Source organism: Halanaerobium sp. DL-01, assembly GCF_003338615.1.
In the GTDB taxonomy this organism is placed as follows: Bacteria; Bacillota; Halanaerobiia; order Halanaerobiales; family Halanaerobiaceae; genus QPJE01.
The window spans coordinates 37,840-84,812 of the sequence record NZ_QPJN01000003.1 but is presented as its reverse complement, the minus strand read 5'-3'; the positions used below and the strand labels follow the sequence as shown (position 1 = coordinate 84,812).

31 protein-coding genes and 1 CRISPR repeat array are annotated in these 46,973 nt (G+C 35.0%); of the genes, 5 read left to right on the top strand and 26 right to left on the bottom strand.

The annotated features are described in order from the left end of the window. Positions 1-59: 59 nt before the first annotated feature. A CRISPR array of direct repeats spans positions 60-12,360; the repeat unit is 37 nt; unit sequence GTTTCAATTCTCAGTCCCCAATGAAGGGGACTGCAAT. Positions 12,361-12,539: 179 nt separating this feature from the next. Genes cas2 through DER71_RS01985 form a run of 8 tightly spaced genes read right to left on the bottom strand, consistent with a single transcriptional unit; the run spans position 12,540 to position 20,926 of the window. Further along, entirely contained in the window at positions 12,540-12,830 is a 291-nt protein-coding gene (cas2, locus tag DER71_RS02020) for a CRISPR-associated endonuclease Cas2 (protein WP_005487710.1), read from the bottom strand. A gap of 16 nt (positions 12,831-12,846) precedes the next feature. Then, positions 12,847-13,881: a type I-C CRISPR-associated endonuclease Cas1c gene (gene cas1c, locus DER71_RS02015; RefSeq protein WP_158531780.1), complete on the bottom strand. Its 1,035-nt coding sequence runs from the start codon at positions 13,879-13,881 to the stop codon at positions 12,847-12,849. Then, complete coding sequence (gene cas4 / locus DER71_RS02010; protein ID WP_114474233.1) at positions 13,881-14,498, bottom strand: CRISPR-associated protein Cas4; 618 nt, start codon at positions 14,496-14,498, stop codon at positions 13,881-13,883. Before cas4 ends, cas1c begins: the two co-directional genes overlap by 1 nt. 5 nt (positions 14,499-14,503) lie before the next feature. Continuing rightward, positions 14,504-15,388: a type I-C CRISPR-associated protein Cas7/Csd2 gene (gene cas7c / locus DER71_RS02005; RefSeq protein WP_114474232.1), complete on the bottom strand. Its 885-nt coding sequence runs from the start codon at positions 15,386-15,388 to the stop codon at positions 14,504-14,506. After that, positions 15,389-17,044: a type I-C CRISPR-associated protein Cas8c/Csd1 gene (cas8c, locus tag DER71_RS02000; RefSeq protein ID WP_114474231.1), complete on the bottom strand. Its 1,656-nt coding sequence runs from the start codon at positions 17,042-17,044 to the stop codon at positions 15,389-15,391. Beyond that, on the bottom strand, positions 17,044-17,718 hold the full coding sequence (gene cas5c / locus DER71_RS01995; RefSeq protein ID WP_114474230.1) for a type I-C CRISPR-associated protein Cas5c: 675 nt from the start codon (positions 17,716-17,718) through the stop codon (positions 17,044-17,046). The genes cas8c and cas5c overlap by 1 nt, the downstream gene beginning before the upstream one ends. Positions 17,719-17,740: 22 nt before the next feature. Then, complete coding sequence (gene cas3, locus DER71_RS01990; RefSeq protein ID WP_114474229.1) at positions 17,741-19,894, bottom strand: CRISPR-associated helicase Cas3'; 2,154 nt, start codon at positions 19,892-19,894, stop codon at positions 17,741-17,743. Positions 19,895-19,951: 57 nt separating this feature from the next. Then, a complete protein-coding gene (locus tag DER71_RS01985; RefSeq protein ID WP_114457387.1) occupies positions 19,952-20,926 on the bottom strand; it encodes a YafY family protein in 975 nt (324 codons plus the stop codon). A 256-nt stretch (positions 20,927-21,182) separates the two neighbouring features. Between DER71_RS01985 and DER71_RS01980 the strand changes: the two genes are divergently transcribed. Genes DER71_RS01980 through DER71_RS01965 form a run of 4 tightly spaced genes read left to right on the top strand, consistent with a single transcriptional unit; the run spans position 21,183 to position 25,689 of the window. Beyond that, positions 21,183-21,545, top strand: a complete 363-nt coding sequence (locus DER71_RS01980; protein ID WP_114457386.1) for a CBS domain-containing protein — start codon at positions 21,183-21,185, stop codon at positions 21,543-21,545. Between the two features lie 37 nt (positions 21,546-21,582). Then, positions 21,583-22,773 (top strand): hypothetical protein, encoded by a 1,191-nt coding sequence (locus tag DER71_RS01975; protein WP_114457385.1) that lies wholly within the window; start codon positions 21,583-21,585, stop codon positions 22,771-22,773. Next, positions 22,770-23,930, top strand: coding sequence for a glycosyltransferase family 4 protein (locus DER71_RS01970; RefSeq protein WP_114457384.1), 1,161 nt, complete (start codon positions 22,770-22,772; stop codon positions 23,928-23,930). Before DER71_RS01975 ends, DER71_RS01970 begins: the two co-directional genes overlap by 4 nt. A 16-nt stretch (positions 23,931-23,946) precedes the next feature. Beyond that, on the top strand, positions 23,947-25,689 hold the full coding sequence (locus DER71_RS01965; RefSeq protein WP_114457383.1) for a cyclic nucleotide-binding domain-containing protein: 1,743 nt from the start codon (positions 23,947-23,949) through the stop codon (positions 25,687-25,689). A 168-nt stretch (positions 25,690-25,857) separates the two neighbouring features. On the opposite strand, the gene DER71_RS01960 is transcribed toward DER71_RS01965, so the two are convergent. The 5 genes from DER71_RS01960 to DER71_RS01940 all read right to left on the bottom strand — a co-directional run bounded on the left by DER71_RS01960 (position 25,858) and on the right by DER71_RS01940 (position 31,666). Beyond that, positions 25,858-27,108, bottom strand: a complete 1,251-nt coding sequence (locus tag DER71_RS01960) for a Glu/Leu/Phe/Val dehydrogenase (protein ID WP_114457382.1) — start codon at positions 27,106-27,108, stop codon at positions 25,858-25,860. A gap of 176 nt (positions 27,109-27,284) precedes the next feature. Beyond that, positions 27,285-28,502, bottom strand: a complete 1,218-nt coding sequence (locus DER71_RS01955; RefSeq protein ID WP_114457381.1) for an AraC family transcriptional regulator — start codon at positions 28,500-28,502, stop codon at positions 27,285-27,287. A 215-nt stretch (positions 28,503-28,717) separates the two neighbouring features. Continuing rightward, on the bottom strand, positions 28,718-29,749 hold the full coding sequence (locus tag DER71_RS01950; RefSeq protein ID WP_199505634.1) for an ATP-binding cassette domain-containing protein: 1,032 nt from the start codon (positions 29,747-29,749) through the stop codon (positions 28,718-28,720). Then, positions 29,742-30,443, bottom strand: a complete 702-nt coding sequence (locus tag DER71_RS01945; RefSeq protein WP_114457380.1) for a GTP-binding protein — start codon at positions 30,441-30,443, stop codon at positions 29,742-29,744. Before DER71_RS01945 ends, DER71_RS01950 begins: the two co-directional genes overlap by 8 nt. Beyond that, positions 30,440-31,666, bottom strand: coding sequence for an ABC transporter substrate-binding protein (locus DER71_RS01940; RefSeq protein ID WP_114457379.1), 1,227 nt, complete (start codon positions 31,664-31,666; stop codon positions 30,440-30,442). Before DER71_RS01940 ends, DER71_RS01945 begins: the two co-directional genes overlap by 4 nt. Before the next feature lie 243 nt (positions 31,667-31,909). Here DER71_RS01940 and DER71_RS01935 point away from each other — a divergent pair, with 243 nt between their 5' ends. Next, positions 31,910-32,578: a Crp/Fnr family transcriptional regulator gene (locus DER71_RS01935; protein ID WP_114457378.1), complete on the top strand. Its 669-nt coding sequence runs from the start codon at positions 31,910-31,912 to the stop codon at positions 32,576-32,578. A 262-nt stretch (positions 32,579-32,840) separates the two neighbouring features. On the opposite strand, the gene DER71_RS01930 is transcribed toward DER71_RS01935, so the two are convergent. The 13 genes from DER71_RS01930 to DER71_RS01870 form a co-directional block, all read right to left on the bottom strand. Beyond that, positions 32,841-33,683, bottom strand: a complete 843-nt coding sequence (locus DER71_RS01930) for a methyl-accepting chemotaxis protein (RefSeq protein ID WP_158531699.1) — start codon at positions 33,681-33,683, stop codon at positions 32,841-32,843. A 332-nt stretch (positions 33,684-34,015) separates the two neighbouring features. Next, the gene (hcp, locus tag DER71_RS01925) at positions 34,016-35,680 is read right to left on the bottom strand and encodes a hydroxylamine reductase (protein ID WP_369834980.1); all 1,665 of its coding nucleotides are present in this window, start codon (positions 35,678-35,680) and stop codon (positions 34,016-34,018) included. A gap of 164 nt (positions 35,681-35,844) precedes the next feature. Further along, on the bottom strand, positions 35,845-36,369 hold the full coding sequence (locus DER71_RS01920) for a DUF2179 domain-containing protein (protein WP_114457375.1): 525 nt from the start codon (positions 36,367-36,369) through the stop codon (positions 35,845-35,847). Between the two features lie 725 nt (positions 36,370-37,094). Further along, positions 37,095-37,580, bottom strand: coding sequence for a ferritin family protein (locus DER71_RS01915; RefSeq protein ID WP_114457374.1), 486 nt, complete (start codon positions 37,578-37,580; stop codon positions 37,095-37,097). 106 nt (positions 37,581-37,686) lie between these two features. Continuing rightward, complete coding sequence (locus tag DER71_RS01910; protein ID WP_114457373.1) at positions 37,687-38,538, bottom strand: thiamine pyrophosphate-dependent enzyme; 852 nt, start codon at positions 38,536-38,538, stop codon at positions 37,687-37,689. 2 nt (positions 38,539-38,540) lie between these two features. Beyond that, positions 38,541-40,214: a 2-oxoacid:acceptor oxidoreductase subunit alpha gene (locus DER71_RS01905; RefSeq protein ID WP_114457372.1), complete on the bottom strand. Its 1,674-nt coding sequence runs from the start codon at positions 40,212-40,214 to the stop codon at positions 38,541-38,543. A 165-nt stretch (positions 40,215-40,379) separates the two neighbouring features. Next, positions 40,380-41,534, bottom strand: coding sequence for a non-hydrolyzing UDP-N-acetylglucosamine 2-epimerase (wecB, locus tag DER71_RS01900; protein WP_114457371.1), 1,155 nt, complete (start codon positions 41,532-41,534; stop codon positions 40,380-40,382). A 374-nt stretch (positions 41,535-41,908) separates the two neighbouring features. Continuing rightward, positions 41,909-42,709, bottom strand: a complete 801-nt coding sequence (locus DER71_RS01895; protein WP_114457370.1) for a family 1 encapsulin nanocompartment shell protein — start codon at positions 42,707-42,709, stop codon at positions 41,909-41,911. A 2-nt stretch (positions 42,710-42,711) separates the two neighbouring features. After that, entirely contained in the window at positions 42,712-43,077 is a 366-nt protein-coding gene (locus tag DER71_RS01890) for a ferritin-like domain-containing protein (protein WP_114457369.1), read from the bottom strand. 162 nt (positions 43,078-43,239) lie between these two features. Beyond that, a complete protein-coding gene (gene lpdA, locus DER71_RS01885; protein WP_114474227.1) occupies positions 43,240-44,646 on the bottom strand; it encodes a dihydrolipoyl dehydrogenase in 1,407 nt (468 codons plus the stop codon). Between the two features lie 11 nt (positions 44,647-44,657). Next, a complete protein-coding gene (locus DER71_RS01880) occupies positions 44,658-45,431 on the bottom strand; it encodes an ABC transporter ATP-binding protein (protein ID WP_114457367.1) in 774 nt (257 codons plus the stop codon). Then, positions 45,421-46,176: an ABC transporter permease gene (locus DER71_RS01875; RefSeq protein WP_114457366.1), complete on the bottom strand. Its 756-nt coding sequence runs from the start codon at positions 46,174-46,176 to the stop codon at positions 45,421-45,423. Before DER71_RS01875 ends, DER71_RS01880 begins: the two co-directional genes overlap by 11 nt. Then, positions 46,157-46,973, bottom strand: an 817-nt coding sequence (locus DER71_RS01870) for an ABC transporter substrate-binding protein (protein ID WP_147269405.1), incomplete at its 5' end; no start/stop codon positions are given. The genes DER71_RS01870 and DER71_RS01875, both read right to left, overlap by 20 nt.

Here is a 46,973-nt window from a genome sequence, read left to right as displayed (position 1 = left end):
AGTCCCCAATGAAGGGGACTGCAATAATTAATTTGCTTATAACACTTCGCCAAAATTTAGTTTCAATTCTCAGTCCCCAATGAAGGGGACTGCAATTCTTCCTCTGAATAATCCATCTTGATCATACTGAGTTTCAATTCTCAGTCCCCAATGAAGGGGACTGCAATTTGATATAGTTACTAATACTATTGTTACTCAATTTGTTTCAATTCTCAGTCCCCAATGAAGGGGACTGCAATCATAGCTGCTAATTTTTTGTTAATTTCCATCATTTGTTTCAATTCTCAGTCCCCAATGAAGGGGACTGCAATGCTGGATATATTAAAAGAGAATTAATTAGAAATGTTTCAATTCTCAGTCCCCAATGAAGGGGACTGCAATTACAAAAATTAATCGATGAAGGCATAAAATTAGCTGTTTCAATTCTCAGTCCCCAATGAAGGGGACTGCAATGCTGGATATATTAAAAGAGAATTAATTAGAAATGTTTCAATTCTCAGTCCCCAATGAAGGGGACTGCAATTACAAAAATTAATCGATGAAGGCATAAAATTAGCTGTTTCAATTCTCAGTCCCCAATGAAGGGGACTGCAATATTGCAAAGATCAGCAAGAATTAGCTTTAAGATCCGTTTCAATTCTCAGTCCCCAATGAAGGGGACTGCAATCTTCTTCATTAAGTCCATCTACATAATATTGCCCGTTTCAATTCTCAGTCCCCAATGAAGGGGACTGCAATCCTGCAGCAGCTATCGAAAGCGGTAGATATGATAGTTTCAATTCTCAGTCCCCAATGAAGGGGACTGCAATGTTATCCAGTTTAAACCTTCATCACTACTTGATTGTTTCAATTCTCAGTCCCCAATGAAGGGGACTGCAATCTTGATAATTTGGGGTTTATGGTGTATAATAAAGGTTTCAATTCTCAGTCCCCAATGAAGGGGACTGCAATCATTGCTAGCGACCAGCTTTCCATCTGTTTAGGCGTTTCAATTCTCAGTCCCCAATGAAGGGGACTGCAATTACATTATCAAGTTTGTTGCGATAATATAATTTTAGTTTCAATTCTCAGTCCCCAATGAAGGGGACTGCAATAGCAGGCTTGTCAGTTAATTCTTCCATTGTGTCAAGTTTCAATTCTCAGTCCCCAATGAAGGGGACTGCAATTCTAGAAGTTCTGTTTAATTTCCATAATTTATCCGGTTTCAATTCTCAGTCCCCAATGAAGGGGACTGCAATATCCCATATCTAATTCTTCATACATTGCGTTGTAGTTTCAATTCTCAGTCCCCAATGAAGGGGACTGCAATTTATTATGGTCTGAAATTATTTTATTGTATTTAGGGGTGTTTCAATTCTCAGTCCCCAATGAAGGGGACTGCAATATGGTTGTGAAAGAAACATACCGGCAGGCACAAGGATGTTTCAATTCTCAGTCCCCAATGAAGGGGACTGCAATTTAACAATCAGGTTACTGTCAATCATGATACTGCAGTTTCAATTCTCAGTCCCCAATGAAGGGGACTGCAATAAAAGAATTGACAATTACTGAAATAAAAAATAAAGTTTCAATTCTCAGTCCCCAATGAAGGGGACTGCAATTTAGAGTGGAGGAAAACCACGAAGGCCTTTATTTTGTTTCAATTCTCAGTCCCCAATGAAGGGGACTGCAATTTCAAAGAAATTGCAAACAATCCGAATTTAGTAAAAGTTTCAATTCTCAGTCCCCAATGAAGGGGACTGCAATTGTCATTGACTGATTATATAGACTATTCCAGCAGGTTTCAATTCTCAGTCCCCAATGAAGGGGACTGCAATCACAGACAGTTAACGTAATACCAGCCAGCCAGCAGGTTTCAATTCTCAGTCCCCAATGAAGGGGACTGCAATTAAGGAAAAAGTAGATGAAAACGACAAAAAAGAGGTTTCAATTCTCAGTCCCCAATGAAGGGGACTGCAATACCACTTTGTCCTGTTTGTCCAGCGTTGCTAGCTTGTTTCAATTCTCAGTCCCCAATGAAGGGGACTGCAATCTATCCTGCCTTCTTGATTAGCAAGCTCGAAGCTAGTTTCAATTCTCAGTCCCCAATGAAGGGGACTGCAATTAAATCAGGTATTTTCTACGATAATAATCCCAGAGTGGTTTCAATTCTCAGTCCCCAATGAAGGGGACTGCAATGCGCCGGAAAGCTCAGGGAAAAGATTACCATACTTGTTTCAATTCTCAGTCCCCAATGAAGGGGACTGCAATAAAAGGTGTGGATGATGGTTTTCAGTGGTACTGGGTTTCAATTCTCAGTCCCCAATGAAGGGGACTGCAATCCGGTCACAGTTGCAATCATTTTTGCGTTATAAGGTTTCAATTCTCAGTCCCCAATGAAGGGGACTGCAATTAGTGCTGGCCGCAGATGGGAACCAGATAGGTATGTTTCAATTCTCAGTCCCCAATGAAGGGGACTGCAATATTAAATGGGAGTTTAAAGGGGAAAAAGGTAGCGGTGTTTCAATTCTCAGTCCCCAATGAAGGGGACTGCAATTTAATTGTAAAGCGGTTAAACCAGCTAATAAATTTGTTTCAATTCTCAGTCCCCAATGAAGGGGACTGCAATTCTTTTGAATCCGCCAAAAAATTGGTCTATGGAAGGTTTCAATTCTCAGTCCCCAATGAAGGGGACTGCAATTAAAGAGATTGAAATAGTTAACCGCCCTACATGTGTTTCAATTCTCAGTCCCCAATGAAGGGGACTGCAATTTTATACTTGAAGGTAAAGACCCAGGAAGGTATGGGTTTCAATTCTCAGTCCCCAATGAAGGGGACTGCAATATCATTTCTTTATATATAACCTTCCTTTCTTCACTGTTTCAATTCTCAGTCCCCAATGAAGGGGACTGCAATTTAAATATGCAGCTAAAAGAGTACAAGGAGATTGGTTTCAATTCTCAGTCCCCAATGAAGGGGACTGCAATTTGTGCAACCAGATCCAGTTGAGTAGCACTTAACTGTTTCAATTCTCAGTCCCCAATGAAGGGGACTGCAATGTCTGTAAGTCTATTTTTACCTGTAAGAGCATACTGTTTCAATTCTCAGTCCCCAATGAAGGGGACTGCAATTAATGAGAACCGTAAAAAGATACAGGCCCAGCTTGTTTCAATTCTCAGTCCCCAATGAAGGGGACTGCAATTAAAACTTCTGATTTTACAGAGATACGTGATATAAGTTTCAATTCTCAGTCCCCAATGAAGGGGACTGCAATCTTTATTTGACGATCAAAATTTTTTAAATGATAAAGTTTCAATTCTCAGTCCCCAATGAAGGGGACTGCAATAAAAATATTTGAGGCAAAAACTCCAGATGGTCTGGTTTCAATTCTCAGTCCCCAATGAAGGGGACTGCAATTTGAGCCTGTGATCGGAACAATATTACAACAATTAGGTTTCAATTCTCAGTCCCCAATGAAGGGGACTGCAATATTGAAGCTAATCCTACAAGAAAATCTAAAGTTATAGTTTCAATTCTCAGTCCCCAATGAAGGGGACTGCAATATAATGGAAAATATTAAACAAATTAAAAACTGGGTGTTTCAATTCTCAGTCCCCAATGAAGGGGACTGCAATTGATTTTGCCAGGGGAAATGAAGAGGACGAGGTCGTTTCAATTCTCAGTCCCCAATGAAGGGGACTGCAATGGCAGCAGAGAAGTTTATAACAATAGCAATACCACGTTTCAATTCTCAGTCCCCAATGAAGGGGACTGCAATATGACCGATAAAGAAGTTAATAATCTTATAGAAAAAATTGTTTCAATTCTCAGTCCCCAATGAAGGGGACTGCAATTCCAGGGTAGTCGGATATCTTTCTCCGATTTCAGTTTCAATTCTCAGTCCCCAATGAAGGGGACTGCAATCTCAATCTTTTTAGATAGAACAGATCGTTTATTAGTTTCAATTCTCAGTCCCCAATGAAGGGGACTGCAATTTAAGTGTGTAGTTGACGATCAACATAGAGTAGAGGTTTCAATTCTCAGTCCCCAATGAAGGGGACTGCAATATTGGTACTTATCGGACCATTTAGCACACGGCGAGTTTCAATTCTCAGTCCCCAATGAAGGGGACTGCAATATAATAATGGTAGAGATCAGGACCAGATGGAGCAGTTTCAATTCTCAGTCCCCAATGAAGGGGACTGCAATACTGAGTAAGGCGGTTGATATGCTTGAGAGCAGGGTTTCAATTCTCAGTCCCCAATGAAGGGGACTGCAATCAGAGGAGTTAGTGGATTTGTCGATAAATCAGGTAGTTTCAATTCTCAGTCCCCAATGAAGGGGACTGCAATTAAAAAAATTATGCAGGATAAGGATTTAGATATTGTTTCAATTCTCAGTCCCCAATGAAGGGGACTGCAATCAGATGGTAAGACTTCTATTTCAAATGGAATCAAAGTTTCAATTCTCAGTCCCCAATGAAGGGGACTGCAATTCAGCTTGGTGTTGATATCAATTCTACAGTTGGGTTGTTTCAATTCTCAGTCCCCAATGAAGGGGACTGCAATTCCTGATCTTGATCAGCAGACAAAAAATAGATTTGTTTCAATTCTCAGTCCCCAATGAAGGGGACTGCAATGAGAAGGACTATAAATATTTTCATTATCATTATTTGTTTCAATTCTCAGTCCCCAATGAAGGGGACTGCAATCCCGTTACAGTTGCAATCATTTTGGCATTATAAGGTTTCAATTCTCAGTCCCCAATGAAGGGGACTGCAATTTATATCCTCACAACTTCTGTAATTGTAGTTTCCGTTTCAATTCTCAGTCCCCAATGAAGGGGACTGCAATAGAGGAGTTAGTGGATTTGTCGATAAATCCGGTAGTTTCAATTCTCAGTCCCCAATGAAGGGGACTGCAATAATCACCTTCCTTTAATATGCCCAACTATAATCTGTTTCAATTCTCAGTCCCCAATGAAGGGGACTGCAATCCTCTCCTGCCTACCAAGCTCTGTTGTGCCGTTGTTTCAATTCTCAGTCCCCAATGAAGGGGACTGCAATTTAATAATCTCACTAATATGGGAATTAATCAAGGTGTTTCAATTCTCAGTCCCCAATGAAGGGGACTGCAATCAAACAGCCGTATGACTTAATCAAAAAAGAAACTGTTTCAATTCTCAGTCCCCAATGAAGGGGACTGCAATTTTGGCTTTTTAAGGTTGTTATCAACGCAATAACCGTTTCAATTCTCAGTCCCCAATGAAGGGGACTGCAATTTCAGGTATCATTTGCGAACATCCATTAATATGGTTTCAATTCTCAGTCCCCAATGAAGGGGACTGCAATTCTAGCACATTTGGTTATTCTGCAACTACAGGTGGTTTCAATTCTCAGTCCCCAATGAAGGGGACTGCAATAATGATCCGGAAGTGGCAGAAAGACAATTATTAAGTTTCAATTCTCAGTCCCCAATGAAGGGGACTGCAATCCATGGAGGATAAAATAGATGGATGGTTTTTAGGAGTTTCAATTCTCAGTCCCCAATGAAGGGGACTGCAATTTATATACTTTTCTCAATTCGGCTGTAGCATCTTTTGTTTCAATTCTCAGTCCCCAATGAAGGGGACTGCAATTTAGTAGATGTAACATCCAAAATACCATCTACAGTTTCAATTCTCAGTCCCCAATGAAGGGGACTGCAATCCCAACCTCTTGTTTTTTGCTATCCCAACTATATGTTTCAATTCTCAGTCCCCAATGAAGGGGACTGCAATTTTCTCCATATCCCGAACATAGGTATCGGATACTGTTTCAATTCTCAGTCCCCAATGAAGGGGACTGCAATCTCGCAGTGAAAAACATACCTTTGCTGCAGAGATGTTTCAATTCTCAGTCCCCAATGAAGGGGACTGCAATTTAATGCTTCTTACGGCAGGAGAAAAGCTCGCAAGTTTCAATTCTCAGTCCCCAATGAAGGGGACTGCAATTCTATTAGTAACAGCGATTAGGGCTTTATATGAGTTGTTTCAATTCTCAGTCCCCAATGAAGGGGACTGCAATTAAACGGCAATAAGAAAGAGTGTAGTTTAGGCTTTGTTTCAATTCTCAGTCCCCAATGAAGGGGACTGCAATTGGCAAGCTAAAAATGGAGAGTAAAGAACATATGTTTCAATTCTCAGTCCCCAATGAAGGGGACTGCAATCTGGTCATTATTTTCCGCTGCTATGGAGATCAGTGAGTTTCAATTCTCAGTCCCCAATGAAGGGGACTGCAATAAGAATATTCACAACCTGGAGAGGTGGGAATAGATGTTTCAATTCTCAGTCCCCAATGAAGGGGACTGCAATCTTAGATTATGCCGTATCTAATCTTAATGTAAAAAGTTTCAATTCTCAGTCCCCAATGAAGGGGACTGCAATAAAAGAACGATAGGTTACAGAGGTTATGTAACAAATGTTTCAATTCTCAGTCCCCAATGAAGGGGACTGCAATTTTTAATTTAGGAATTAGTGTGTCCCTGACAAAAGTTTCAATTCTCAGTCCCCAATGAAGGGGACTGCAATGTTAATAAATGGAACAGGGATAGAAGAGCCTATTGGTTTCAATTCTCAGTCCCCAATGAAGGGGACTGCAATTTCCGTTCGTCTAATACTGATTTGACTGCTGATTGTTTCAATTCTCAGTCCCCAATGAAGGGGACTGCAATTTCATCGCACCCAGTTAAAATAAATGAAGCTGCAGTTTCAATTCTCAGTCCCCAATGAAGGGGACTGCAATTTCTGTCCTGGACTTCTTCGTAATTTTTTGTCATGTTTCAATTCTCAGTCCCCAATGAAGGGGACTGCAATAGCCTGCTGCATCGGGTCGGTCTGCACACTATCTTGTTTCAATTCTCAGTCCCCAATGAAGGGGACTGCAATCTAAAAACGGTCATTTACCAAAAGGGTGCTATGATGTTTCAATTCTCAGTCCCCAATGAAGGGGACTGCAATTGAGAAAATATGCAAATTGCCAGTAAAACTAGACGAGTTTCAATTCTCAGTCCCCAATGAAGGGGACTGCAATTGTGCTCGTTTAGTTTGCGCAGCTGTGTTAAAAGAAGTTTCAATTCTCAGTCCCCAATGAAGGGGACTGCAATTTTATCATCCTCTACTCTAACAGGTTGTCCTTTCTGTTTCAATTCTCAGTCCCCAATGAAGGGGACTGCAATTATGGATATTAAGTATAAAACAGGCCGTATTGTTGTTTCAATTCTCAGTCCCCAATGAAGGGGACTGCAATCTAATATCAGCATTCCTGCAAAACTACCAATAAAGTTTCAATTCTCAGTCCCCAATGAAGGGGACTGCAATAGGGTGTGTATTACAGTAAAGACTTAAATTTTGTTGTTTCAATTCTCAGTCCCCAATGAAGGGGACTGCAATATAATTTATATGATAAATTACCTAAAATTAAACAGGTTTCAATTCTCAGTCCCCAATGAAGGGGACTGCAATCAATGAAATAACAACTGATTTTGGCAAGATTGATGTTTCAATTCTCAGTCCCCAATGAAGGGGACTGCAATGCAAATTGATTATTTTAATACTAACTTTTATACAAGTTTCAATTCTCAGTCCCCAATGAAGGGGACTGCAATCGGATTATTAGCCGGAGAAGCGGGAGCCGAACATCAGTTTCAATTCTCAGTCCCCAATGAAGGGGACTGCAATATTAATAGTTGCTATCTGCTTTTGAGTAGCTGTTTGTTTCAATTCTCAGTCCCCAATGAAGGGGACTGCAATCTGCTCAAAGATATATGTCAAGATTAATTGAACAGTTTCAATTCTCAGTCCCCAATGAAGGGGACTGCAATTAATAAGGATAACTAGATAACTTTTACACTTTTAATGTTTCAATTCTCAGTCCCCAATGAAGGGGACTGCAATTTTTGGCATTATATCACCTCAACTTCTACTGGCTGTTTCAATTCTCAGTCCCCAATGAAGGGGACTGCAATTTAAGCCAGTTGTTTCTGCTCCAATTTTGACTTGTTTCAATTCTCAGTCCCCAATGAAGGGGACTGCAATTTCTAGTTTGAGCTGCTTAACAAATTCATCTGATAAGTTTCAATTCTCAGTCCCCAATGAAGGGGACTGCAATTCCAGTTGAAAATTAAAGGGGGATATAAAAATGGTTTCAATTCTCAGTCCCCAATGAAGGGGACTGCAATTGGTTAATGCTGATTTAGATAACACAAATACAGTAGTTTCAATTCTCAGTCCCCAATGAAGGGGACTGCAATCAAACACATAATTGTCAACTTGTAGCATCCAATAGTTTCAATTCTCAGTCCCCAATGAAGGGGACTGCAATTAAAGAATTAAATGAGATTAGAGAAGCATGGCATGTTTCAATTCTCAGTCCCCAATGAAGGGGACTGCAATAAAAGGATTTAGGCGAGGCTGGTTAAAACTAGAAGTTTCAATTCTCAGTCCCCAATGAAGGGGACTGCAATACTATAGCAGTAGCTTTTGTGTGCGCATAGATTCGTTTCAATTCTCAGTCCCCAATGAAGGGGACTGCAATAAAAGGATTTAGGCGAGGCTGGTTAAAACTAGAAGTTTCAATTCTCAGTCCCCAATGAAGGGGACTGCAATACTATAGCAGTAGCTTTTGTGTGCGCATAGATTCGTTTCAATTCTCAGTCCCCAATGAAGGGGACTGCAATTTCAAAGCCGGCACAAAAAGTTTTAATGCAGCCAAGTTTCAATTCTCAGTCCCCAATGAAGGGGACTGCAATGCAACGACAAAATGCAGTAGATGCAGTAGATGTAGTTTCAATTCTCAGTCCCCAATGAAGGGGACTGCAATAAAAGATTGCTCCCGTGGTATTCCTGCCAGGTAGGTTTCAATTCTCAGTCCCCAATGAAGGGGACTGCAATTTCTCCATCATAGTTTTTTGTTTTTTTGTCATCTGTTTCAATTCTCAGTCCCCAATGAAGGGGACTGCAATTTGACCTCTGATATCCATTTCTAGCACCTTGTTGTTTCAATTCTCAGTCCCCAATGAAGGGGACTGCAATCACGCCTGCACCTGTTGGCCACCAACTTGTGGGTGGTTTCAATTCTCAGTCCCCAATGAAGGGGACTGCAATCAATAAGATTGTGGAAAAACGTTTAGCCCGGGCAGTTTCAATTCTCAGTCCCCAATGAAGGGGACTGCAATAGAATTTGGATTATATGAGTTCTTTAACTTAGGAGGTTTCAATTCTCAGTCCCCAATGAAGGGGACTGCAATTGGTATCAGCTGTTAACTCCAGCAAGTGCCTGCAGTTTCAATTCTCAGTCCCCAATGAAGGGGACTGCAATTAAATGGTGGTGCTTGGCAGGCACAGACCGTTGGCAGTTTCAATTCTCAGTCCCCAATGAAGGGGACTGCAATGCTGTGCGTCTGATATACCCTTGTTCATGGTTCTGTTTCAATTCTCAGTCCCCAATGAAGGGGACTGCAATTCCAAAGTATGAAGAATACAAGCAAGTTAATGTTGTTTCAATTCTCAGTCCCCAATGAAGGGGACTGCAATACAAGCTATAGATGATTATTTTATGAAGAAAGAAGTTTCAATTCTCAGTCCCCAATGAAGGGGACTGCAATGTGGGAAATTGATTTTATATGATATTGGTCGTGTGTTTCAATTCTCAGTCCCCAATGAAGGGGACTGCAATCTTGAAAAAATCTCAATTGAAATAGAAAGAAGGATAGTTTCAATTCTCAGTCCCCAATGAAGGGGACTGCAATCCGTTGTTCAGTAAATTCATCACCGAGAGCATAAAGTTTCAATTCTCAGTCCCCAATGAAGGGGACTGCAATTTTTGTCCAGGCTAATGATATTAATGAAATTTATAGTTTCAATTCTCAGTCCCCAATGAAGGGGACTGCAATTTAATCTTAATAGTTAATAATCTCTATTTCAAAAGTTTCAATTCTCAGTCCCCAATGAAGGGGACTGCAATAAGAGCAGAGGAAAGAATTTTCTCGAATTGGGTTGTTTCAATTCTCAGTCCCCAATGAAGGGGACTGCAATCCACGGGAGCAATCTTCTATTTGAAAAACTTTGGCGGTTTCAATTCTCAGTCCCCAATGAAGGGGACTGCAATCAGGTCAGCGGACAAATAGACCATAATAAGATAGTTTCAATTCTCAGTCCCCAATGAAGGGGACTGCAATTTATTATAGGTTCCCGGAAGTCGCATAACTCTGGATGTTTCAATTCTCAGTCCCCAATGAAGGGGACTGCAATATTATGGCGAAAAAGATTATCATTTTGATATGAATGTTTCAATTCTCAGTCCCCAATGAAGGGGACTGCAATATAAAATTAATGATCCAGTTATTAGAGACTTTTTCAGTTTCAATTCTCAGTCCCCAATGAAGGGGACTGCAATTTAACATTCTTATGAACATTGCAGGTAATTCAAGGGGGTTTCAATTCTCAGTCCCCAATGAAGGGGACTGCAATATTATATTAGATTATCTTATTAATATTAAGTAGGTGTTTCAATTCTCAGTCCCCAATGAAGGGGACTGCAATGATGAGATTAGTCAAAAGTCAATCAGAAAGCAAAAAGTTTCAATTCTCAGTCCCCAATGAAGGGGACTGCAATAGGACAAAGCAAAGAATATATGGCTGAAATGCAAGAGTTTCAATTCTCAGTCCCCAATGAAGGGGACTGCAATTGTATGAGCATAGATTCCAACAGTCTTGTTATCTGGTTTCAATTCTCAGTCCCCAATGAAGGGGACTGCAATATAATAATCTATTTTTTCTTCCATCTGCTTAGGCGTTTCAATTCTCAGTCCCCAATGAAGGGGACTGCAATCACAGTTGGTGGGGATAGTGGATATAGTTGGGATGTTTCAATTCTCAGTCCCCAATGAAGGGGACTGCAATCAAGTGTTAAAGGAATAGGCCAAAAGACATTGCATAGTTTCAATTCTCAGTCCCCAATGAAGGGGACTGCAATCCGATGGAACATATTAAAATGTGCGAAAAAATGTGGTTTCAATTCTCAGTCCCCAATGAAGGGGACTGCAATAACGGAACAGCTTATGCTCCGGCAATAATGCACTTGTTTCAATTCTCAGTCCCCAATGAAGGGGACTGCAATCAAGTGTGTGCAGCACCCGGCTTCCAACCGTAAAGTTTCAATTCTCAGTCCCCAATGAAGGGGACTGCAATCAAAATGCTTTCCAAGGTTTTCAGGGAACAATGGCTGTTTCAATTCTCAGTCCCCAATGAAGGGGACTGCAATCAATCGATGGCACAGAGGTTAGCCAGTATGTAACAGTTTCAATTCTCAGTCCCCAATGAAGGGGACTGCAATCACAAATCACAGGAATTAATATTTGAGGCTACATCAGTTTCAATTCTCAGTCCCCAATGAAGGGGACTGCAATCCCACACCCGCTACAAAAACAGTTTTCATTCCATCTGTTTCAATTCTCAGTCCCCAATGAAGGGGACTGCAATCCCACTCTGAAGTCTTCCCAGTATTTCTTCTGCGTTTCAATTCTCAGTCCCCAATGAAGGGGACTGCAATCATTCTCAACTTGCTTTTCATTCCACTGTGGATTGTTTCAATTCTCAGTCCCCAATGAAGGGGACTGCAATTGAATGTGATTAACTTTTTTGAAGAGTTATGTGAGTTTCAATTCTCAGTCCCCAATGAAGGGGACTGCAATTCGATAGTATAAGAATAAAAGGTGGTGCTAGATTCTAATGTTTCAATTCTCAGTCCCCAATGAAGGGGACTGCAATCCTATCAGAGTTATCAGAGGTTAAAGGTATAGGCAAGTTTCAATTCTCAGTCCCCAATGAAGGGGACTGCAATTTTTTCCTGCATTTCTATAATGTTAAGCACACTAGTTTCAATTCTCAGTCCCCAATGAAGGGGACTGCAATTAGATGTATTATCTTCTGTGGTTAACACTTATGGTGTTTCAATTCTCAGTCCCCAATGAAGGGGACTGCAATATGGCACAACTGTTAGTAATATGTTTGGTAGCATTGTTTCAATTCTCAGTCCCCAATGAAGGGGACTGCAATAAATTGTTGGTGTGGAGATATTACAAAAGGTGATGTTTCAATTCTCAGTCCCCAATGAAGGGGACTGCAATATAAATGGCGTATGCAACATTAACAGAATTAGCAGAGTTTCAATTCTCAGTCCCCAATGAAGGGGACTGCAATTTTATAGCGACTTTAGATTCATCAGGAATATTAGCGTTTCAATTCTCAGTCCCCAATGAAGGGGACTGCAATATGGAGCTAAAGTTAGATTATCTGGAGATGACATAGTTTCAATTCTCAGTCCCCAATGAAGGGGACTGCAATAGCAGGCTAAATTAGCCCTGTTAAATTAAGATTCATAAAGGTTTTTTTGCGAATATCTATTATCACCTCCACAAAAAATAAAATCATTTTACCTCATCTCCTTTAAATGCTTCTTACATTAGTATTTATAATCTTTTGCGAGAGAGGCAGTAATTTAACAAACACTCCTCTTTCGCAAATTAAATTAACAGTGTATCATTATCATAATCTACAGACTTAAAGTTCCCATGTTCTTCCACATAATTATCTTTTGGAGCAATTATTTTATAGATCCTAATATTATCTTTTTTCTTGTTCATTAACTCCAATACTTCATTTCTCATCATTAGAAATTTTTTATCATCTAATTGAAATTCAAAAACTGATTTTTGAACCCTTTGTCCATAATTTTCACAGGTTTCAGCAACTTTTCTCAACCTTTTTCTACCTTTAGCATTTTCAGTTGAAATATCGTATGCCAGAACATACATCAATTTTATCACACCTTTACTGATAAATAAATGGTGGGTATTCCTCAACATCTCCTCTTAATCTTCTTGCCAATAACCTTGCCTGTATAAAAGGAATTAAACCATAAGGAATTACTCTATCCAAAAGCGGATGTTTAATTTCATTTTGCTTCTTTTCCTGATATTGTTTTATTAATTTTTTCCGAAAATCATCTTTCATTTCTACTGCTCCACCATCTTTAAACTCAAAATCTTCTTTATTAACCTGTTTTCTATTAATCATAGTTAATACTAATCTTTCCACCATTATTGGTCTTAATTCTTCCATTAGATCTAGAGCTAAAGCTGGTTTGCCGGGTCTTATTTCATGCAAAAACCCAATTTGAGGATCCAAACCAACTGCTTCTAAAGCAGTTCTACAATCATGATTTAATATAACATAAAGGTAAGAAAGCATTGCATTAATAATATCCCTGGGAGGTCTTTTAGTCCGTTTTCCGAATTTAAATAAATCATTTTTATTTATAATCATTTCATCAAATACAGAAAAATAATTCTTAGCTGCAATACCTTCAAAACCTCTTACCTGATCAACATTATCGCTGTCATCAATTATGTTCAATATTCTATCTAACTTTGTAGCATTTTTACGAAGTGATTTTTCTGTTTTTTCATCACTAATATCTCTTGCACTTCTTAAGAGCATAGATCTCTGATTATAAATTTTACCTTTAATAAAACTCTGACTTAATTTACATTTTTCATTTTCATCTTTATATTTATCAAATTGTTCAACTCTTAATAAAACATTACCTTTAACAGGCCCGGCCCAATTCCCAATATAACGTCCTGCTCTAGTAACCCTAGTTACTGCAACACCATTTTTTATACACCAATCAAGAGCATAATGACTTATTTTAGACCTTCCAAACAAGATAATACTTCCTAAATGATGTCCTGGTATTCTTATTTTTTCTTTTTTCTCAACTTCAACTATTATTACATCATGTTTTTTTCTTAAATAAGATTCAGGATTAGTAATATATAATGTATTTTTTATGTGGTGAGCCATCATTTTAACTCCTTAAGATAATTTTCTATTCTACTTGCTAAATCAGGTAAACAGTAATCTTTTAGCGAACAATTATTACATCTTTGATCATTTACCGGTTGTGGTGTATTTTTGCTGATTAATAATTCTCTAACAGAAGAAATAGTATCCGTTAATTTCTTTCTTAACTTTTCATCTAAAACAACTTCTCTTCGTTTTCTTGATTTATCATAATAAATATAGCCAGACGTTATTTCTGTAGAAAACATTTCTTCAAGACAGATAGCCTGGGCAGCTAACTGAATATCGTCAGCTAGTTTTTTCTTTTTCTTACCGCTTTTAAATTCAACAGGAATTATTTTATCTCCCTTAAATTCAACAGTATCTGCAACCCCATATAAGCCATATTTTTCTGACCAAAGTGGTAAACTATTTTCCACCTTTTTGTCTTTATTATAATAATTTTTTTCATTATCAACTCTTTTATGAACTATATTGCCTTGAATTGTAAATACATTTTCCTCATAAATTTCTTCAATATGAATCAATGCAAACTGTCTGGGACAATATATATAATGCTGTAAAGCTGATATGGGGATTGAAAATATTTTTTGCCATTCAAAATATTGATTATCCATTTTTATTAATCCAATATTTTAGAAAGTGTAATTTTATCAGGTAAATCATTTTCTATAGATACTTGATAATCATTAAATGCTCTTGGAGTTTCAACATTATCTTTTTTAGAAACCATTATTAAATCAAATAATTTATTTGCAGGAGCATTTCCAGTTTTATCTTCATGTGTAAAGACATATAAACCTCGACAGGCCATCATTCCTCTGCTTGCAGAGCGGTCTAAATCCCACATTTTAACCAATGATTCCCAGAAAATTTCTAAATCCTCTTCTGTTATGCCTGTATTATCTGCAAAATATGGGTTATAAAAACCATGAGCTACATATAAGCCATAAGGAATCATAGTTTTTCTTCCCATTTCAGTTATTTTATTTGAACTCTCACCTTCATCATCAGAACTTTGTTTTCGAGCATCTTCAGGTTTAGTTACTGCTACTCTTGTAATTGATAGATCCATGGGAACTATTGGATCTACAGATCTTGCAAAAGTTAATTGAAATGGCCCCTGAACCTGGCCACAATTAAATTTACTGGTACTCATCACAGCACCAAATGTCCTCACATCATAGAAGTTCTTACACATCCAATCTCTAGCATTATCAATTGAATCACGGTCATTAGCTTTTTCATCTAATTCTAGATCTTGATAAGCAAGTTCCTGCTGATTATATAAAACTCCTTCATTTTCAACATAAATATTCTCATCTTGAGTTAATGCTACCCAGTTTCTAACTTTTCTTTTTAAACTAACATCTGAAACTAATCCCTGCATCGTTTCGGGATCTACTCGCGGTAGATTACCTGCATCCGGATCACCATTTGGATTTCCGTCTTTCACATCAAATATGAGAATAAAATCATGTCTTTTTTCTGGATTACTATAAATCATTTAATTTTCCCCCTCTTTATCTTTTTCTGGACGATATGCTTTCTGCTGATAATATCCAAGTGCAAATAAACCCTGTTCTTTAAGTGATAGTGTTGCCGGAAAATCATTAAGTTCTACCATAATATCTTCCAATTCAGACTGCAGCCAGTAATACATCCCTGTAGTACTTTCTTCTTTCCTTAATTTCGCTAAATGATGCTGGGCTTTTCTAATCAGATTACCAAAAACTGAAGCTGGAGCTGATGAAGCAGTTCCATAATATCGATCGACAATTGTGGATTTAATTCCAGGTAATGCTTTTTTCTGAATAATTTCTATAACACTAAATAGACGACCACATAAATAAGCTGAATTATTCTCTTTTTTATTTAATTTATCTTTCACCTTTATACCCCCTTCAGGATGAGAATTAAAATACATTTTTAACAAAGAAGCTCTTGGTCTAGTTACGCGAAACTCAACATCTGCTTTTATTCGTTTAACTATATTAAATAAAACAGCCTCTACCAGCGAATTTCCCTTAATAGCATATGAAGCTAAAGATTCTGCCACTATTGGTTTAATATCATCGAATTTAAAAGCTGTCTGACTAACTAAACTGTTTATCCCATAATATCTGTCTGATTTATTATCATCCAACTTCATTTCTCTAAAATAATTATTAATATTCTCTTCAACATTTTTAATGGTTGTACTTATCCAATCTCTTACTACAGCCCGGCTGTTATTTGCACTTAAAGCCAGACAATAAAATTCTTCATCATCAATATAAGATTTTTTTCCACTTCTAAATGAGTTCAAAAAATCTCTAAGTTCATTTTCTTCTGGGTTTTCTAATAGTTCAAAACCATTAAACTCCAAATTGTTTTTAGTCCAAAAGATATATAATATATCTCCTATTTTTAAACAATGATCTTTTTTTGCTATTAAATAATTTGCTGCTCTGCCATATTGAGTAGCACATTCGAAACAAATTGAAGCAATATAAGAACCTGATAACCCATATGACTCAAAAGATTTGTGATTAGCTGAAATCAACGAACTTCCACCACTTTGACCTCCAACTCTAAGTAATTTGAATTGTTCAGGATCACGATCTGCTATTACTTTTTCTTGGCCACAAATCAAACATTCGGAAATAAAATCAGATCTTTTTTCATTTGCTACTTTATTTTGTCTTTTCTGCCAAAATTCTTGAATTGAATCAATTTTCAAAGGATCTTTTCCATTGACTCTAAAAGCTATCCAGTTATTATTTTTCAAATCATTTTCTATATGATCTTCAACTTGTGTATTTTCTAGAAATTTAAGTATTGAATAAATTATTTGTTCATTAGTAGCTTGATAACTTTCTAAAATAAGTTTATAAAATTCATTCTTTGTCTTTTTTTGTCTCGGACTTAAACTTTCTTCTTCAATATTACCGAAGACATATGAGGCTTTATCTACTAATAAATGTGGCTTCACTTGACTTGTTCGTCCAATTAAATGATCAGCATAAATAAATATTTTCCCTTCATCACTAACATCAGTAAATCCTAATAATTCTCCTTCTTCATTAATTTCAATTAAATAATCGATAGATCTTTTTTTAAAATGAGGAGGAGGAAAATCTTCAACTGTTTCTGCAAACTCACACAATTTTTCTAATATCATTATAAATTCCTCCAGACTTCTTTATACTTTTCTACAGGAACATTCAGCACACCATTATTTAGTTCTGCATTGAAAAAAACAGGTTTTGCTCTCTCATCATCAATATTATAATTTAAATCAAATAGCATTCTTCCTAATTGGTCAGTATAATCAATAGCTGTTTCAGAACCATCTACTGGAGCAAAAAAAGCTGCAAATTCTCTATTACCTAAAAAAGGTCTTTTATAACAGCTTCCATTATTTACTCTCCTTCTAAACTGATCTCGATATTTGGCAGGATGTTCATTTTTAGCATGCTTTTTTAGTCTGACATTTGCCTCAATTATATAACTCACATCTCTTAAAGCTAGAGTGTTCCTTTGGGTTCTATCTTTATCAGCATAATAATGGTCATGATCTTTCTTTTTCATCCACTGCTTTACACTTCCAGGTGATATTTTGCTTTTTACTTCATTTCTCCTTATAGAAATATGTCTGATTGGATTTAAAACTTGTATTTTTTGAATCACCCAATCAAATTCAGGTTTCCAAAAAATTGACGACAATATCCCACGAGCTGCAGATGGAGTCATTACTTGATAACTGACTCTTTCAACTTTCATATCAGGTCTGGTAAAACAGGCAAATTCTCCCCAGACTTTGACTTTTACAGGATCAAATTTAAAATCTTCCAAGCTTTTTCACCTCCTTATGAAATTATTGTACATAATCATTAAAATTATATCCATCTAATATTATTCCTTCTTTTGTATCATACTTTCCAGTCCAGACATAAACATCTTCCAACAGTTCGTAAAGCATACCCTCTTTTAATAAATCATTTACTTTATATTTTCTAATTGAAATAATATATGGCTGTAATTTACGCCATTCTTCTCGACTGATAAATTCTTTATCTCTGATGACATTTAAATTAACCGGCAGTTGATCAACTATATCGTTATTTTCAATAATAACATTTACCGTATCATCAGGGATGATTTTAAATTGTCTACTTACTTCGCGAAACTTAAAACTTTTTCTTGATTCATTAATTTTCTTCTTATCTAAATTCACATCTTTATATAATGTGTCAAAGTAATCCAGAAAAATTTCTGCTGTCAGTAATTGATCAGGATCATTTAAAAATAATTTACTTTTTGCAGTAGCAGTTTTATAAATTCCCTTTGGTAACTTATTTTCTTGGGGGGTAAAGACAATTACTTTCCCTTTTTTTAGTTTATTTTCTCTATTACATCTTCCGGCAGCCTGCACAATACTGTCAAGTGGAGCCATTGCTCTTAAAACCAGTGGAAAATCAATATCAACTCCTGCTTCTATTAATTGAGTAGAAATCAAGTAACAACTTTCATTATTATCTAATTTTTCTTTCACCTCATTTAAAATAATTTTGCGATGTGCAGAACACATATAAGTTGATAGATGATAAACATTTTCTGTTTTTTTACTTAAGATAGAATAAAGCTCTTTAGCATCATCTTTTGTATTTACTACAGTTAGTGCCTGTTCTTCTTCTAACATTAGTTCAGCTACCTGATTCCAGCTTAATTTCTTTTCAATATAAGTTAGATCATATTCAACTCTTGCTAAATTTCGAAATAAATTATCAGTGTCTGGAACAAGTTCTTCTATATTTTTTATACCATTAAAATTATCTCTATCTCCAAAAGCTGGCTGAGTAGCTGTTGAAAATACAATTGAAGAATTATAATTTTTTACTAATTGTTTTAAAACCTGTAAAATTGAATTTAAATACTCAGGTGGTAAAGTTTGAACTTCATCAAATATAATTACTGAATTTGCTAGATTATGCAATTTCCTTAACTTGCTTGTCTTATGTGAAAATAAACTTTCAAAAAATTGAACAGAAGTTGTCACAACTACTGGCATATCCCAATTTTCAGTTGCCAATTTAATTTTTTCTTTATTATATTCTTCTTCATTTTCGTTAAAATCAAAATTCGAGTGATGCTCTAAAATATTTTCTTCTCCTAAAATTTCTTTATAAGTTTTAGCAGTTTGTTCAATAATATTGGTATATGGTATCACAACAATAACTCTATCCATATTATTAAATTTTGCATGTTTTAATGCAAATCCTAAACCGGTTCTAGTCTTTCCTCCCCCTGTAGGAACTGTTAAACTAAAAAATTTATTTTTCTGTGCTGCTTTATTTAATACTGATTGATAAATATTATTTCTAAAATTATTTAATTTACTATCTTCAGCCTCTTTCATTAATTTATTTTGATTTTCACTAAATTTCTTCCATAATTCTTTAATATCATAATTATTTATATTTCTTAAAGAATATTTATTTAAATCAAAATGTTTTTCTGTATCTAAATAATCTGCATCAACTAAAGAAGAGAACATCATTCTCATAAAAAATTCTAATTCTAAGGGATCATTTTTAATATCAAAATTTATATTTTCATTTTCTTTATATTCTAATTTAATATTATTAGTAAAATTATTTATACTACTTTTTACAAAATCTTTATTTGCTTTTTCTTTTAAACTATTTTTTAAGTCTGTAAGGTTATGTAAACCTGAATGATGTCCAGCAATAAAAAAGGGAAGTATATCTGAAAATTTTATTGATTTGTTTTTTGCAAATATGGCTCCAGCAATAGCATGCTCCACTCCTGAAGAATTATTTTTTAAATAGTCCTGAAATTGATCACTATATTTCCCTAAATCATGCAATAAGCCACTTATATATGCTAAATCTCCCATAGACCATTTATCCGCAAATTTCTTAGCATTATTTGCGGTACCATAAATGTGATCTTTTAAGTCATGAGTTTTCCCTTCATTATTTTTAGTATGAGCAATAAATTTTTCCACTATAACACCTCCAACTTTATCTTACCACATCCCTCTGCCACCACTATGTCGCAAACATCAGTTTTTTTCATAAATTTTACACATTTTTTCTGCTACCTCTGCAACTTCCTGTTTTAATTCTTCAGGTTTTAAGACCTCGGCTTCAGCACCATAACTTAAAATCCATTTTTTTATTTCTTCTCTGCTGGTAGTTCTTACAGAAAATATTATTTCATTATCGGCTAACTTCTTTATTATCTGATTATCAGTCCACTGGTATTCCGGAACAAAGCGGGCGGCTCTGCCTGTAAATTTTACTTCAACATCCAGCTCTTCCTCTCCTTGTTCAACACCCCAGGAATTGTGCAGCTGTTCATCCAGAGAATAATCATTGGGAATAGTATAACTTTCATCAGTAAATTTTATGTTTTTTATTCTGTCAATTCTAAAAGTTCTGATCTCACCACGCAAATTACAAAAAGCAATTAAATATGGTGCACCATTATTAAAAAATATATTATATGGATTTATCTTTCTTGTACTTTTTTCATCTTTTCCCAGAGCATAATAATCGATTATTATGCTCTCCTGTTTTTCAATAGATTTTTTTATCAGCTTAAATTTTTGCCTGTGTTCTTTTAAATCAACAAATGGATCAGAAATTATCTCATAACTATTTATGTAAGTACCCAGACTCCCTTTTATATATTCAGGTAGTGAATTAATAACTTTTGCTAATGCAGACTCCAGCTCCTTTTTCATAGGAAAATTCTTATTTTTATATTCTTTTGCTGCCAGCATAATAGCTTCGGTTTCTTCTTTGTTTAAATTGGGACTTTCTAATCTAAATGTCTCCAGTATTTTATACTCTTTTAAATGTCTGTCATAATATATTGGAATGCCGAGTTCTTCCATAATTTTCTTATCTCTATGAAAAGTACGGGCAGAAATATCAAAAGTCTCTGTAATTTTATTAACATCCCATCTGCCATATGGCTGTCTTAGCAACATAATCATCTTAATTATACGAAATACCCTGTTTGTTTCTGTCAATAATATCCTCTCCTAAAAAATAATAGTTTCCATATATTTTTATATTTCGGTAAATATAATCTAATTCCCTTTTATTTATCAAAATAAATGCTGATTTTTCTTAAAAATTACTTTTTTCATTTAGGACATTTGTCCGGTTCTATTACCCTACCTAATTTTAAATAAAATCTAGTTATTTTTTCCTTTTTAAAGGATTTTGGCACTAATTATAGAATATAAATATATATTGAGATTGATAATTAAGGAGGTTTTATAAATGCTGGTACAGGAAATAATGACTAAAGATCCAGTAATAATTGAAGTAGATAGTGATGTAAACGAAGCAGCAAGACTTCTTTCCTATTACAATATAGGGCGGCTTCTTGTCGTCAAAGATAATGAACTTGTTGGTATTGTTACAGATGGTGATCTAATGATTGAGCACGACAGAGATATGCCAATTAAAGATTTTATGTCAGAAAATTTAATAACAGTTAAAGAAGATGACACTATTGCTGAAGCAGCCAGAATTTTAAAAGAAAATGAAATTAGTGGTATGCCTGTTGTAAATGAAGAAGGTCATCTGGCTGGAATTATTACAGTTGAAGATATAGTATACCGTTATGTTGCAGAAAAATAAATTTATATAAACGGTAAAATACGGGGGAGGGGACAAAATGGCAAAAATTGCAGTGGGGGCAATCTGTAATTATTTGAACTCCATTCATCCATTTATTGATTTTATTGCTAATGCAAGAGCTCACGGCTATGAACCAGAAAAACTAATAGTCTGCTATTCTCATGGTTATAAATCTGAAGTAGTAGAAAGGCTGCGCCAGACTATTAAACTGGATCTTGTTCAGATGAACTATGATCCAGAATTTAATTATAAGCTCAAAAGATATGGATTAACTAAAAAAGAAATTAACTTTTTTCTGCGCACACCAGAATTTGACTATCACCAGCTAATACCATATGGAAAACGTAGAAATTTAGTAATCCTACAAAGTTTAATATCTGAGCCAAAGCTAGACTACCTTTTCTTTATTGATACAGATGTTAAACCATGTCTTTTAACTTCCAGAAATGGAAATTTTGCAGCCATAAACTTTTTCGGCAGGCATCTGGAATATCTGGAAAAAGAAAATGTAGTGGTAACAACAAGTGATTACTCCGGTTATTATATTATACCTCCACTTAAGTTTAAAAAAAGAAAAGAACTTTTAAAAGGCCTTCAGAAAGAAGAAGCTTTAGAAAAAATAAAAAATACTAAAAATAATATTACAACAGCAGATATTTATCAGAATAATATTAGAGAAACCAATAAAATTCTCGGCGGCAATCATGCCATAGATTTAAAATTCAGCAGTATTCTTCCTCCTTTTTATTCTACAAGCTATTATTTTAATGGAGAACTTTTTTTAGGTCGCGGAGAAGATACACTGCTGGGTCTGGAAATACCTGATGGAAAACATAAAATTATAGATATAGATACACATATTTTTCATGATACCTATGATAACTTTCCAAAAGAACCAGATATATCTGATGCAGATATTCAGGAAAGATTATTTTATGCCTGTACAGGCTGGCTGGGGAGAAATCCATTTTTAAACTGGTATCTAAAAAAATATGGATATATCTCATCTTCAGAGTTTAAAAAAAGACACAGAGAACAAAAATTAGCCCTTCAGGCTGGGGCACCAGCACTGGCAGAATACACTGGTAACGATAATTTTAAACTGCTGCCTGATATTTTTTCGAGTGCGTGGATGCAGTTAGATCAGATGGTGGAAAATTATGAAAATACAGTTGAAAACTGGCAGGCTGTTATAAAAAAAATTACAGAAAGGAGAGAAAATCAATGAAAGTACTTCTCATAAATCATTTTCCTTTAGAAGGGTCAGGCAGCGGTGTTTATACAAAAAATATAGCTTTTCGCCTGATTGAAAAAGGACATGATGTTAAGGTAATAGTTGTTGATAATGAAATAAATAATAATTATAACTTTCCTGTCAGAACAATTATGCACTATAATTTCCCCTGTTTTACTACACATCCAAAAAGCAGTAATCAGTTCTATAATTTAACAAGACAGGAAATGAACGACTATCTGATGCGTTTTATAGATACAGTGGTTGAAGAAGCAGAAACTTTTAAACCTGATGTTATTCACTGTCAGCACCTCTGGGTGGCACCATATGCCACTATGCAGACAAACATTCCCTATGTTGTTACAGCACATGGAACAGATATTAAAGGCTACAAAAAAGATAAAAGATACCGCCACATAGCTCTGCAGGGGGCCTCACATGCAGATAAAATAATTACCATCTCAGATCAGGTACACAGTGATGTTAAAAAATATTATTTTATTAAAGAGGAAAAACTGCAGAAAATATTAAATGGTGTAGATGAAAAATTATTTAAACCCCAAAAAATTGACAGGCTTAAGCTGCTCAAAAAATATATTAAAATCGATGAAGAACCTCAATATCTGATTACATTTGTAGGTAAGTTGACTCACTTTAAAGGAGTGGATCTGCTGATAAAAGCAGCTGAAAAATACGAAAGGGAATTTGAAGATATAGTAACATTAATTATTGGAAATGGAGAGTTGAGAAAAGAGCTGGAATCTCAGGTGGATGAACTTGAACTTAAAAATGTATATTTTTTAGGTAACTTACCCCAGCAGGAACTGCCCAAACTTTACAGCAGTGCCGATCTATCTGTTGTACCATCCAGAGTTGAGCCTTTTGGACTTGTCGCAGTAGAAGCACTTGCCTGCGGCACTCCAGTCATAGCGTCCAGAGCAGGTGGACTGCCTGACTTTATAAATGAAGATGTGGGCAGACTTTTTAAAATGGATGATTACAGTGATCTGGCTGAAAAAATAATTGCATCTCTCAAAGAAAATGATAAAGAGAAAAAAGGTCAGAAAGCAGCTGAATATGCAGTAAATAATTTTTCCTGGTCCAGAGTTATTGATGAATTAATAGATGTTTACAACGACATTATCAGCTGAGGAGGTATAATAATATATGAAAACAATTATGGTTATACCAACATATTGGGGCCGGCATTCAGAAATAGGCTGGCAGATGGGAGATGAAATTTATGACCACCCTACTCCTATTGATCAGGAAGGTACACTGGGAAGAACCCTGGACAGTATGCAGGTAATAGAAAATAAAGATTATGAACTAATTATCCTGGTAGCAGTAACAACACCTGAACTGCAGGAAGAAGCTTATAAAAAAGTTTCTCAAATAGTATCAGAACACAGACCATCGGTTAAAACTTATGTAATTGGGGACAGCCATCTGTCAGAGATAAAGAGGGAATACAGACGATTAAGTGAAATAAATACTTCTATTCTTTCTCTAAAAGGATATTCTAACATTAGAAATATGTGCTTATATACTGCATATATTCTGGAAGCTGATACAGCAGTATTAATAGATGATGACGAAATATTTGAAGACCCAGAATTTATGGATAAAGCAGTTGAATTTATAGGAGGAAGGCTCTACGGTCAAACAGTTGATGCTGTAGCAGGTTATTATCTTAACAAAAAAAATGAATATTATGATGATGTAGAGATTGAACCCTGGATGACCTTCTGGAACAGATTTGGCAGTAAAACCAAAGCTTTTGATAAAATAATAGGTAGTGAACCCAGACTGAAGAAAACCCCCTTTGCTTTTGGAGGATTGATGGTTATTCACCGCAATCTATTTAAAATTGTACCCTTTGATCCAGAAATGACACGCGGTGAAGATATCGATTATGTAATAAACTCAAGGATGTTTGGCTTCAACTTTTTTCTCGACAATACCCTTTCTATTAAACATCTTCCCCCAGCCAAAAACCATGCTGTCTGGCAGAGGCTGCGCCAGGATATCTACAGATTTTTCTATGAAAAAGCAAAAATAGAAGGCCAGGAAGAGCGTCCCAATATGATTAAGATAGAGCCAGAAGATTTTGACCCTTATCCAGGTGAATTTATGAAACCAGACCTTGAAGATAAAGTTACAAAAACAAATCTCATTTTATCTCTCGACTACCTCACAAGAGAACAGGTAGAAAATGCTAAAGCTTCTATTAAAAATATTTATATTTCCAAATATGATGCTGTTCCAGAATATAATGTTTTTAAAAAATATCTTGAAGTACAAAAAAATTGGCGTGAACTTCTCAATTTTGCCAGAGATAATTCTTATACTTTAAATAAAATATTCAAAAAAACACAACTAAGATACAAAAAAGACGATTTAGATGCTGCTGTAGAAACTAATTTTACCAGCCTAAACCTGGATCTTTTTCAGGAACTTTCCGAAGAAGAAGAGATGTATTTGATAAACATCTCAGAGATCAAACAGTTTAACCCTGATGAAATAATAATTAACAGTGATGATATCAACAACACACTCTATATCATTCTATCAGGCAAAGTCAAAATTTCTGAAAACAGTGAAAATGGACATGAAGAAATAGAACTGGCTGAAATGAATCCCGGTGACTTTTTCGGATTAACATCTCTAATAGCAGAAAACAACACCCCTTATATGATGGATATAAAAGCAGTTGAACCTGTAACACTGATCAGCTTTAACAGGAAAGATCTTATGGAATTTTTTAACACATTTCATGAATCAAGTATAAAACTGCTTCTTTATTTTATGGAAAAATTAAATGAGCATCTGAAATTAATTACCGACCTTTATGCAGAGTCACAGCATAAAACACAGGATATACAGTCTGCTATAAAAAATGGTGATTAATATAATTTTTTAAGAAACCACATGCAGCGCAGAAGAGTGCAGGTTAACCTGCACTCTTTTGTCATTATTAGCATTATTTTATTATATATAAAATTTATCACAATTCCCAAAATAATAATGCTAAATTTTCAATTCCACAAATTTAATTTTTTAAATCAAGTACATATTCTACTCAAGCCAGCCTCTGCTTTTCATTGCTTCAGTTAAACGCTCTATCGCAACAATATAGGCTGCTATACGCATAGTTACATCTCTCTCTTCTTTCATCTTAAACACTTTTGAAAACGCATCAACCATTATCTTTTCTAATTTAGAATCAACTTCATCTCTGGTCCAGTAGTAGTGATAAAGATTCTGCACCCATTCAAAATAAGAAACTGTAACACCACCTGAGTTAGCAAGTATATCAGGAATAACAGTAATTCCTCTCTCCTGGAGAATCTTATCTGCTTCAGGTGTTGTAGGCCCATTAGCGGCTTCTATAATATAATCGGCTTTAATTTTTCTGGCGACTTCTGGAGTGATTTGATTTTCCAGTGCAGCTGGAACAAGAATATCACAGTCAAGAGAAAAAATTTCTTCATTTTCTATAACCTGAGAGTTTTCATAATCACAAACCTGCTTACCTTCTTTTTTGAGTTCATTTAAGTGACAGGGTTCTAATCCATCTGGATTATATACTCCACCATAGACCTCATTAACTGCTACAATCTTACAGCCCAGGTCATGCAGAAATTCAGCAGTAAAACTGCCAACATTGCCATACCCCTGCACAACAACTCGGGCGCCATCCAAATCTATATTAAAAGCTTTAGACATTTCTCTGGCCACATACATTAGTCCTTTTGCAGTTGCAGAGTCACGCCCAAATGAACCTCCTAAAACAATTGGTTTACCAGTCACAAGACCAGGAGAGTTTACTCCTTTAAGCTGAGAAAACTCATCCATAAACCAGCTCATAACCTGTGGATTTGTATAAACATCAGGAGCAGGAATATCCTTATCAGGACCAATAAGAGGAGCTATAGCTCTAATAAAGCCTCTGCTCAGTCTTTCCAGTTCTCCCTGACTCATACTCAACGGATCACATTCAACTCCTCCTTTGGCACCCCCAAAAGGAATACCTACAAGCGAACATTTAAACGTCATCCAGGATGCAAGTGCTTTAACTTCATTTTCATCCACCTGAGGATGAAAACGAATTCCCCCCTTGGTCGGGCCAAGAACATCATTATGCTGGCACCTCATTCCTTTAAATATTTTTACTTTTCCACTGTCCATACGGACAGGTATTGATACTTTGAGAGTTCTTATAGGTTCCTGTAAAAGTTCCCGTACCTGTTGATCTAAACCCAATTGATCTGCTGCCTCATTCAGCTGTTTTACAACCGAATCATAAACACTAATGTCATCTGACATAAAATAAATACCTCCCAGAATAAATTAATAATAATAACTTACTGTTAAATATTTTCTCCACCTGAAAGGCATCTCCTGTATCACATTTTTTTGCTTTTCTATCTATTTTTGTTAAAAACATCTCAAATTTTAAAAATACAATTATGATTTGAAATTTAGCACAAAATTGTGCAGATTTAAAATCCTTTTTGTCCGAAGTTCTCTGTTCTATATTTACTGGGCGGCATATTAACAAATTCTTTAAAAACTCTGGTAAAATAATTTGGTGTATTAAAACCAACTTTAAAGGCTATTTCTGATATGTTTAAATTTGTTTCTTTAAGCAGTTCTTTAGCTTTCCTTATTCTGAGGCGGTTTAAATATGTAATAAAATTTTCTCCAACTTCTTCTTTAAAAAGGTGGCTGAAATAATAAAAACTCAGCCCAATTTCATCAGCTACTTCCTCCAAAGTTAGATCTCTGTTATAATTATCTTCCATATAAAGCAGTGCTCGCCTAATCTGTTTCTGATCTTTAAGTACATTACCACTTCTTCTGATAATATCTATCACTCTTGTTGATAATCTTTCTATTAGTACAAAAAGTTCATCCTCTGTCGCCAAACCAATAATTTTTTCTACATACTGATAGTAATTATCCAAAAATCTACCTGAATCAACAAGATCTTCTTCCAATTTTTTAATCAGATCATTTATAAATTCCATTACTGTAAGCTTTATTTTGTCCGGCTGAATTTTTTCTCTACATATATTTACAACAATTGATTTCATAATACCCGGAATTAAATCATCATTACCCCTGTCTATATTCTCGAATAGTTCCTCTTCTAAATCCAGAAAATTTTCTTTTTCATCTCGACTGCCGGCAGGTAAAAAAAGCTCTTCAATATGAGCTACTTCTTTCTGCTGAAAGGCAGCTGTTTCACAAACATCTGCTGCTTCTCTGTAAGAGAATAAAAGTCCTTTAATTTTTTCATAGCTTCTTCCTATTCCACATGTAAATTTCCAGCCTTTTTCTGCTTTTAATCTATCCAGGATAGTCCTTACAAAGTTCAGGCTTTGTTGATAGCTTTCATTTGAAGGTGAAAGTACCTCATTTTTGAAAAATAATACAAAATAACCGGGATATATATTGGAAACAGCCAGCTCTATATTTTCTTCTCTACCTGTATTTTTTATTATTTGTATAATCTCATTTTCTTCATCTCTTCTGGTAAAATTACTTTTTTTATAATAATCAGCCTCTGATGATAGTTTAAATACAACTGCAGTATTTAAAGGTAGTTCATATGTCATCAAATCTGCATTATCCAGCAGGTGCGAAAATTTACTGGAATATCCTAAAAGTAAATCATTTATTATTGATAATTCTCTTTCAAATTGTCTGTCATACATTTTTATCCATCCTTTTATTTCCTTCCTTTACCATAATCATTTACTTCCGTAAAATCTTCAGAGCATGAGTAAAAGTTAAAGATTGTCTTTTTTAAAATTCTCTCATCATAGTTTTCTTCCCATTTTCTCTCCTATTTACACAAGTAAAGAGGCAGTTTAAACTGCCTCTTTAATTAATTTAATTATACATTTTTTATAATATACTTTCAATAGGATTATGCATCATACAGAGAAAAAATGTTATTTCTCTTCAATTCTCTTCCATAACGCAGATCCTCACGCAGTTCATTTAAATAACTATCAATCTCTTTTAGTTCTTTTAACATAGATTTTTCTTTTTCTGATGTTTTGATAATATCTGCTATTCCACCATTATTGATAATTATTCTTCTATCACCCATCAGTGCCAGTATTGGGTCATGAGTTGCCATCAGAACAATTTTTTCTTCTCCAACAAGCAGTTTTAGTGCTTTTTCTCTATTAATTCCGGCATTTTCTATTTCATCGATTAATATTATCGGAGATGAACTCAAAATAGCTGTATCAGCTATCATTAATGCCCGGGACTGCCCACCACTTAAACCCGTTATCTGAGCTCCAGGGGAGAATTTTTCACCTGCAAGCCTATTTGCTTCTTCTATTATTCTTTCCACTACCTGATCTTCATTTTCTATCAATCGGCTCTCCGCATGAAGGTGCAAAAACTCTTCAACAGAAAGATCCATAACAAAGTTCATATTTTGAGACAGCTGTGCAACTAATTTTTTGCCTCCGGAAAATCTCCATTTTTTGTCAGCTTTTTCTCCATTTATTAAAATATGTCTTCCAGTTGGGGTATCTCCACTGGCAGTCCATTCTATATCTGCCAGCAGGCGGCTTTTCCCCGATCCTGTTGGTCCAACAATTGAAATAATCTCTCCATTTTTAATAGTTAATTTTTCGTATTTTTCTGCATATCCTTCTTTATCTTTACCTGGAAGAATTGATAAATTTTTTACAGTGTTGTCTTCTACTCCCAAAAATTCCTGCATGTTTTTTATATATTGAATCAGTTTTTCAGCAGTCTCATCTTCAGAATAAACAATATCTTCCCTTTCAATACTGCTTATGTTTTTAAATATCTCATTCAATGTCTGAGATTTATTCTCAATTGGAATTTCCTGTTCTTTAAAAAAATTTTCGGTATATGGATATTTCTTAATAATCTCTTCTATACTTGTATTTTTTATCTCTATTTTACTATACACCACTATCACCCAAATCTATTTTTCTTACATTACCCAGCTGATGTTCTTCTCCTATTCTAGTTTCACCCAGACAGTAAGAACACATAGCAGAAGGCATAGAAAATCTTAATTTTTTACCTTTTACCGTATTGATATCTTCATCTTCATCAAACAATAGGGTTGAAAATTCAAAAGAACCCTGGCCTGTCAATCCATTTACATGCATTACGAGTGCATCAGGGTTAACAGTATTTACCTTTGATGCAAACACTTCTCTTTCCGCCTGTGAAACAATATCTCCTTTAGTTATAACAACCATATCTGCAGTTTTAAGCATTGGGCCTATTTTGCGTGGTGTATTAATTCCGCTTAAATTATCTATTACACAGACTGCTTTGACATCCTTTATATATGGGGAACATCGATTACATAATCCGGCACTTTCAGTGATAAGTAAATCAAGCTCTTTATCCAAGCCCCACTGCACTACTTCTTCTATATTGCTGACAAAATAATGATCAGGACACAGTGAACCTGATAAACCTTTTTTTACAGGAACACCCACTTTTTTATAAAGTAAGTCATCATCAGTATAAAGGCAGTCAAATTTAACAACACCTACCTTTAAACCTCTGTCATGTAGTGATTCAATTGTTTTTAAAATTACAGCAGTTTTACCAGAAGATGGTGGTCCAGAAAAAGTTACTAAATTCATCCTACCAGCACACCTCCAGCAGTTTTTGTAAATTCATTTTCCAGCTCTTTAAGCAGCTGACCGGGATCACTGCTGCGCAGAAAATCCCAGCCCGGCCACATAAAATCTGCACCTTCTGGAAGATTATTATTAATTCCCGGAAGAACACTGGGAAAGAGACCCTGCTCGGAAAGAATTTTGCCGATTTTTACTGAAGAAAGAAGGTCAATTAATGGTTTAATTCTATCAGCATTTTTCTTTTTGCTCAGCATAAAGATTGGACTTATAATCGCACCATCTTCAGGCCAGACAAATTTCATGTGAGAAAATCTCTTTGCCATTCTGGTAAAAAAGTACGGCATTATAGTAACTGCAGGCTGATCTTCGTCTTTTCTTCCACCTTCTTTAACCATCTGTGCTGGGTGCAGAGATTTTTTCATAGATCTGCCCAATCTTAAAATAGATTCCCGACCATACTTTTTGTAGAGATTAAGCAGAATTGCATTAAATAAATCAAAGTCACTTACCGGAAGACTGACACTATCAGTAAATTCTTCAGAAAGTATATCTTTCCATGTTTTGGGTATATCTCTACCTCCCAGCTCTTCCATATTAACAATAAATACTGCAGGCACAACCCCTATTACTGAATAGTCCCCTTCAGGATCCAGCAGATCAATATTATTATCTTTAAAATCTTTATTTAAATCATTAATCCCACTTAAATCTTTAAATACTCCCTGCCTTCTATATTTATCTATTAAATTTTTGTCAAAGAAAAGATCAAAACCAGCGGAAATAAATATATCCGAAATTTCTTCTTCACTATCAATTTTTAATAATCCTTTTTTTAGCCAGTCGAGCCCCTGAGAAGCAGACTTTAGGTTTAGCGAAAGAGGATAATTCAGATCATCAGCCAGCTTCTCCAGTTCTTCAAATATAGGTATTTTAACCGGACAGGGTAATAACCCTTCAACTCTTATCTGATCAGCAGTATTTTGAGCCTTTTTTCCTATAAAGTTATCACTTTCTATTTTTTCTATTAAAATATCTTCTAACTTATCCAGATTGATCTGCTTTATTTCTGCCGCCTGTTTAAGAGTAATCATCCTACCAAAACTTTTCCTTTTTTCTTTATCAGCCAGCTGTTCAAAACCTCTGTTTACCAGTACTGATATCAGTTCAGGATACTGTCGGCATATTTCTGCTAAATTATCATCTCGAGAAAAATATTTATTGCTCATTTTTATCACTCCTGCTTTGTTTTAAAATAATTTTAAAATCTGTAAAACCAATTATATAACTGCATATATTTAAACACAAAATGTAATATTATTATTCAATATCAATCAATTTTGCTTACAATATAAAGTTTAGCATTTAACTCAACTTTAATCTGTGACTTATGTCACCTAATTCCTTGTAATTTTAAAAAAAATTGATTATCATATTATATAGAATATAATATGTTAGTAGAGGTGAAATTAATGTCGATAAAAAATAATGTGCCTTTTTTTAGTCTTTTATCAGAAGATGAATTGAAAGTTATAAATAGTATTGCATCCGAAAAAAAGTATAAAAAAGGTGAATACATTTTTTTTGAAGGAGAAACAGGCAGCAAATTCTTTGTTATCAAATCCGGCCAGGTCAAACTGGTAAAGATGATTGAAAATGGAGATGAACAAATATTAAATATTTTCTCCAATAATGATATAATTGCTGAAATAGTTGCTTTTGACAGGGGAAATTATCCTGCCAGTGCAGTAACAATGAAAAAAACTGATTTGATAATTTTTAATCAGGCTGATTTAGAAAATGTAATTATGGAAAATCCCGCTATTGGAATTAAACTGCTGCAGGAAATGAGCACCAGATTGCGCAGAGCACAGCAAAATGTAAGAGATATTGCTTTAAAAGACAGTTCTGGAAAAATGGCCAGCCTGCTGACTTTTTTATCTCAAAAATATGGTATAGAAAAAAATGGAAATATAATTCTTGATATACCTCTTACACAGCAGGAACTTGCCAGTATGATCGGCAGCAGCCGTGAAACTGTTTCCAGAATGCTGAGCCGGTTTGAAAGTGAAGGGATTATAAAAACCTCCAGAAAAAAAATAATAATATATAAACCAGAAGAATTGAAAAATTATCATTAAAAAACAGCCCTCGAGGGCTGTTTTTCTACCTTTATATTTCTTTCACCATTTTCTACAAAAAAATTTGTATCAGTATATATAACTTCTACTTTTTATTTAAACTTTAATCGGATAGGTTGTTGATAACCATTCACTCAATCTTTCCATTACAAACGTTATATCTACATCTATTTCTATTTTTAATATGCCGGCAGCTGTCATAAATCTCATTCCACTCCACAGAATATAATTTCACCTATCATTTATTTTAATTTTCGAAGTTTTATTCAATTATTTTAGCTAGGCTTTCAGCCATATCAGTCATTTCAACTGCTGCATTTTGAAGTTTTTCTGTTATAATCTTTTCGTTTTCTGTAAATTTAACAACTCTCTCGTTCATAACTTTAATATTAATTCGAGTATTTTCAGTTGCTTCATTAAGATTATTAATAAATCCTGTTATCTCCTTAACTGAAGATCCTGTCTCATCTGCTAGTTTTCTTATTTCATCTGCAACTACATTAAATCCATTTGCTTTTACATCTGCTCTTGCCGCTTCTATTGCGGCATTTAATCCCAGCATCTTTGTCTGATCAGAAACTGTTTTAATAAATTTTACTATATCATTTGTTTTCTGAAGGTTTGTTTTACTGCTTTCTGAGGCAGATCTTAATTTCTCTGCTGTCTCATCCAGATCCTTTATATTTTTTTGGTTGAGGCTGCTGATTTCCTCAATTGTACTCCCAATATCACCGGCAAGTCGACTGAGTTTATCTGCTTCTTCTTCCATTTTTTGTATCATATCTTCTCTGGAATTAACAATTTTAAAAAGAATTAAAGCAGTTTCTGAATCAATAATCTTTGTTTCTGCATCTGCTGATTCTTTCACCAATTCTGACAGCTTTCTATTTCCAGTGACCTCTAAAATTACTTTTTCTCCTTTTAAATTTAAAAGATCATTAAAATCATCATAAACAGGAATACTATTTTCTTTTGCTTTAATAATTCCTGGAGCAGAAAAATCTGAATCACAAACTCCAATGATATTTATGTCATCCATATTCAAAAAAGTATCTAAAATAGAGACTCCACCAGAACCTGCACCAATTATTCCAATATTAAGCATAAAACCCCTCCGCATTCCAAATTATAGTTGGATTTATTATTTTTACCAGACTAATGCAATATTATCCTCTTTATTAAATATATAACTTTTTACCTAAAAAATCAATAATTTGAACCGAGATTTTTTTCAATTAAATCAAATTATATAATAATATGTAACAAAACCATCCCTTTTTATTGGTATTTAAATGATCTTATTGTTTACTATTATACAATAATTAGGTATGTTTTTCTATTTTCTATAAGTAAATATATGTTTAATAATATCAACTAAAAAAAGACCTGCCGGCAATATGCTGACAGGCCTTAAATAGTCAATCATTATTAAAATTCTTATTCACCAGCCATAATAGCTGCAGCATCTTCTTTAACATCACCGGTTGGCTTAATATCAAACTTATCAACCAGTACATTTAATACATTCTCTGATATAAATGCTGGCAGTGTGGGTCCTAGACGAATTCCTTTGATCCCCAGAGATAGCAGTGCAAGTAATACTGCTACAGCTTTCTGCTCATACCAGGCAATATCATAAGAAATTGGTAAATCATTGATATCATCTACATCCATAGCTTCTTTAAGCTGTAAAGCAATATAAGCTAAGGAATAAGAGTCATTACACTGACCGGCATCTAATACTCTTGGAATTCCACCAATATCTCCCAGATCAAGCTTGTTGTAGCGGTACTTAGCACAGCCAGCTGTTAGAATCACAGCATCTTCGGGTAATTCTTTAGCCACATCTGTAAAGTATTCTCTGGATTTAAAGCGGCCATCACAGCCAGCCATTACTACAAAGCGTCCTATATCTCCATTTTTTACAGCCTCAATTACCTTGTCAGCTACACTCATTACAGTGTTGCGGGCATAACCACCAGGTATTGTACCTTCTTCTAACTGAACTGGTGAATCACAAGTTTTAGCCAATTTGATCAGTTCAGAAAAATCTTTGCTTTCTCCTTTTTTACGATCAGGAATATGGGTTACCTCAGGATATCCTGCCATTCCTGTTGTAAATATTCTATCTTTATAAGAATCTTTAACAGGTGTAATACAGTTTGTTGTCATAAGAATTGGACCATTAAATGATTCAAATTCTTTATCCTGATGCCACCATGAACCACCATAATTACCTACAAAATGATCATATTTTTTGAATGCTGGATATGAGTTAGCTGGCAGCATTTCTCCATGTGTATAAACATCTATACCAGTACCCTCAGTCTGCTCTAATAATTCTTCCATATCTTTTAGATCATGACCACTGATTAAAATACCAGGGTTATCACTAACTCCAATATTTACATCTGTTGGCTCCGGATGTCCATAAGTTGAAGTATTTGCTTCATCAAGTATAGCCATTGTCTCTACAGCCATTTCTCCGGTTTCCATAACCAGACCAACCAGATCATCTACACTTAAACTGTCATCAGTAGTGGCTGCCAGGCATTTTTGTGTAAACTTATCTATTTCCTCTTTATGTTTGCCCAGAATTCTGGCATGATCTCCATAAGCTGCAATACCCTTGAGTCCATATGTAGCCAGTTCTCTTAGAGATCTTACATCTACATCTTCTGTTTCCAGCACACCTATATTTTCACCTTTGCTGTAAAAGTCTTCAGCACTATCACTGTACCATGTACAGTGTTCGGGCAGATCTCCATCAAATTCTTTGCCATGATTTTCTTTATATGTTTTTTCAAATTTTGCTTTAACTTCATCTCGCAATGCAAAAGCCTCTTCAATTAAGTCTTCAAATCTTTCTGGATTAAAGTTTACGTTTGTTACTGTTGCAAATAGACCTTCCATAATAAATGGAGCTGTTTTTTTAGAAACCTCCACACCTTCTTCTTCAGCCTTTTCGGCATAAACAGAAATACCCTTGAGCACAAATATCAATAAATCCTGTAAATTTGCAACATCTGCATCTTTCCCACAGACACCTCTTGCTGTACAGCCTTCATTTCTAGCTGTTTCCTGACACTGATAACAAAACATTGACATAATATATTCCTCCCTTTTAAAAATAATCCATTATGGACTAAAAAATTTTAATCCATAAATTTAAAAAAAACAGACAAAATCAAGTACCTCAGTCAAGTATAATTATATATTAGTCAATATTATATTCTATGAGCTATATCACATAAGCATATATTACACTATTTTTTCTTTGCAGTTTTAAAATATCCCCCTCTAGTAGAACGCGAATCCAGAATATTGACAAATGATTCAGGTTCACAATCATCAATAATTTCGAAAAAATGCCTTAAATTTTTTCTTTCCAGTGTTACAAAAAGTATTTTTTTCTTCCCTTTTTTCCCTTCACCATCTACAACAGTTACTCCATATCCTTCTCCTCTCATTTGTTCTATCATTTCACAACTTGTATTGGATGTTATTACATTAACAGTTACCTGCCCAATAGCAACTTTTTCTTCAAGCAGACTTCCAACAAAATTACCTACTGCAAAACCCAGTGCATATACAATTAAATTAAATGGATTGTCAAGGGTTGTAACTACTCTATTTAAGGCAATAATATATACTATCACCTCAACAAAACCAATTAATGCTGCATATAATCTCTGAGATTTAAATATCATAAGAACCCGCATTGTACCTAAAGATACGTCGACAACTCTAGCCATAAAAATTAACAATCCACCTAATAATATCTTAATCATAAAATATTTCCTCCTATAGATATAATATCTATAGTAGTTTAACACTAAAGAAAAAAAAGTTCAATAGATATTTTTAATAGGAGTTTCCCCAAAATTTATTTTCAAGCTGCAAAAAGGGGGCTTTAGTCATCAACGAAATTTTTAGATTTATCTAAAACTCAATTCGGGTGTGAAATAGGGCACACTAATCAATGAGTCCTCCTGACTCATGATTAGCTCACTCCATCCTGCAGTTCAACCCTATTTCTTCCTTCATTTCGTTAAGATTCATTGACTAAAAATTTCAATATTCCTGCATCTCCCCTTTTTGCAGCAGTATATAAAAAATGGGGAAAGTCCAGATATTTTTAAAGATTCTCCCCATTTTTTAACAATTTTTTCTTTATTTAAATATTAGGTTCTCCCATCAAAAGGTTATTTGCTCTCTAACTCATTTTTGTGGACACATCAATATTATAAAACATGTAAATGATAAAAAATTAAATTTTCAGAAAATATTTCACAATAAAATATCAGAAACAGAGAACAAATAGATATAACCTTATATTAAGAGAAAAGTTATCTATTTATTTTCTCTGTTCCTGATTTAAATTATAGTCTTATTCCAATATTTTATTGAATAAATTAATTGAATGGATTAAATAAGTAATATAAGTAATATAATTATGAAGTTTAAATTTTAACTTCATAATTACACTTATAAATGGTATATAAGCTGCTGTTTTTTAATAATCTTCCAGATGATACCATTCTGCATCATCAAGCCATGTGTTGGGGCGATTTACCATTTCAACAATGTTTTCTATAATTTTTTCGTGTTTTTTCTCTTCTTCGGCCAGCCTCTTAAATGTTTTTTTGACCTGTGGGAGATCTGATTCTTCAGCTTTTTCTGTATAAAAATCATAGCTTTTTGTTTCCATGTCTTTAGCCTGTTTATAAACATCAACCTGTTCTTTTGGCAGTACACCTTCTGGAAGTTCCTTTGAAATCTTTTCAAAAGCTTTTTTAGCTTTTGGCAGAATACCTGCTTCAACTTCATCAACTGTTTTTTCTTCTTTAAGCTGTTTTACTATTTCTTCATGTTTTTTCTCTTCTTCGGCCAGATCCAAAAAAACCTGTTTTAAGTTATCACTTGCTGATTCTGCAGCACATTTTTCGTAAAATTCGCGATTCTCTCTTTCAAAATTAATAGCAAAATCATAAATATTCATTATTATCCTCCTTTGAAATTTCTAACTTCAATATCACTTTTTCATAGATTTTTAGACAGAACCAAATTAAGTCTTTTCTGATTAATAAACAAATAAACACTAAATTTTATTTAAATTCATCCAGCAAATACTCCATGTCCTGAACCTCAACTTTTCTATTGACAAGAGCTCTATCTCCAAGAAATGGTATCCTATCTCTAAAAGTTGGCTTTTCTTCTTTATAAATTATCCCTATTGGAATCTTATCTCCAAATTCATCTGCTAATCTAACTGCAGCTTCATAATCAGATGGATCATGATCTTTCAATTTATATACTCTTTCTTTATACCACTGATAGGTATTAACCTTATTGAAAGATACACAGGGCTGAAAAATATCTATTAAAGCATAACCTCTGTGCTGTCTGGCAGCTTTTATCATTTCTTTAAGGTGTTCTCTATCACCAACAAAGCTCCTGGCTACAAAACTGGCCTTCATTCCCACAGCAAACCTAACCGGGTTAAACGGTTCAGCATTAATGCCGTGTGTCTGTACATCGGTTTTAATATCATATCCAGTTGTGGGAGATGCCTGTCCCTTTGTTAGACCATAAATCTGATTGTCATGGACAAGATGAATAATGTCAAGATTCCGCCTTATATTGTGCAGAATGTGATTTCCACCTTCACCATAGCTGCATCCATCTCCTGATTCAACAATTACTGTCATTTCTGGATTGGCCAGCTTCATACCAACTGCTGGAGGCAAAGATCTGCCGTGTAGACCATTAAACCCATTTACTTTTATATAGTGAGGCATCTTTGCAGCCTGACCGATTCCGGTAAACATCGTTATCTGTTCCGGATTTAAATCCATTTCAGTCAGAGCTTCAGAAAGCGCTGTCCTGAGTGGAAAGTTGCCACATCCAGGACACCAGGCAGTTTCACGGTCTGCTTCAAAATTTTTTAGTTCTGCCATTATTATTTCACCTCTTCCTTAAATCTTCTATAGATTTCTCTACCTGAGAAAGGACGTCCATCATATTTTACAATACTGTAATCTGCTTTTATTCCTGTTTCACTTCTAACAAGTCTGGCAAACTGTGAACTGGCATTACTCTCAACAAAAATCAGTTCTGCTCCATTTTCTGCTTTTTCTCTGATGGTTTTTTCTGGTAAAGGCCAGACATCTCCAAATGCAAGCTGTGCCACTTTAAATTCATCTGAAAGCATCTTTCTTGCCTCAGCTATCGGCCCAGCAGTAGAACCCCAACCGACAAAAATATATTCCGGCTTATCAGATCCATAATAATCTGGCTCACAGAGGTCGTTATCTTTCAATTTCTGCAGTTTTTTGGCTCTTTTTTTGACCATCATATTTCTTTTTTCTCCATCTTCAACAATATGGCCCAGTTCATCGTGCTCATCACTGTCGGTCAGCACAATCTGGCCTTTAAGCTGGCCCGGATATGCCCTCGGTGATATACCATCTGCTGTATATTTATAACGTTTATATTCTTCTTCTACCTGATCTTCATCTACAAAATAGCGCTCTATTTTTAAATCATCAAGATTTATTCTGTCTATTGTTTTAGATGCATCTGCCAAAAACTGATTACTTAATATAATTACCGGTATCTGATATTTTTCTGCAATATCAAAAGCCCGAAATGTCTGATAAACTGCATCTTCCTGATCCTTAGGTGCCAGAACCATAAGGGGAAATTCATCCTGAGAAATATTAACTGCAAAAAGCAGATCCCCCTGTCCTGTTCTAGTGGGGAGACCTGTAGCAGGACCAGGACGCTGTACATCAGCAATTACTACTGGAGTTTCTGTAATTCCAGCCAGTCCAACTCCTTCGGCCATAAGGGCCAGTCCTCCACCAGAAGTACCTGTCATAGACCGCATTCCACTATAGGAACCTCCAAGAACCATATTTATTGCTGCAATTTCATCTTCTGCCTGTTCAACAACAATACCCAGTTCTTCCTGTTTCCCTGCCAGGTAATTTAAAATACCTGTGGATGGGGACATTGGATAGGCAGCATAAAAACTGACACCTGCAAGTGCTGCTCCAAGACCGACCGCACTATTTCCATCAATAACCATTCTATCTTTTTTAGTTCCCAGATCTTTTAAATTAAATAGCTGTTTTCCTGCTTCATAACCCTTCTTTAGTAGTTTTTTATTGTCTTCAATAACACTTTTTTTATCAGCAAAATGCTCTTCAAGCACTTTTTCTGCTTCAGTAATGGGTAAACCCAGCACCTTTAAAGCAGTTCCAACAAACACCGTATTAACTGCTTTCGGATTAATTTCTTCTGCCATACTGGCTGCATCTATCTTTACAATATCATCTTCTTCCTCACCAGATGAAGAAATAATAATACCATCTTCATTAACATCATCTCGGTGAATTTCTACAGTTTCTTCATTAAGGGCAAGGAGTAAATCAATTCCTGGATCAGGCCCATCAATTTTTTCATCACTTATTCTAACCTGCATAAAGTTGTGTCCACCTCTAATACGAGACATATAATCTTTACTGCTGAAAAGATAATATCCATAGCGCGAAAATGTTTTGGTAAGCAGGGATTCAACAGTTTTCAACCCCTGACCTGCTTCTCCTCCAATAAGAATATTTAAATCCAACTTTATTACCTCCTTTACTTCCTTATAATCGAAACTCCTCCACTTATAGTATTAAATAAATTAACGGAAAATCCTGCTTTATACTGGAAAATATTTGTTTTAGATATTTTAAGACTGTGTTTTTGCTGAAAATATATTACATAATCAAAGTTCTTTAAAATTCATCTACAGAGATTCAAATTCGTCAGGCAGTTTATCAGAATATCCATAATAATATTTTAAAAAATCGCTTATTCTTACTGCGGAATTTCCATCCCCATATGGATTCATTTTTTCGCAGGTATTTTTATAATCATCCTCATTTTCTATTAGCTTTGATGCTGTTTCCATAATTTTATAATAATCAGTTCCTGTTTTGATAACTGTCCTGGCTTTAAGTGCTTCAGGCCTTTCTGTCGTATCTCTTAAAACCAGTACCGGTTTCCCAAGTGATGGAGCTTCCTCCTGTATGCCCCCTGAATCTGTAAGTATCAAGTATGATCGATCCATTAAATTTACAAAAGGCAGATAATCCAGAGGTTCAATAAGGTGAATATTTTTTTTGCCTTCCAGTATTGAACTGCTTAATTCCCTCACTGAAGGATTTAAATGAACTGGAAATACAGCTTCTACATTATCATATTTTTCTGTTAGATGGAGAACAGCCCTAAATATATTTTCCATTCCTTTACCCAGATTTTCTCTGCGGTGTGCTGTTAATAACAAAATTTTTTTATTTTTAAAATCAATTTTATTCAAGTTTTTATCACTAAAATTATATTTTTTGTCTGCAGTATCATAAAGTGCATCAATTACTGTATTTCCTGTTACAAAAATTTTCTCCTCTGCAACATTTTCTAACAGAAGATTTTTTGCTGCAGTTCTGGTGGGAGCAAAATGTATATCTGCCAGTACAGCTGTAAGTCTTCTATTAATTTCTTCAGGATATGGTGAATATTTATTATGAGTTCTTAATCCTGCTTCAACATGGGCCACCTCAATCTGATGATAAAATGATGCCAGAGCCCCAACAAATGTTGAAGAAGTATCACCATGCACCAAAATTAAATCTGGTTTTTCCTGTTCAAGAATAATCTCGATTTCTGATAAAACACGTATTGTAATATCAGATAAAGTCTGATTTTTTTTCATAATGTCCAGATCATAATCTACTTTTATTGAAAAAAGATCAAGCACCTGATCGAGCATTTCACGGTGCTGTGCTGTTGCTGTAACTAAAACTTCAAATTCATGCTGTTTTTTCAATTCTTTTATTACCGGGGCCATCTTTATTGCCTCAGGCCTTGTTCCAAAAACAGCCATAATTTTCTTTTTCTGCATATAATCATTCCTCATCTTCTGTATTACAAAAAATAGTTTCTCTAAATTTATACTTATTTTATTTTTATTAATTACTGATTACTATTATTAATTACTGATTACTATATGTATTTCTATATATATTAGCTAAAACCTGCTTAATATTTTTTCCAGATATTTTCATCAAATTTTCCCAGTATTTTTCCCACATAAACCCTATTTAAACTGCTCTCTTTAAAACTTAACAATCCTTTTATTCTCTGGTTTTCTCTCCTCACCTTTTCTGCAGCTTCCTGAACTTTTCCTACTTCATTTTATATAGGTTATTATGTATACAAATGTTCGCTATTCCAACAATAAAATACCGCCATATGGCGGTATTTTAACACTTAAATTTATTTTAAAACTACAGCTGCTTCAGGACCATTGACTCTAAAGGTGAAAGTTTCTAAGAAGAACAATTCTACTTCATCACCTTCATATCCAGTATATCCAAGTGAAATATCCTGACCAACTGTTAATTCGAAATCTCCACCTCGTTCAGAAACAAGCAGACCTCTATTGCCAAGATCAGGTACTAACAGGGCACCATTTTCCACCATTTCCTCAACTTTTCGTTTTAGTGGATAGCCTTTGTCATCAAGTTCATAAAGAAGAGAATATAATTCAGGTCCCAATAAAAGCCTTTTATCTCCACCAACACCATTTTCTTCAAATAGTGACAGTGCTTTAAGCAGACCTGTAATCATTTCTTTTTCTCCACCTGATAGACTTACCTCACTATATTCTGATGCTTCCAGAATACCGGTTATTCCTGCCTTTTCAAGTCCAAAAAATACAGCCTTATTTTCAGCTTTGGCAAGTTTTTTTGCTGCTTCCAGCAGTGGGTCAGTTTCTACATCTTCAGCACCACGGGCAAGAGCTTCTATTTCAGTCAATTTCATTTTAAATGGAACTTTTATTTCTACAAGGGGCAGTACTTCGCGAGATGCATAGGTAACACCCTCAACATCTTCTACTCCCATTGGTGCAAAACGACCTGTATTTATTGCAGATAGATCAAGACCAAAAGGACCTTTAAAACCTACAATTTTTCTGGCTTTTAATTTTAATTCCAGAACTTCTTTTGCTTCTTCATCCAAAAAATCCCATGCTTCTGCAGGGAATGGAGCTAATGAACGTTTTAATACATTCATTACTATTCGCCTCCTCTCATATTGCCGAGACCTAGTGAACCATCACCTGATACATTTTCAGCCTCTTCAACTTCACCATCTTCTTCAATTTCTGTTATCTTTGCAGTTTGAAAAAGAAAAGTCCTCAACATTTCATCCCAGACAGGACTATTTCGGCGCAGCCATTCCAGGCCCATACATGCGTGTTCAATTTCCTCATCACGGTTGTGTTCAACAATAGCCTGTACTTCTGGATCATCTGTAGCTACAGCACGTTGATTGTACCAATCTATAGCTTCCATTTCTTCGATCACACTTTTAATTATCCTGTGATACTCCACTGCCTCAGGTGTCAATTTTTCAAGTGGTTCATGATATTCTCCGCTCATATTTACCTCCCCTTTCCGTATAAGTTTATCTAAACACTTAACATTTACATTATATATTTTTCCCATATTAATGTCAAATAAATAGGCACATAACAGGGTTAAGCTCCTTCAGTAATTACTTTTTTAATTTTAAATTACAAATTTTACTTTAAAAAACGCCTGCTATCTTGCCTTGTAATGTATGGCTCCACCCAGCATATCAAGTGCAGCTTCATGAATTACTTCTGCAGTGGTAGGATGAGCATGAATAGTTTCTGCCAGTGCTTCAATTTTTAGTCCGGAATTAACTGCAAGTGTCAGCTCAGCAATTAAATCAGTTGCCTCTATACCTATTATAGCTGCACCAATTACTTTCTCTGTATTTTTTTCAGCAATTATCTTAACTTTACCCTCTCTTTCTCCCATTGCCATAACCTTTCCACTGGCTGCAAATGGAAACCTTCCAACTTTATAATCAATTCCTTTTTCTGCTGCTTCTTCTTCACTTAATCCCACTGTTGCCACTTCCGGTGAAGTAAATATTGCTCCTGGAACAGCATCATAATTCATCTTATGTTTTTCAGCAAAGATATTTTCTACAGCTATTATTCCCTGATGTGATGCAACATGTGCAAGCAGAATTTTGTCTGTCACATCTCCAATAGCATAAATATTATCTATATTTGTCCTAAGATAATCATCTACAATAATTCCACCACGCCTCTCCTCAGTCTCAACACCTACTTTGTCCAGATTTAAACCTTTATGATAGGGTTTTCTTCCAACTGCCATAAGAACTCTTTCACCGGAGACCATTTTCTTTTTATCTTTCTGAGAAAAAATAACTTCATATTCACCGTCAGATTTTTTTATTTCCTCAACTTCTGCACCTGTTTTGACGGTTATTCTTCTTCTCCTGGCAGATTTATTTAATTCTTCTGCTATTTCAGTGTCAACACCTGTCACAAGCTGATCTAAATATTCTAATACAGTTACATCTACTCCAAAATTATTAAAGATAAACGCAAATTCCATTCCAATAATTCCACCACCAACAACAATTAAACTATCAGGAAGCTCTTCCATACTGAGTGCAGTTCTGCTGTCAAGTATTCCATCCAGATCTGCACCAGGAATCGGTAAATTGGATGCCTGAGAACCGGTTGCAATAATAATATTCTCAGCTTCTATAATCTTTTCTCCATCACTGTTTTTAACAGAAAGATGGTTTTTATCTACAAATGAAGCTTCTCCTTCAGCAGTATCAACATTATTGGCCTTAAGAAGATGCTCCACACCTTTTACCAGCCTGCTCACAATTTTATCTTTTCTTGCTACAACTTTTGGAAAATCAACTTCAGCACCATCTACATTTATTCCAAAGCTGGAAGCATCTTTAATATCAGCAAAAACTTCAGCTGACCTAACAAATGCTTTTGTTGGTATACAACCCCAGTTGAGGCAGGTGCCTCCAATAGCTTCTTTTTCTATTAAGAGAACATCTTTTCCCATCTGACCGGCTTTAATTGCTGCAACATAACCACCAGGTCCACCACCAACAACGGCTAATTCATATTTTTTTTCTGACATTTTATCAGCTCCTATTTTTTGAAAGATGATCTAATTACTTCTCTTTTTAAATCAAGGTCTTTAACAAGACCTGTAAAAGTATTAAGAATTTTTTCCTGAATACCATAAATATAAGGGTCAGAAAGTTTTCTTTCCTGCCTGTCTTTATCTATTGTTATTTTTTCTTTAATCCCTTTTCCTCCACCGGCAAGAATATATATTTTATCTGCCAGAAGAACTGCTTCCTCAGGATCGTGAGTTATCAAAAAAATGCTTATAGAACTTTCCTGATGTATTACAGTTATAAGCTTACGCAGATTGTATTTAGTTTTTGTATCGAGAGATTTAAATGGTTCATCCATAAATACCAGATCAGGTATAATAGAAAATGCTCTAATTAGTTCAAGCCTCTGTTTCATTCCGCCTGAAAGTTCGTGGGGATAATTATCTTTAAACTTCTTTAAACCTGCCATATCAAGCAGAATTTTCCGCAGTTTAGCTGCTTTTTCCTCCTGCAAAAAATTTTGCTGTATAAAAGCAAGATTTCCCGATACTGTCTTCCAAGGAAGCAGCCTTGGTTCCTGAAATACATACCCTAACCGCATTGTATTATCTTTAATAATCTCTCCAGAGTCTGCTTTTTCTAAGCCTGATGCGATTCTAAAAATAGTTGTTTTTCCACTTCCCGAAGGGCCGAGCAGACATGTTATTTCCCCTGCATATAATTCCATATTCAATTTTTTCAGCACCGAATAATTATCATAACTTTTACTTACATTTTTTAGTTTTAATATTTTATTTTTCATATCTCCACCTGCTGACTTTTTGCTTTAGTCTTTCCAGCAGGTAATACTCCACAAAAAGCATAAACACTACCAGTACGACTGTCCAGGCAAATAATTCAGCTGTCTTAAGATTGCTGTTTGCCATACTTATCCGATAACCAATTCCACTGGAAGAACCAATAAACTCTGCAAAAACAGATGACTTCCAGGCAAAAGAAAATGCAATACTCAATGCAGAAACTGTTGAAGGCAAAATCCCCGGGAGATAGATATCTCTAAAAATTTTATATTTTGGCGTGGAATAAGCTTCTGCCATTTCAATAAGACCATAATCTATACTATCTATTCCCTGAAATATGTTAACAAAAATAACAGGCATAGAAACTATAAATATTAAAAATATTGGTGTCAGGTCTTCTGCAACTCCAAACCACACTACGGCCAGTGCAATCCATACAACCGGTGGAGCCGCCTGGATAATTGTTATAAAAGGCCTTAAAGCCCTACTCAAAAAATTAAATTTCTTTAATATCACTGCAAGTACAAAACCTGTTATAACTGCTGCCAGATAACCAATAAAAGTTCTTTTAAATGTTATAAATAAGCTTTTTGCAAGAACTCCATTTTGAATAATAGAATTTAGTTCAGCCAGAGTTTCAGCAGGTGAAGGTAAAATTAAGGTGTTAAAATGTGCTGCCAGCTGATTCCAGCACAGTAAAAACAACAGCAGAACAATCCAGAAAGGTTTAGTAATAAAATTCTTCATTTGGCATCCTTCCGCCAATCATATCAGGGTACATCTGAAGGATTTTTTGGAAATAACGATCAGTAAGTTTTCTGCTTTCAGATTTAGCATAAATGTTAAGATTTATTCTGCTGAAAGATTTCTCTATAACTTCTGCCGGCATACTAAAATATTTTGAAGCAAGTTCAGCAGCTTCTCCAGGATTTTCATTAACCCATTCAATTCCCTGTCTGTAAACTTCATTAATTATTTCAGTTACTGCTTTATTTTTACTTTCAAATTTACCGCTTACAAATAATCCTACAAAAGGTATTCTCCTATCACCATGTATCTTCTCCCATTCTTTTTGTATATCTAGAGAAATATGTATATTATCTGATTTTGCAGATGTTACTGTTACCAGTGGTTCAGGAAGGACTACTGCATCCAGATTTCCTGCCAAAAAGTATTTTGCTGCACCAGGAAGTGGTCTGTAGACAAGATTTACCTCATCTAGGCTGATTCCATTTTCCTGCAGCAGATAGCGGACCAAAAAATCAAGTGGCCCTCCTTTGAGCAGTACACCAACTGATTTCCCTTTCAAGTCTTCCCAGCTTTCTGCTTTAAATCCACGGGTTAATAGATAATCTATACCCCATGTGTTAATATTTAGCATTTTTAAATCAATACCCTGATTGTAAATTTTTGCACCAACATTGGCACCAGTTACAAGAAAATCTATTTCATTTTTTGCCAGTAGTGCAACTCCTCTGCTGTGATCTGAAGAAATATTTAACTCTAAATCAATTACTCCATTAAGTTTATCCTCTTTTTCCATC

Bases quoted from the DNA above. Each gene is read 5' to 3' on its own strand.
- cas2 (WP_005487710.1), bottom strand. From the start codon at position 12,830: ATGTATGTTCTGGCATACGATATTTCAACTGAAAATGCTAAAGGTAGA.
- cas1c (WP_158531780.1), bottom strand. From the start codon at position 13,881: ATGGCTCACCACATAAAAAATACATTATATATTACTAATCCTGAATCT.
- cas4 (WP_114474233.1), bottom strand. From the start codon at position 14,498: ATGGATAATCAATATTTTGAATGGCAAAAAATATTTTCAATCCCCATA.
- cas7c (WP_114474232.1), bottom strand. From the start codon at position 15,388: ATGATTTATAGTAATCCAGAAAAAAGACATGATTTTATTCTCATATTT.
- cas8c (WP_114474231.1), bottom strand. From the start codon at position 17,044: ATGATATTAGAAAAATTGTGTGAGTTTGCAGAAACAGTTGAAGATTTT.
- DER71_RS01980 (WP_114457386.1), top strand. From the start codon at position 21,183: ATGCTGGTACAGGAAATAATGACTAAAGATCCAGTAATAATTGAAGTA.
- DER71_RS01975 (WP_114457385.1), top strand. From the start codon at position 21,583: ATGGCAAAAATTGCAGTGGGGGCAATCTGTAATTATTTGAACTCCATT.
- DER71_RS01970 (WP_114457384.1), top strand. From the start codon at position 22,770: ATGAAAGTACTTCTCATAAATCATTTTCCTTTAGAAGGGTCAGGCAGC.
- DER71_RS01965 (WP_114457383.1), top strand. From the start codon at position 23,947: ATGAAAACAATTATGGTTATACCAACATATTGGGGCCGGCATTCAGAA.
- DER71_RS01960 (WP_114457382.1), bottom strand. From the start codon at position 27,108: ATGTCAGATGACATTAGTGTTTATGATTCGGTTGTAAAACAGCTGAAT.
- DER71_RS01955 (WP_114457381.1), bottom strand. From the start codon at position 28,502: ATGTATGACAGACAATTTGAAAGAGAATTATCAATAATAAATGATTTA.
- DER71_RS01945 (WP_114457380.1), bottom strand. From the start codon at position 30,443: ATGAATTTAGTAACTTTTTCTGGACCACCATCTTCTGGTAAAACTGCT.
- DER71_RS01940 (WP_114457379.1), bottom strand. From the start codon at position 31,666: ATGAGCAATAAATATTTTTCTCGAGATGATAATTTAGCAGAAATATGC.
- DER71_RS01935 (WP_114457378.1), top strand. From the start codon at position 31,910: ATGTCGATAAAAAATAATGTGCCTTTTTTTAGTCTTTTATCAGAAGAT.
- DER71_RS01930 (WP_158531699.1), bottom strand. From the start codon at position 33,683: ATGCTTAATATTGGAATAATTGGTGCAGGTTCTGGTGGAGTCTCTATT.
- hcp (WP_369834980.1), bottom strand. From the start codon at position 35,680: ATGTTTTGTTATCAGTGTCAGGAAACAGCTAGAAATGAAGGCTGTACA.
- DER71_RS01920 (WP_114457375.1), bottom strand. From the start codon at position 36,369: ATGATTAAGATATTATTAGGTGGATTGTTAATTTTTATGGCTAGAGTT.
- DER71_RS01915 (WP_114457374.1), bottom strand. From the start codon at position 37,580: ATGAATATTTATGATTTTGCTATTAATTTTGAAAGAGAGAATCGCGAA.
- DER71_RS01910 (WP_114457373.1), bottom strand. From the start codon at position 38,538: ATGGCAGAACTAAAAAATTTTGAAGCAGACCGTGAAACTGCCTGGTGT.
- wecB (WP_114457371.1), bottom strand. From the start codon at position 41,534: ATGCAGAAAAAGAAAATTATGGCTGTTTTTGGAACAAGGCCTGAGGCA.
- DER71_RS01895 (WP_114457370.1), bottom strand. From the start codon at position 42,709: ATGAATGTATTAAAACGTTCATTAGCTCCATTCCCTGCAGAAGCATGG.
- DER71_RS01890 (WP_114457369.1), bottom strand. From the start codon at position 43,077: ATGAGCGGAGAATATCATGAACCACTTGAAAAATTGACACCTGAGGCA.
- lpdA (WP_114474227.1), bottom strand. From the start codon at position 44,646: ATGTCAGAAAAAAAATATGAATTAGCCGTTGTTGGTGGTGGACCTGGT.
- DER71_RS01880 (WP_114457367.1), bottom strand. From the start codon at position 45,431: ATGAAAAATAAAATATTAAAACTAAAAAATGTAAGTAAAAGTTATGAT.
- DER71_RS01875 (WP_114457366.1), bottom strand. From the start codon at position 46,176: ATGAAGAATTTTATTACTAAACCTTTCTGGATTGTTCTGCTGTTGTTT.